The following is a 55,466-nucleotide window of genomic DNA, read 5'->3' as shown; positions in this document are numbered from 1 at the left end:
GCGCGCTTAAAGCCAAGGCCGATGAGGTCTTGGAATTTCTGACCATCGAACATCTGGCCGAGCAAAAGGCAGGGCAGATCTCAGGCGGTCAGAAAAAGCTGTTGGAACTGGGCCGCACCATGATGGTGGATGCCAAGATCGTCTTTCTGGACGAGGTTGGCGCGGGCGTGAACCGCACACTGCTCAACACCATTGGCGACGCCATCATCCGCTTGAACCAAGAACGCAATTACACATTCGTCGTCATCGAGCATGACATGGATTTCATTGGCCGCCTTTGCGACCCGGTGATCTGTATGGCCGAGGGCCACGTGCTGGCCGAAGGCACGCTGGATGAGATCAAGGCGAACGAGCAGGTGATCGAGGCCTATCTCGGCACCGGCCTGAAGAACAAGGACAAGGTAGGCGCATGAGCAATGATCCCTACGGCGACCGAGGCAACAAAGATTGGTCGGTCGGCAACGCAAAAGGCCAAGGCAGCATCATGCCAAAGGCCAGCGGAAAAACCCACCCCGCCCCCGGCGGTCCCTTCCTGATCGGCGACAGCATGACAGCGGGCTACGGCGCTGGCCCCGACATTCTGCACGACTGCACCATCGCGGTGGACCGCGGCGAGATCGCTGTGATCGTCGGCCCCAACGGGGCGGGCAAATCCACCGGCATGAAGGCCGTCTTCGGCATGCTCGACATGCGCAAGGGCCACGTGCGGCTGGACGGGGAGGACATCACCAACCTCAGTCCCCAAGACCGGGTGGCCAAGGGCATGGGCTTTGTGCCCCAGACCTCCAACATCTTCACCTCGATGACGGTCGAAGAGAACCTAGAGATGGGGGCCTTCATCCGCCGTGATGACTTCCGCGATACGATGGCGCAGGTCTATGACCTCTTCCCGATCCTCAAGGAAAAGCGGCTGCAAGCGGCGGGCGAACTCTCTGGCGGTCAACGCCAGCAGGTCGCTGTCGGTAGGGCGCTGATGACCCAGCCTAAAGTCCTGATGCTCGACGAGCCCACCGCAGGCGTCAGCCCCATCGTCATGGATGAATTGTTCGACCGGATCATCGAGGTAGCCCGCACCGGCATCCCGATCTTGATGGTTGAGCAAAACGCCCGCCAGGCGCTTGAGATTGCGGACAAGGGCTATGTCCTCGTGCAGGGGGCGAACGCCTTTACCGGCACCGGCAAAGAGCTTTTGGCCGATCCCGAAGTCCGCAAATCGTTTCTGGGGGGCTGAACATGGATCTGCTCAACGCATTTATTGCACTTTCGAACTATGTCCTCATTCCGGGCATCGCCTATGGATCGCAGCTCGCCCTTGGCGCGCTTGGTGTGACGCTGGTCTACGGCATCCTGCGGTTCTCCAACTTCGCCCATGGCGACACGATGGCGATGGGCACCATGGCGACCATCCTCATCACATGGCTGTTCCAGTCGATGGGGCTGAGCCTCGGCGTGCTGCCAACGGCGCTGTTGGCCCTGCCCTTCGGCATCGGCTTTTGTATTCTGCTGCTTTTGGGGACGGACCGCGTGGTCTATAAGTTTTACCGTGAGCAAAAGGCCAAGCCGGTGATTTTGGTGATCGTGAGCCTCGGCGTGACCTTCATCTACAACGGCATCACACGCTTCATCATCGGCGCGGACGATCAGAACTTTCTTGATGGCCAGCGCTTCATCATGTCAGCGCGCGACTTCAAACAGATGACCGGTCTGGACGAGGGGCTTGCCTTTAAAACGACCCAAGGTATCACCATTGTCACCGCAATCATCGTTGTGGCGGTGCTGTTTTGGTTCCTTAACAAGACCCGCGCGGGCAAATCCATGCGCGCCTATTCGGACAACGAGGATCTGGCGCTGCTGTCGGGCATCAACCCTGAGCGGGTGGTGATGATCACTTGGATGATCGTGGCCGCACTCGCGACCATCGCAGGCACGCTTTACGGGTTGGATAAGTCATTCAAACCCTTCACCTACTTCCAGCTTCTTTTGCCAATCTTTGCGGCGGCGATTGTTGGTGGGCTTGGCAGCCCTGTGGGGGCAATTGCGGGTGGTTTCGTCATCGCGTTTAGCGAGGTGACAATCACCTATGCTTGGAAAAAGGTGCTGGGCTACGTCATGCCCGAGGGGATGGAACCTGACGGCTTGGTCCAACTCATGAGCACAGATTACAAATTTGCGGTCAGCTTCGTCATTCTTCTGATCGTTCTGCTGATCAAGCCCACCGGGCTGTTCAAGGGGAAATCGGTATGACCCAGACTGTGAAAAACACGATCCTTTTCGGCATCATCGCTTTGATGATCATCTACACCGGGTTTGAGCAAAGCTGGAACTCCGCTCTGCTGATCATCGCCATGGGCCTGATCTCGTCGATCATGGCGTTGGGGGTGAACCTTCAATGGGGTTTTGCGGGGCTCTTTAACGTCGGCATCATGGGCTTTGTGGCGCTTGGCGGTCTTGCGGCTGTGCTGGTCTCCATGCCCCCGACCGAGGGCGCATGGTCCACCGGCGGCTTCGCCATTCTGGGTGCGCTGGCGCTTGGCGCGGGCACGGTGGTCGCGGCGGTTATGCTGATGAAACGCATGGCCCCCGGCACGGCCCGCACGCTGGCGGTGATCGCGGTACTGGTCATCGGCTTCTTCGTCTTCCGCGCCCTGCTCGACCCTGCGGTCGAGGCGGTCGAAGCGATCAATCCGGCGCAGAGCGGCTATCTCGGTGGTCTCGGCCTGCCGGTGCTGATCTCTTGGCCCGTAGGTGGTCTCTTTGCCGCAGGTGCGGCATGGCTCATCGGCAAGACGGCTTTGGGCCTGCGGTCGGATTATCTCGCGATTGCCACGCTGGGGATTGCCGAGATCATCATCGCGGTGCTGAAAAACGAAGACTGGATGAGCCGGGGCGTGAAAAACGTCATCGGCCTGCCGCGCCCGGTGCCCTATGAGATCGATCTGCAGAACGATCCCAGCTTTGTCGAACGCGCCGCCGGGTTCGGCTTCGATCCGGTGGACGCATCGACGCTCTGGGTCAAATTGCTCTATATCGCGCTCTTTGCGGTTGTACTGATCGTCCTGCTGTGGATGAGCCAGCGTGCGCTGCATTCCCCTTGGGGCCGGATGCTGCGGGCGATCCGTGACAACGAGGTCGCAGCCGAAGCGATGGGCAAAGATGTCACCGCGCGGCACTTGCAGGTCTTCATCCTTGGCTCCGCGATCTGCGGCATTGCCGGGGCGATGATGACCACGATGGACAGCCAGTTGACGCCGGGCACCTACCAGCCGCTGCGCTTTACCTTCTTGATCTGGGTCATGGTGATCGTCGGCGGGTCGGGCAACAACTTCGGTGCGATCCTTGGGGGCTTCTTGATCTGGTTCCTTTGGGTGCAGGTCGAGCCAATGGGTCTGTGGCTGATGAGCCTCATCACCGCTGGCATGTCCGAAGGCTCTGCCCTGAAGGCGCATCTGATCGAGAGTGCCGCGCATATGCGCCTGCTAACGATGGGCATGGTGCTTCTGCTGGTGCTGCGGTTTAGCCCGCGCGGGTTGATCCCCGAGCGGTAAATTAGAGGTTGATGGCCTATGAGAAAGGGGCGCGGTATTGCTACCGCGCCCCTTTTCTTTGTCCATCGCTTGCCTCAGCGCCCTTTGAACAGTCCGCCCAAGATGCCGCGGACGATCCGGCGACCTGTGGTGCCTTTCAGCTCCTTGATCACAACCGAGGCGATGGCATCGCCAAACCCATTTGACGTACTGCGGGTGCTCTTTGTGCTCCGCGTCCCGCCATAGCGGCGGGCTTTCTGGAATTCACGCGCGGCCTCGTCTTCGGCCTCTGCGGCAGCCTCTATCTTCTCAGCCTCTTTCGCCGCGGCCTCCGCGCGGGCCTTCAGCATTTCATAGGCCGACTCGCGGTCTTTCAACGTGTCGTATTTCCCGGCAAGATCCGACTCTGCCAGCACAGCGGCACGCTGACCTATGGAGATGGGGCCGAGCTGCGACGACGGCGGCCGGATCAGGGTGCGCTCCACCACACCCGGCACGCCCTTGCGTTGCAGCATGGAGGTCACCGCCTCGCCCACGCCCACCTCGCGGATCGCCTCTTCGGTGTCAAAGCGCGGGTTCTCGCGGTAGGTTTGCGCGGCTTGGCGCAGCTCTTTGCGGTCGCGCGCGGTAAAGGCACGCAGCGCGTGTTGAATGCGGTTGCCCAGCTGGCCCAGAATATCATCGGGCACATCTGCGGGGTTTTGAGTGACGAAATAGACCCCAACCCCCTTGGATCGGATCAGCCGTGCCACCTGTTCGACCTTATCGACCAGCGCTTTGGGGGCGTCGTCGAAAAGCAGATGCGCCTCGTCGAAGAAGAAGACCAGCTTTGGCTTGTCGGGGTCGCCCACCTCGGGCAGTTCTTCAAAGAGTTCGGACATCAGCCATAGAAGGAAAGTCGCGTAGAGTTTCGGTGAGGCCATGAGCTTGTCGGCGGCTAAAATGTTGATCCGCCCGCGCCCGTCGGCATCGCAGCGCATCAGGTCCGACAGTGCCAGCGCCGGTTCGCCAAACAATTGCGCGCCGCCTTGGTTTTCCAACACCAGCAGCCGCCGCTGGATCGTGCCAACGGACGCGGCGGAAACATTGCCATAGCGTAGCGCCAGTTCTTTGGCGTTCTCTCCAACCCATACAAGCAGTGCCTGTAGGTCTTTGAGGTCCAGGAGCGGCATCCCTTCCTCATCGGCCACGCGGAAGGCGATGTTCAAAATACCCTCCTGCGCTTCGCTGAGGTCTAAAAGCTGAGCGATCAGCAATGGACCCATCTCAGACACGGTGGTGCGGACTGGATGCCCCTGTTCCCCAAAGAGATCCCAAAAGGTCACAGGAAAGGATTGATAGGCGTAGTCTTCAAACCCGATTTTCGCCGCGCGTTCGGTGAAGGGGCCGTGCAGTTTCGCAGCCTCGCTCCCCGCGACAGCGAGGCCCGAGAGGTCACCCTTCACATCCGACAGAAACACTGGAACGCCCGCATTGGCAAAGCCTTCGGCGAGGATTTGAAGCGTGACCGTCTTGCCCGTCCCGGTAGCCCCGGCGATCAGCCCGTGGCGGTTGGCATAGCCGAGGTCGAGAAATTGCTTGGTCGCATAGTCGGGACCACCGCCGCCGATAAAGATGTCACTGCTCACGCTGGGGCCTTTCTGTCAATTTTAGCCATTCGTCCGTTCCAGTAGAGCATACAAACTTAACCTTTGCGCGCCATAGTGAAGACATCCCGCCCATATGTCCTTCTACCGGGCGGGGTATACTTCCTCCCTGTTAGACTGGCCGCGCCTTCGGGTGCGGCCCTTTTTCTACCACAGGCTGCCGCATCACCCTGACAGATTGTCGCATTTTTACTGTTGACCGGCACCACGCGCTTGCCTAACGTGGCATTAATAAGTCGGCCCAGTCCGACGGGGAGAAAGTACACGGAAGGGGGCGCGCTGCGTCCCCTTTTGCGTTTCCGGCAGCTAAGCCTCTGACATCATAGGGAAATCGCGCCATCTTCACTCGGCATGAATTTGCCCGAACCATGATTGAAATGCGGCCTTGACCACTGACAATCCCGGGGCAGCGTGGTAAGGGGCGGTAACGCAACTAATGTGGATATGACATGAGAAAGTTTATGACCGCCCTGCCGCTTTGTGCAGCGCTTGCACTGACGGCCCCAATCACCGCTTTCGCCCAGACCGCGACAGATACCACAACGTCTGAGACCGCCGCGCCTGAAACCGCAGCACCTGAAACGGCTGCAGAGGAAAGCACCACGCCAGATGACGAACTCCAGCCCGGCACCAGTGGAAATGCATCTGAGGTCGAGAGCCAACTGAGCCTTGGCGAAGACGCAAACAAAGATCCCGAGCTGGGCAAACCTTACACCAAGAAAGAGATCGGATCCTGGGAGATGCGCTGCATCAAGACCGAAGAAGAGGTCGATCCTTGCCAGATGTATCAACTGCTCGCGGATGGTGAAGGCGCGCCCGTCGCCGAATTCTCGCTCTTCCGTCTGCCCGGCGGTGGCCAGGCTAAAGCGGGTGCCACGGTTGTTGTACCGTTGGAAACCGCCCTGCCCGCGCAGCTCACCCTCTCGGTCGACGGTGGCAAGGCGCGCCGTTATCCCTATGCCTTCTGCAACCCGGTGGGCTGTTACGTGCGCATGGGCCTGACAGATGCAGATATCGCGGCGTTCAAGCGCGGCAAGCAAGCGGTGATGACCATCGTGCCCGCACTGGCCCCTGATCAAGAAGTGAAAGTAACCCTTTCGCTCGACGGCTTCACCGCCAGCTACGACGAAGTCTCAGTTATCGAGCAGTAAGACCTGCGACAAATTTCGAAATCAATGCCGCTCCCCCAGGGGGCGGCACTTTTCGTCTCTGCTTGATAACTCAGGCGCGGCGCAGGGCCAGCACAGCATTCATCCCGCCAAAGGCAAAGGCATTGCTGAGCGCCACATCGACCCTCGCGTCACGGGCCTCGTTCGGCACCACATCCAGCGCGCATTCCGGATCGGGTTCTTCATAGCCGATGGTGGGCGCAATCACCCCGTCCCGCAGCGCCATGATACAGGCCAAAAGCTCAACCGCGCCGGTGCCGCCGATCACATGGCCGTGCATCGATTTGGTTGACGAGATCATCAGTTGATCCGCGTGGGCGCCGAAAACATCCGCGACCGCCGCGCATTCGGTCTTGTCGTTCGCCGCCGTTCCGGTGCCATGGGCGTTGATATAGCCGACCTCTTCGCGGTTGATCCCCGCATCTGTCAGCGCCCCCTGCATGGCACGCGCGGCACCAGCTTTGGACGGCATAACGATGTCGCTGGCATCAGAGGTCATCGCAAAACCCGCGACCTCGCAGAGGATATCGGCCCCTCGCGCGCGGGCGTGTTCATATTCCTCGAAAACAAAGACCCCTGCGCCCTCGCCCTGCACCATACCATTGCGGTTGGCCGAGAACGGGCGACAAGCATCGCGGCTCATCACGCGCAGCCCTTCCCATGCTTTCACGCCACCAAAACACAACATCGATTCCGATCCGCCCGTCACCATCACCGGGCTCATGCCAGAGCGGACCATTGCAAAGGCCTGCGCCATCGCGTGGTTGGACGACGCGCAGGCGGTCGACACGGTAAACGACGGACCGCGCAGGTTCCACTCCATGCTGACATGGCTAGCGGCGGCGTTGTTCATCAGTTTGGGCACCACGAATGGATGCACCCGGTTCTTGCCCTCTTCATAGACCGCGCGGTAGTTGTCGTCCCACGTGGACACACCACCGCCCGCCGTGCCCAGAACCACACCGGCCCGGGCGGCCAACTCATCGGTAAAGGTCAGCCCCGACTGCTCAATCGCTTCGCGTGCGGCGGCGAGGGTGAATTGGGTGAAACGGTCATAAAGGGCGATCTGTTGGCGATTGTAGCGCCCTTCGGCCTCAAATCCGCGCACCTGCCCGCCGATCCGGATGGCCAGCCGCTCCACATCGCGGAACTCAAGCGGGCCGATGCCGCATTTCCCTTCGCGCATCGCGGCGAGCGTCTCTGGCACCGACAGGCCCAGAGCGTTGATCGTGCCGGCGCCGGTGATGACAACTCTCTTCATGGGCTTAGCTCTGTTCGGCTTTCAGCCGCTCCACCCCGGCGACGATGCTGCGCACGGTCGAGATGTCGAAATCGCTTTCGCTGGGGCTATTGGCGTTGAAGGGCACGTTAATGTCGAATGTCTCTTCAATGGCGAAGATGCTTTCGACGACCCCCATGCTGTCGATGCCCAGATCCTCCAGCGTGCTGTCGAGCGTGACATCCTCCGGCTCAATCATGGCCTGTTCGGCGAGGATGGTGATGACCTGATCCTGAGTGCTCATGGCGGCGTCCCTCACATATGTCCGCGGCAGGTTTAGTCAGCCTTGTCGGCTTTGGAAACTAGCTTCTGCAAGGCTGCGACATCACGCAGCAGTTTGGGCAAGCGGCGCAGCGCTTTGTAGATTTCGGTCTGCTTGCTCATCTGCGTGGCGGGATAGCCGAGCATCGTGCGGCCCTTGGGTACGTTGGACAATACAATCGTCCCGCCGCCTGCGATCACCCGGTCGCCGATGGTGATGTTATCGGCCAAACCCACCTGCCCGCCCAGTACAACATTGTCGCCCACGCGGGTCGAGCCGCCAACACCGGCCTGCCCGCAAAGCAAACAGTTTTTGCCGATCACCGCGTTGTGGCCGATGTGCACAAGGTTGTCGATTTTCGTGCCATCGCCCACGCGGGTGTTGCGGATGGTGCCATTGTCGATGGTGGAGCCCATGCCCATTTCCACATCCGCGCCGATGGTCACAGCGCCGAGCGAATGAATGCGGGTCCAAGGCTGCGGTGCCGCGTCGCCCTGATCGCCCAGCGTTTGCCGGGCTTTTTCGACCGTGGAAAGCTCGGCCGTCACGAAAGAGAAACCATCGCCGCCCAAACGCACGCCGGACTGCGCGATGAAGCGTGGACCGATGGTCACGCGCGCGCCGATGCTGACATGTTCGCGCAGGAAACAGCCCTCGCCCAATGTCGAATCCACGCCGACAAAACACAGCGGTCCGATCACGCTCCCTGCGCCAATCGTAGCCCCGGCAGAGATCACCGCCAGCGGGCCGACCGAGACGTTATCACCAAGCACCGCATCGGGGTCGATCACGGCTGTAGGATGGATGCCCGGCTTGAACCCCTGCCCTTTATCGAGCAATCGCGTCACGCCAGAAAGCGCATAGCGCGGGCGGTTGGGCAGGATCGCGGCCTTCAGCCCCAGTGCCCGCCAATCCGCCCCCTCCCAAAGCATCGCCACTTCGGCGGCACCATCAGAGAGGCTGCTGGCATAGCGCGGATCCATCGCCAGCGCCAACTCGCCGCGTTGGGCGCTGGCCGGTTCGGCAACGCCGCTGACCTTGAGTGCGATGTCGCCCTCGGCGCTGGCGCCGACGGCCTTGGCGATTTGCTGAACACTATAGGTCATATCGGGCGGCCCTTACTTGTTGCGCGCCCGAGAGTTACCCCTGAACGCCGCGCAAGGCCACCCCCGCCTTGGCCAGCGCGTTCCAGATCAGCGCATCCCGGCCATAGACGTCATCACGGTATTCGGTGTGGCCACGGGCATTGGTGACGGCGGTGCGGTAGATCAGGTGAACGGGAACCTGCTCCTCAAGAACGATCCGGGTCTCGCGGCCACTGCGCAGCACCGCTTGGAATTCACCCTCGGGGTCCGCAGATTGCGGCGCCATCAGTGCATAGGCGAACTCAAAGGGTTCGGCCAGACGGACGCAACCATGGCTAAACGCGCGCACGTCCCGGTCAAACAGGCTCTTGGCGGGCGTGTCATGCAGGTAGATGTTATACTTGTTCGGGAACATGAATTTCACCAACCCGAGCGCATTGGTGTTGCTGGGCGGTTGGCGCATGGAAAAGGGGAAGGTCCGAGCGGTGTACTTGCTAAAGTTTACGGCACCGCGGTTCACCTTCCGTCCATTCCTGTCGGTGATTTCAATATGGCTCACCGCATTACGGTTCTGCTTGAGTTGCGGCAGGTATTCCCCGGTCACGATGGAGCGCGGGACGTACCAGCTTGGGTTCACCACCATATGTTCCATCACATCGGAAAATTCGGGCGTTGGGCGGTCTTCGCGTGCGGCGCCAACAACTGAGCGGGTCTGGAAGGTAGTCTTTCCATCGTCAATGATCTTGGCCGAGAAGTCGGGGATGTTTACGAGGATATGACGCTTGCCACGGTCGGTGTTGAACCAACGCTCGCGCTCCAACGCGACCATGACCGATTGCAGCCGCTGCTCAACACCGATGTTGATCTGCTTCATGGTGGCCGGACCGGCCACGCCATCGGTGTTCAATCCATGGGCCTCTTGGAACTGGCGCACGGCATCGGTGAGAGTTGCGTCATAGCCAACGGCGTTCGAGCGCTCAAGGTAGCCCATGGCAATCAGGCGGTTGCGCAGCGCGATCACATCATTGCCGGTATCGCCCGGCTCAAGTTTGCCTGCGGGCACCGAGGGGCCCCACCCGCCCTGCGACAACAGCTTTTCCATCACGATTTTTTCTTTGAGCAACGCATTATACTCAAGGCTGCGCGGCGGCAGCGCGCGGAAATAGGCGGCGGGCGAGGTTTTCGGCAAGTCTTGCAGGTATGTTTTGCGGTCGCGGTAAGGAATTTCGCGCACGATTTGGCTGATGATCCGCTTGGGGATCAAGACGCCGGTCTGCACGTCCCGGGCATAGCGCAGGAAGACCCGGCTAAGTTCCACTTCGGCGAATCCCCGGTCGCGCGGGGATTTTGCATTGCGCAGCATTTCCAAGACGGCGTCTGGATTATAGCGGGTAACGGGCAGGCCATGATCATCCGCGGCGCTGATCGCGCGCAGCAATTCAGAACGTCGGGCGCGATGTGTGTCGGCCGCTCCTGTCCAGATCGCGGTATAATCATTCTCACGATAGAAGGCCGCAATATCATCGTCTTGGGCTGCTGCCTCAGCGACCGCTTGCTTGAAAGCTGTGACCTGCGCCGCAACAGGTCCAGGTAGAACCAGCGCCGCGATCATCAGGGCCAGCCCTGCAATTAGATTGGGCAATTGCCGTGAAAAAGTCGCGCTGAATGCCATGTCGTTCCCCGTGGAATATATCTCTGCCGCCAAGCGACCCTATCGCCTGTTCGGTTTGCCAATATATAGACGCGCAAGTCCATTCAAATTTCCGTTCGTGAAAAATTCTGCATTTTGATTGTGCGCATCGCGCATCGCTTTTCCCTGTAAACACTGGGTTTTTTAAACGCTTTGCGCAAAAACTTGCCTAAATTTGATGCGGTCGGGAACCATTTCGATTCAGGTCTTGGTCAGATTTTCCCGCTATGCAATAACAATGTTGCATCTGGGGATGAGATGAATGGCCCATGTAACATCTTGGGTAACTTAGGCAGACAACGGGACAGAGACACATGACAGGCAAAAGCTCCTCGGGTATGACCCGACGCGCCCTTTTGGGTGCATTCGCAGCAACCACTGTTGCAGCAGCCCCTACCTTCTCCAACGCGGCAGGTTTCCTGCGTGGCGCTGGCGACATTCGCCGCATCCGTATGTACTCCGGCCGTACAGGTGAACGACTGGATATGATCTATTGGATCGAAGGCCACTATATCAAAGACGCCTTTGCTGAGATCAACCACTTTATGCGCGATTGGCGGACGGATGAGGTCACGAACATGGACCTGCGTACCGTCGATATCATGGCTGCATCGCATAACCTGCTGGACGTGAACGAGCCTTATATGCTCCTCTCTGGCTACCGTAGCCCTAAAACCAACGCGATGCTGCGCTCCCGCTCTAGCGGTGTGGCCAAAAATTCGCTGCACCTAAAAGGCCAAGCCGCTGACCTGCGTCTGGCGTCGCGCTCTGTGCATCAAGTGGCCCGCGCGGCAGTCGCCTGCGCCGGCGGTGGGGTCGGGCGTTACTCTGGTTCCAACTTCACCCACATGGATTGCGGCAACGTTCGCAGCTGGGGCGGTTGATCGCAGCCAACGCAGTTAGATATATGATTTGATTAGGGCACCTTAGGGTGCCTTTTTTGTTGCGCGACAGGACTTTCCCCGCCGTTGGCCCGGATTTAAGGTTGCGCTGAATGAACTGGGGCGGCGCCATGCGGGCAAAGGGTACGGCAAGAATTGCGGTGATCGGTTTCGGCCCGCGCGGGCTTGGCGCGCTAGAGGCGTTGTCTCAGCGGTTGCGGGAAACTGGGCGCCGCGTGCAGATTGATATCTATGAGCCGAGCCCCTTCCCCGGCGCAGGACCAAATTTCGCGCCGTCGGAGCCGGAGTATTGTCTTCTCAACATACCCTACCGAGATATTGCCATTCGGCCACCTCAAGGAACCGCCGTGGGCAGTTTCGCAGATTGGCAGGACAAACCCTTTGATTGTGATCATTTTCCGTCACGCGCTGACATGGGCCGCTACCTCGAAGCGCGGCGCGATGATTTATTTAAGCGGGGATTTACTAGGTCCGACGCTAAGATCACGTTATTGCGCAAAAATGTGGAACGGGTCTCGCAGGAGGCACCTGGCTGGTGCCTCCATATAGAGAACGGCCAGCCTGCGCATTACGATGAGGTCCTTCTTACCCTTGGCCAACCCCCGGTTGAGCCGGACGCCCAATGGGCCAGTTGGCAGACCCATGCAGCTCAATCTACTGCGGAAGTTGCGCCGGCCTATCCAGCAGCGGAATTATGCGACCGAGTGTCGGAATGGCAGGGGAAACCTGTGGCCATTCGGGGACTGGGTCTATCAACCTTCGATGTGTTTCGCAGCCTTACCATCGCGCAGGGCGGTCGCTTTAGTGCAGCGGGGTATCACCCCTCTGGCCGAGAGCCTGCCTGCATTCTACCGTTCTCGCTCAACGGTCAGCCGCCCTTCCCCAAACCGCAGGGCGCGGACCTAGACGCGCTTTTTGCGCCCACACCCGAAGAGACCGCGCACTTCGCCCGGGCAGCCGCCGCAGCGGTGAGCACGGCACCAAAGGAGGCAGCAACACATATCAACGGGGCGTTGGCGCCGGTCGTGACCCGCATTCTTGCGCCCCAAGGTGTGAACGATACGCAGGTCTTGGATTGGCTGGCGACAGAATGGGCTGAACCCGGGGCGCAAGACCGTCAAGCGCCGATGGATGCATTGCGACATGGGATTGCATTGGCTGCGGGCCATGCTGCGCCAACCATCGGCTATGCGCTTGGTCAGGTCTGGCGCAAATGGCAGGACGAATGGCGCGCGGCCTTCAATCCCGGATGCGCCACCCCTGAAACCGCGAAGCACCTAATTGATTTCGACGAAGGGTTAAAACGATACTCCTACGGCCCGCCCTTGTCCTCCGCGCGTGAGCTTTTGGCTTTGATCGACGCAGGCCTAGCCGATCTGGCTTTCGCCGGAGACCCAGAAATCATTGAAAAATCTCAAGGGTGGATGCTGGGCGTAGAAGGTCAGCAGGTCGAGGTCTCTCTCATCATAGACGCGGTGCTGCCCGCGCCTGCGCTGTCAAATATAAAAGTTCCGCCCCTGCCCGGTCTCATCACAAAGGGCTTGATCGTCGCAGTCTCAGACGATCTGGCCGCCGCGACTGAGCCTGACGGCACCCTGCGCGACCAAAGCGGAAGCCCCGTATCGGGTCTTTGTCTGTTGGGACGTCTGGCGCTTGGCAGCGTGACGGCTGTGGATTCGCTGCATGATTGCTTTGGGCACTCTGCCGACCGCTGGGCGGACGGCGTGGTGGCGCGATTGCGAAAAGCGCGCCCAGCTGAGTAATGGCAAAACCACAACAGTTTGTGATCCTTCGCTTAAGATGGAACGACGCGGCCCGAAATTGGTTTCACCCACAACACTCGATCGAAGAAAAGGGGAACGACGTAATGAGAAGACGACATTTCATCACCGGCGCGGCGGTAAGCGGCGCAGCACTTAGTACAGCTCTCGCAACACCCGCGCTTGCACATGCTCCGAAAGAAATGCCGAGCTATGATGTGCCGCCAGACATGATGCCGCGCAAGGTACCGATTGCTGCAGGCGCGCCACCCTATGAGATCCACGTCGATCCGGACAATTTTGCCCTTTACTGGACGTTGCCTGACAATATGGCATGGCGTTACACCGTGGGCGTTGGCCGTCCCGGTCTTTACGAATCCGGTGAGTTCTACGTTGGGGCCAAGAAAGAATGGCCAAGCTGGACCCCGACCCCAGATATGATCGACCGCGAACCGGAGAAATATGCGAAGTATTCCGACGGAATGGAAGGCGGTCTGGACAATCCGCTCGGTTCGCGTGGGCTTTACCTGTTTACCGAAGAACAGGGCGATACGTTCTTGCGCATTCATGGCACAGATGACCCCAGCACACTGGGCAAGCGTGTGTCGAACGGCTGTGCGCGATTGGTGAATGACCAAATGGCCGAGCTTTATGACCGGGTTCCAATGAACACCCGTGTGGTCCTCTACGAACCGCTGGTCTGAAGATCGTAATAGGAATGCAAAAGCCCGGCCCGAAAGGTGCCGGGCTTTTTTGCATGTTCATGCAACCGGCCCAAATGGGCTTGATACCTGCAATACTGACAAAAAATATAATGGCGGAGCGACAGGGATTCGAACCCTGGAGACGGTCTCCCGCCTACACACTTTCCAGGCGTGCGCCTTCGACCACTCGGCCACCGCTCCGTTGATGCGCGGTTTAGCTTGGGGGGACAGTGAGTTGCAAGAGCGAAATCCCCCCAAGGCGGATAAATTTATTCAACCGCCAAGATGAACGTAAACGCGACGGTTCAATCGACCTTTTTTCTCAATCTTTCCAAGACGAAGCGCGCCGATTTCGCCGGTTCGCGCCACATGTGTGCCGCCGCAGGGTTGTAGGTCGATGGGCTCCTGCGGCTCTCCGATACGGATCAGCCGAATATCTCCGCGCCCACGTGGAGGCGCGACTGACATGGTCTTGATCAACTCAGGTGCTGCGTCGAGCTCGGCCTCGGTGATCCAATCCTCGCTGACCCGCGCATCCAGCGAGACAAAGTGGTTCAGCGCTTCTTCTAACTCCCCGCGATCTTGCGGCGCGTCGGGCATGTTGAAATCGAGCCGCCCATGACTGGCCGAGATTTGCCCGCCTGTCACCGGATGGGGGATCACGACCGACAGCAGGTGTAGCGCCGTGTGCACGCGCATGTGCTTGTGACGCCGGTCCCAGTCAAGTTCTTGGGTTACATAGGCGCCGATGGGCGGCAGAGCGCGTGGCTCTGCCGGGACTAGCGCGATGCGGCCGCTGTCGCGGTCCCGTACCGTGGTCGCGATGGAAAGTTCCTGCCTGTCCCAAGTCAACCAACCGCTATCGCCCGGCTGACCTCCCCCTGTGGGGTAGAAAAGCGAGTTCTCCAAAATCACGCCGCCCTCGGGTGTATGCGCCGCCACACGGGCGGGTGCATCGCGCAAGTAAGTTTCCTGCCGGAATAGTTCGCCCGTCATGCTTGCGGTTCCGCCGTCTCGCTTTTGTCTTCTACGTCTGATGCGGTCGTTGCTGCGGGCTTCAGCACCTCAGGGTTGCGCAGCCACAGATCGCGTTGGGCGAATGGAATCTCGATTTCTTCGTCTTTAAAGCGGGCCGCGATGGCATGGTTGATGTCGTTCTTGACCTTCATCATCCAATTAACGTCACGCAGGTAGCAGCGGACTTCAAACTCAAGTGCATCGGCGCCGAAGTTCAGGAAAAGCACTGCGGGCGGCGGGTTGGTGAGCACGATCGGCTGCGCCTTTGCGATCTCTTGCAGGATGCCTTCGACGCGCTTGGTGTCGGTGCCATAGGCCACACCCACAGGCACGATCAGACGGCCTACGGTATTGCCACGCGTGTAGTTGGTGACCGTGCCGCTGATTAGGTCTGCATTGGGGACGATGACATCGGTGCGGTCAAAGGTTTCGATCCTTGTCGAGCGTACAGAGATGTCGCGCACATAGCCCATCTGGCCGCCAACTTCGATCCAGTCGCCTTCGGAAATCGGTCGCTCGATCAACAAAATGATCCCCGAGACGAAGTTTGACACAACGTTTTGCAGACCAAAACCGATACCCACCGAAAGCGCACCGGCGACGTAGGCCAGCGCCGACAGGTCGATCCCGGCCCCGGTGATGGCCAGCAGCGCAGCAAGGAAAATACCGACATAGCCGATCCCCGAAACGATGGCGTTCTGCCCGCCGATGTCCATCCGCGTTTTAGGCAGCACATTGCTACGCAGCGCGCCCTGGAACAGACGGGTTGCGGCATAGCCAATGACAAAGATCACCGCGAAAGACAGGAAATCCGTTGGGCGGACACGGGTTTCGCCAAAAGCGAATCCGCGGCTAAAGAGCGCCCAAAGCTCCGTCAGGTCAGTGACCCGCGCGCCCCACGCCAGCGCCATCACTGGCAGTGACAGCAACAGCAGGATCAAGCCAAAGAACACCGGCATCAGCGCGTCACGCGCCTGCACCCCCTGCCCGGTCACTGCGCCGTAAACATCTGCCAAAAACCGTTGCAGCGTCATGACGAGCCCCAACAGGACCAGCGTGCTAACATAGGGTGGCAGCAGCGAAACAGCGGCGTTGTAATAGCCACTGATCAGCAAGAGGGGCGACAAGATAGCAACGATCATTGCGCCAAGGCCCAGACCGCGCACGACACGGCTGAGTGTCGAAATGCGGGGTTCTTCGGAGGCAGGTGTTTCTTCGACCTGCGGGTCGTTGTGGCCGTGCAATATGCGACCAATGCGGAACAAAGCAAAGGCGCTAAGCAGCATGACAGGCAGGCGCAACACCGCTTCAGTGGTCTCAGCAGGTTGGTGCCCGTCAAAGATGGCATCGATGATCGCCCCTAGAATGATGGTGCCGGTGATGATGCTCACGTAAAAGCGGACAGCCTTACGCTCAGTCGCGGGGAGGAGGATCAGCGCCTCGTCTTCATCTCGTGAAAATACCCGCTCGGCCACCCAGCGAACACCCAACATCGCGCCGCCGATCACCGGGATCAGCTTTACCAAAGCAGCGCCACGCGGACCAAGCCAGCCAGTTGCCAGCACGGACATGACCAACAAGAACAGTCCAACTGTGGGCAGGATGATCCGCAGCAAAGAAACGACAAAGCGCCAAATGCCAAAGCCCCGCGCGCCGAACCGCTGCAGACGTCCGACGATTGCAGTCGACCAATGATGCCCGCGAAGAATCAGCACCAAGCCTAAAACGGAAAAAGCCAGCACCGCTGGAAGTGATGACAATAAATCCCGACGCGCCGCTTTGGCATTGTTGGGGGCTTCTGCGGCGATCTCACCTGCTGCGGTGGCCAGATCATCAATCGCCGTGCGCCAATGCACGGGATTAAGCGGCGTCGGGACGACCTCCAGAAGCTGCTCGGTCTGGAGATCGCGTAGGGCTACATCGATCTGGCCGATTAGGGCGTCGGCACGTAGATATGCTGCTTCGGCGCGCTGAACCGGATTTAGCAGAGTGTTGAGCTGTCGGTTTAGCTCCTCCCGGCTGGCAGCTACCTCAGGCGATTCCGGCTCGGCGATTTCGCTTTCGGGAGCGGTGCCAAGAGCGGCCAGCTGTTCGCGCAGGGTGCTGATCCGCGCCGCGTTCAGATTGCGCGCAGAGTCGAATTTTCCACGGTACTCGACCAGCCGGGCGCGCTGCACCTCAAGCATGGTTTCAGTAGTGTCCGGATCATCTACCGCTGTTTCAGCGGTCGAGGCGACAGTTTCCCACTCGTCAAAGTCCGGCAGGACCGGTTCTTGAGCGAGTGCAGCGCCGGTCAGCCAGACCAGCAACGCGGTGAGGCTTAGGGCGAAGCGGAGTATTTGGGTCATGTATCCTCGAAAACACCTGGAATGGATTGCGGCGCGGCATCAAGCCAGTCGGGCGTTGGCAGCCCTTTCTCGCGCAGGAATTCTGGGTTGAAGAGCTTGGATTGGTACCGCGTGCCAAAATCACAAAGCACGGTGACAATCGTATGCCCCGGCCCCATGTCTTTTGCCATGCGCATGGCACCCGCGACGTTGACGCCCGAAGACGCCCCAAGGCAAAGCCCTTCGTTCTCCAGTAGGTCAAAGACCACTGGCAGGGCTTCTTCGTCAGAGATGTTATAGCTGTAATCCGGCTTGAAGCCTTCGAGGTTGGCGGTGATCCGCCCCTGCCCGATGCCTTCGGCAATGGAACTGCCCTCGGCCTTCAACTCGCCTTCGGTGTAATAATTGTGCAGCGCCGCGCCGTCTGGGTCGGCCAGCGCGATCTTCACGCCCTTGGGCTGCAGCGCCATGGCGACACCAACCAGCGTACCGCCAGAGCCTACGGCGCAGCAGAACCCATCCACTTTACCGCCAGTCTGTTCCCAGATCTCGGGGCCAGTCGTCTCTACATGCGCCTGACGGTTGGCGGTGTTGTCGAATTGGTTGGCCCAGATCACCCCTTCGGGCGTGGTCTTGGCGAGTTCTTTGGCCAGACGTTCAGAATAGCGCACGAAGTTGTTGGGGTTCTTGTAGGGGGCCGCGGGCACCTGCACCAGTTCGGCACCGGCAAGACGCAGCATGTCCTTCTTTTCCTGAGATTGGGTCTCAGGGATGACGATCACGGTTTTGAACCCCATTGATGCGCCGACCAACGCCAGACCGATGCCGGTGTTGCCAGCCGTGCCTTCGACAATGGTGCCGCCGGGCTTCAACTCGCCCCTTGCGATAGCGTCGCGAATGATGAACAGCGCCGCGCGGTCCTTGACCGACTGACCGGGGTTCATGAATTCCGCTTTGCCAAGAATTTCGCAGCCGGTCTCTTCGCTCGCGCCGCGCAGCCGGATCAGCGGTGTGTTTCCAATGGCCTCGGCCAGATCTTTTGCAACCTGCATGTTTGCCCCCAATTCATGTTCCATCCGGTTTAGCTGTCGTGCCTTCGGACCTCAAGCGTTCGCGGTGACGGGCCAGCCAATAGGCGCTTGCCACCAAAGGCGCATTGGCAAGCGCCTGCGCGTCAGCCAAGGCCATCAATCCATCGAATGACATCAGATGTGAGCGGATATCCTCACCTTCGGAGGCCAAACCGCCCGTGCCGGTAATTAGGTCCGGTAAATCTGCCAAGCCCACGAAAATGTGAAAGAATTCGGTCGCGTTTCCGGGGGAGGCGTAGACGTTGGCAACCGGCTCCAGCTTGCCCAGTGTGATCCCAGCTTCTTCAAGAGCTTCGCGCCGGGCGGCGGCCTGCGGTGTCTCGCCGGGGTCTATATGGCCTGCGATGGGTTCTAACTGCCAACAGGTCTCGTCGCCTCGTGCCAGCGGCCCCATGCGGATTTGTTCCACCAGCAGCACGCAGTCACGCACTGGATCATAGGGCAGCACCAGCGCCGCATCCGCGCTGATGAAAACTTCACGGTCAATCTGGGCTGACATGCCGCCTTTGAAGGTTTCATGCCGAAGAGAGATTTCATCAAGGGCAAAGAAATTCGCATAGGCGCGGCTGCGGTGGGTGATGTCGATCTTGCCGCCCAAGGTGCGCGGATCATGCTGTCCCTGCTTGGCCAACACCTGCTGATAGGCCCGACGGCGGATCATCGGGAACATCGCGTCAACCTCGGCGCGGGGGCGTTTGCCGATATAGCTCATCACCTCGCGCGCCGCATGGCACGACAGTTCGGCCCAATCGGCCTCCCATTGCTCTAATGACCACGGCCCCTCTGCGGTCCACCGCCCCGGCTGCGGCAGATAAACCTCTGCCGCCTGCCCGTCCGCCAATGTCACCGGCACCAGATCGTAGTCAAACGCGCCTTCGTAAAAGTCGAGCCGGGTAAAATCATCTGCGCTGAGGTCGCGCAGCAGCAGGCCCACGGTCTCAGAGCCGTCATCCTTTGCGATAGTGGGAAATGGGCCTTCCGCAGCAGCAAAAACGCGGTAGCCGGGCAAAACGGCGGAGCTGAGGTCTATCGCCTCTGTGGGACGGCCCAGCACAAGATTTAGCAGCGGCAGATGCCGCAGAGTTCCGTAAATAAACAAATGTCGCATTGTAGTTAGGACCAACGATTATAAGCAAATTCGGTCAACAGACCTGAGATCACCGCCCCCACTACAAGCGCCACGGCCATCGGTACAGTGGCAATCATCACGCCGAACTCTGCTCCGATTTGGAAAACGGCGACAATAGCCTCAAAGGGATCGTCATAGCGGTTTCGCAAGGCCAGTCGGACCATCTCATTCGCCGCTTGTAGGAAAATCGCCCAAAGCATGAGCACAAAGACCCCAGCCAGACCATTGTTAATCGCCGCCGTAGTGCCCCGCCCGGCACGCCTGCCCATAACGGACCAGCCCACCAGCAGGCCCAATACGATGTTCAGCGGTAGGAAATACCCGAAATCCGTGCTTTCCGGCATCAAGGGCACGACCATCCCCGATAGGATAAAAGCCAGCACCGCGAGCGAGATCGCGGCCATAAGTCGTGCACCTGTCGGCATATTTCGGCTCCTTGCGGGGGGTGACCGCAGTGGCGGTCACACAGGTCGCCGTACCGTAATCTGCGTCACATCGCAATTTCCACTGTCAAATGTTGCAGCACAGGAAGTGAGGTAAAAATTCCACATCCGGCGAAATCGTTCATCAAAGCCAAGCGCGGTGATCTCGCCCCATTTTTGATTAAAGGTCTCATGCCAGCGGCGCAGCGTGATGTCATAGCTCTTGCCGAACTCGACAGAGCGGTCGACCACCAGACCCGCGCGTTCTACCTGCTCGCGCAGCACCTTGGGGCTGGGCAACATGCCGCCCGGAAAGATGTATTTCTGAATAAAGTCGACGCCGCGCTTATAGACGTCCCAGCGGGCGTGATCGACGGTAATGATCTGCAAAGTGGCCGCACGTCCGGGCTTCAACCTCTGGCGCACGGTCTCGAAATAGATTGGCCAATATTGCTCGCCTACCGCCTCAAACATCTCGATACTGGCGATGCCGTCATAGAGCCCGCGCTCATCGCGATAGTCTTGCAGTTTAAACGTAACACGGTCTGATAGCCCGGCTTTCTCGATCCGGTCCACCGCGTATTTATACTGCTCGGCGCTGATTGTAAGGGCGGTGACATGCAAGCCCCGTTCGGCGGCGGCATATTCAGCGAAACCGCCCCAGCCGCAGCCGATCTCCAGCACATGATCGCCCGGTTGCACTCCCATCTGGTCGACCATGGATTTGTATTTGGCTGTCTGCGCGGCCTCTAACGACATTTGCGCGCCGTCCTCGAACATGGCCGAGGAATAGGTCATCGTCTCATCCAGCCAAAGCCCGTAGAACTCATTGCCCAAATCATAGTGCTTGCTGATGTTGCGTTTGGCCTGCTTGCGATTGTTACGTTGCAGCCAAAAACGGAACTTCTCAAACTGGCGCAGCAGCCCTTGGCCGGGGAAGCCGTCATAAACGGTTTCGTTACCAGCATGCACCAAATCCATGAAAGCTTGGAGGTCTGGGGTGGACCACCATTCATCAAGATATGCGTCGCAGAAACCCAAATCGCCCTCGCGGATCAGGCGGGCAAAGAGGTCATCATTGTGGATGTGCACCTCGGCCACCGGGCCGGGCTTGGTTCCCTCGGCCCGAAACGCGCGGCCATCGGGCAAGACGAAATCCACCCGCCCATGCTGCATCGCCTGCGCCATGGCAAAGACCTGCGGGAAATAGCGCGGCAGACCCTTCTGCCCCTCGGTCGTCGTTAGCTTCATACCTCGGTTCCGTTCTTGTTCTTGGCACCCACTGTAACCGCGGGTTGCAGTTTCGCAAAAAGTTTAAAAATCACGGTTCCGATAGGCATCCAGCGCCCGTTCGCGGCCTTCCGAGAGATCGACAATTGGATCGGGGTAGTCGTCATCGGGGCTGCGACCCCAGCGGCGCGGAATGGCGTCGAAATAGGCGAGCGCGTCTTTGCTCGGTTTGGGGCGGCCCTCGGCGATCCAGCGACGGGTATAGTCGCGGTCCTTGTCGAAGCGATCAAGTTGGGTCTCGGGGTTAAAAATGCGAAAGAACGGCGTCGCATCGGGGCCGGAGCCTGCCGCCCACTGCCAGCCCATCGCGTTATTCGCCGGATCCCAGTCGATCAGGTGTTCTTCGAACCATTTTTGACCGATGCGCCAATGGCACATCAGGTGTTTGGTCAGATAGCTGGCCACGATCATGCGCCCCCGATTGTGCATCCGCCCCGTCACCTGCAATTCGCGCATGGCGGCATCGACAAAAGGCTCGCCGGTGCGCCCCTGTTTCCACGCCAGCACCTCGGCACGGCGCTCGTCCTCGTTCCAAGGGAAGGCCTGCCATTCCTCGCGCCAGTTTTGGTCGAGGATGCGCGGCGTGTGGTACATCAAGTGATAGGCAAACTCGCGCCACGCCAATTCCTTGAGGAACGTCTCCGCCCCGCGTTTGCCCTCTTGCATGGCGCGCTGGCCCGCGTGCCAACACTGTGCGGGGCTGATTTCGCCTAACGACAGGTTTTCTGAGAGGGTCGAGGTGCCATCTTCGCCAGGTTTGTCACGACTTTCGTCATAGCCAACAACAATATGCGCTATGAAAGTCCCGAGCCGCGATTGCGCCGCTGCCTCGCCCAGACGAACGAAGGGCCGCACCACGTCACGTCCGCGCCGCATCTCTGCGTCCATCTGCCAATCGTCAAGCGCGTCGCTTTCAGGCCAACCTTCGGGCGACATGATTTCATCCGGGGTGGCCAGCGGCTCTGCTACATCGCGTCCGCGCACCGTTTTCCAATAGGGGGTGAAGACTTTGTAATAGCCACCGGTTTTGGTCTCGACTGTCCAAGGCTCGAACATAAGATGACCGGCAAAGCTACAAGTCTCAGTACCCTCGTCCTTTAAGGCCTCTTTGACTTGGCTGTCACGGGCGATGGCCGCAGGATCATAAAGCCGGCTCCAATAAACCGCCCCTGCCCCGGTTTGCGTGATCACATCGCGCAGAACATCGAGCGCATCCCCGCGCCGCAGGATCAGGTCGCTGCCCTTCTCTTTCAGCGTTTCAGCAAGACAGCCTAAAGCCAACCCTAGCCGAAACTTCGGCGCGGCGCCCAACCCTTGCGATTGATCATCGTGAATGAACAGCGGGATCACCGGGCGGCCCGTCTTGCAGGCTGCCGCCATTGCAGGGTGATCGCTCAGCCGCAGGTCGCGGCGGAACCACATGATAATGGGGGAATTCTCACTCACGTTCGGGGCTTGCTCCTAGCTTGACCCCGAAACATAGCGCCCCCGCGACGGGGTCAAGGCTCAGAGCAGATCATCTAACGCGTTCAGCAGTTTATCCATCTCGCCCGAGCTCGTGTAGTGGGTGAAGCTGAGACGCAAAACGCCCTTGCCTTCATCCACGCCCATCGCACCAAGTGCCCGGCCCGCGTAAAAGGTGCCGCCACCCGCCATGATGCCCCGCTCGGCCAATGCCTGCGCCATATCAGCACCGGGACGGTCGAGCGCCAGTGCGACAGTCGGCGCGCGTTTTCCCGCATCGGTGGGGCCGATCACCCGCACCGAATTGCGCGCAGCCATCGCGTCGAGCAGAGGTTGCAGCAGCGAAGTCTCATAGGCGCGCATAGCATCATGGACGGCAACACCGCGTGCCGTGGCGTCGGCTTGGCCACCAATGTGATGGGCATAGAATGCGTCGATATAATCCGCCATGCCCGCGCTGGCCGCAATCTGTGCGTGATCCGGCCCTGCGGGCGTGAAGCGTTTATACAGCACATCGCCGTTGAAGTGATGCGCTTGGTTCGGCAGCAACTCTGCAAGCGCGCGGCGTATGATCATCACGCCTTGATGCGGCCCAAAAGTCTTGTAGGCCGAGAATAGATAAATATCCGGCCCCAACTCCCCGACATCGGCAAAGCCGTGCGGCGCGTAAGAAACACCATCTACACAGACAAACGCCCCCGCCGCATGAGCAAGTGCGGTGATCTCGGTCACTGGGTTGATCTCTCCAACCACGTTGGAGCAATGCGGAAAACAGACCAGCCGCACGTTTTCGTCCAGAAGGTCTTCAAGGTCCGCCGGGTCCAGATGCCCTGTCTCCGGATCGACCTGCCACTCGCGAATTTCAATGCCTCGCTCGGCCAAGCGCCGCCACGGGCCGCTGTTGGCCTCGTGGTCTTGGTTGGTCACGATGATCGCCTCACCTGGCTGCATCATCTGGCCAAAGGCCTGCGCCAGCACATAGGTGTTTTGCGTGGTCGAAGGGCCAAAGCTTAGCTCCTCTGGTGTCACACCAAGGATCGCCGCCATGCGGCTGCGCGCCTCGTCCATTTCCTCCCCGCCCAAGCGGCTCGCTTCATAGGGGCCGTAGGGCTGCACCTTTCGCTGGGTGTAGAAACGATGCAACCGGTCGATAACCTGCTGGCAGGTATAAGACCCGCCGGCGTTCTCAAAGAAAGCATGGCCCTGAAGGCTCGGCTCGGCGAAGGCGGGGAATTGGGCGCGGACCCAGTCGGAATCAATATGCATGGCGGGAAGGTCCACCGGGATGCGCCTAAGGTCAAGCGGTCAAAGAAAAACGGCGGCCCCGAAGAGCCGCCGTTCTAAATTTGTATATCCGCTAAAGGCTAGCGAATTTTGCGCTCATCTTGCAGACCGCGGAAGATGCAGTAGCACATGAAGAGCAAAAGCAGCGTGAACAGCAACCCGGTGGAAATCACCATGGATTGCAACGCTGCCAAGCCGCCGCCGATCAACAGAGCAATCGCCACGGCACCTTCAAAGATGCACCAGAACACACGCTGTGGCACGGGCGCGTCGACTTTACCGCCAGCGGTGATCGTATCGATCACGAGGCTGCCAGAGTCAGACGAGGTGACAAAGAACACCACCACCAGCACGATGCCGATGAACGAGGTGATCGACGCCAGTGGCAGTTGATCCAGCATTTTGAAAAGCTGCAGCGGCAGGCCGGCATCCTGTGCGCCTGTGTAGCCGTCATTCAGCACCTGATGGATCGCGGTACCACCAAAGATCGACATCCAAAGCACGCAGACAACAGATGGGATCAACAGCACGCAAACGATGAATTCGCGCACGGTACGGCCTCGGCTGACGCGGGCGATAAACATGCCAACGAAAGGTGACCAGCTGATCCACCACGCCCAATAGAACGCTGTCCAGCCTTGGCTAAAGTTCACGTCTTCACGGCCAAAGGGGTTGGCCAGCGCGGGAAGATACTCAACGTAAGCGACCAAAGAGTCCCAGAAGAACGTGAGCAAGAATACCGTCGGTCCGACGATCAACGTGAACAGCGCCAGCAGTGCGGCGAGACCCATGTTAATCTCGCTCAACACCTTCACACCGCCATCAAGGCCGCGCAGAACCGAAATCAGCGCCACAGCCGTGATCAACGAGATCAGCACGATTTCTGAGGTCGTTCCCATCGGCACGCCGAAGAGTTCGTTCAGGCCAGCGTTGGCCTGCGTTGCGCCAAGGCCAAGCGATGTCGCCAAACCGAAAAGCGTGGCAAAAACTGCGATGATATCAATGATATGCCCAGGCCAGCCCCAGACGCGTTCACCCAATACCGGATAGAACGCTGAGCGGATCGTCAGCGGCAATCCTTTGTTGTAGGTGAAAAGCGCCAGTGCCAGCGCGACAACAGCATAGATCGCCCAAGGGTGGAGACCCCAGTGATAAATCGTTGCCGCCATGCCAAGGCGCAGCGCTCCGGCTTCGTCACCTGTTGCGGCCCCCAAAGGCGCCCAGTCAGTGCGCGAACCGTTCTCGGTCGTGATCTCACCCATCGAAGTCGAGAAATGGGTCAGCGGTTCAGACACGCCATAGAACATCAGGCCGATGCCCATGCCAGCGGCGAAGAGCATCGCAAACCAGCCCAGATAGGTGTAGTCAGCCACCGCTTCGTTGCCGCCAAGGCGGACATTGCCAAAAGGCGTCACAATCAGCAGCAACGCAAAAATCACCACCAAATCGGCGGCCCCAATCAAGAACCAGTCAAAGTTCTTAGTGGTAAAGTCGAACATTGCCGAGAAAACGCCGGCGGCCTGCTCTGGCAAAGCAATCGTGTAGAATACGAAGATCACGACAGCGATCCCCGAAATTAGGAAGACCGGGTTGTGAATGTCCAACCCGAACGGCCCGATCTGCCGTTCAATATTGTCTTGACCGATCTCATAATCGGTATCGATTACATCCGCCTTGCCCTCAGGCTCGGGGATGCCGTGCGAACTTGTATCGCTCATTATCTGTTCCCTCTTTGATGACAGATCGCCATGCGAAAACATGGCCTCTGTTTTTTTCATCCGTGCGCAACAGGATAGAGGCTTGCGACCATTGGGCAAGCTTTTGCATCCAAGTGCCTTGAGAACTTGGCTAAAACGACCCATTCGTTATCTGCTGCGACGTAAGTTTGAGGGGGTTACCCTGCCCCGAGCGCGGCTGCAATGGCATCGGCCTGTTCGCGAATCCGGTCCATGTCGCCTTGCACACCCGGTGGGCGCAGCTTGTCGCCCTCGTGGCGGGGCAGAATATGGTAATGCAGGTGGAACACCTCTTGTCCGCCCGCGGCTTCGTTAAACTGCTGAACCGTGATCCCGTCGGCACCAAATGCACGCAGGCAGGCGTTGCTGACCTTTTGCACCGTCGCCAGACAATCGGCCAACTGTGTCGGACTTGCATCCAGCATGTTACGGCAAGGCGACTTGGGGATCACCAGACAGTGCCCTTCGGCGCGCGGCATGATGTCCATAAAACAATAGGTCTTGTCGTCTTCATAGACCTTAAAGCTGGGGATCTCGTCACGCAGGATCTTGGCGAAGATGTTGTCGTCGTCATAGTCGGCCATCATGCTCTCCTTTTGGCAGCCGGGGCGGCGCAGATCATTAACCACACCGCCCCGAGCCTAGGCAATATCAGGCGTTTACGTCGACGACCACACGGCCTTTGACCTGACCGTTCAGGATGTCCGCCCCAAGCTTGGGCAGATCGCTTAGGCTGGCGGGTTGCACCATTGCCTCCAGCTTCTCCATCGGCAGGTCTTTGGCCACCCGCTCCCACGCGCGCAGACGGTTGTCATAGGGCTGCAGAACGCTGTCGATGCCCAGAAGGTTCACACCACGCAACAGGAATGGGATGACTGTCGCGGGCAATGCAGCGCCCCCGGCGAGACCCACGGCTGCGACACTTGCGCCATATTCCATTTGCCCCAGCACCCGCGCCAGCATCGCGCCACCCACGGCATCGACGCAGCCACCCCACATCTCTCCTTCGAGGGGGCGTTTGACCGTCTCATTGATCTCGTCCCGCGCGACGATCCGGGTCGCCCCAAGGCCCTTGAGGTAATCTTCGGTTTCGGGGCGCCCGGTGACTGCGGCCACGTCGTAGCCGAGGTTGGCAAGGATTGCCGTCGCAACCGAACCCACACCACCCGCGGCGCCCGTGACCAGCACCGGCCCCTTCTTGATGCCATGATCCTCAAGGGCCATGACAGCCAGCATCGCAGTAAAGCCCGCTGTGCCCACAGCCATCGCCTGTCGCGTATCGAGCCCATCGGGCAGCGGCACCAGCCAGTCAGCCTCGACCCGCGCCTTTTGGGAGTAGCCGCCCCAATGCGCCTCACCCACACGCCAGCCGGTCAGCACGACCTTGTCACCCGGCTTGTAGCGGTCGTCACTTGAGGTCTCTACAGTGCCGGCAAAGTCGATCCCCGGCACATGGGGGTAGTTGCGGACCAATCCGCCGCCCGGCCCGATGCAGAGCCCGTCTTTGTAATTTACGGTCGAATACTCAACAGCCACCGTGACCTCGGCATCGGGCAGTTGATCTTCGGTGATCTGTGTCACCTCAGCATGGGTTTTACCTTCGTCGTCTTTGTTCACAATCAACGCATTAAAGCTCATCGCTCATCTCCTTTTCAGGTTTCAATATGGTGGGTATCAGGCCCAGAAACTTTCACGCACGGTCACGTCTCGCACGCCTTCGGGTGTTTGGACCTGCAACCGCGTGCCCGGATCCCAATGGGTCATGCGCACCATCCCAATGGCGACATTCACTTCAAAATCGGGTGACCAGACGGTCGAGGTCATCTGCCCCACGCGCTTGTCTCCCGCCATCAGCGGCCAAGCACGATCACAGAGCGGGACCGGGTCACCCGCGATTTCCATGGGCCGTATCTGTTGCACCGGTCCCTCTTTGGCCACCCGGAGCAGCGCATCTCTGCCGATACAGCCCATTGCCGCCTGCGTGTCGCATAGTTTGCCGAGACCACATTCATGGGGGGTGTTGTCATCCGTCATGTCATTGCCATAACTCAATAATCCCCCCTCGATCCGCTCGATCAGATTGGGACAACCCGCGCGCACATCTAAATCGCGCCCTGCGTCAAACAGGGCCTCCCACAGCGGCATAGCGATATCCGCGCCCTCAGTGTAGATCTCAAAGCCCCCCTGTTTGGAGTAGCCTGAGCGCGCAACGTTCATGGTGCGGCCTTGGAACTGAAACGCGCCGAACCGGAAGAACTTCACGTCTCGCACCGCATCGCCAAAAATTCGCGCAACAAGGTCTTCGGCCTTTGGCCCCTGCACGGCCAACAGGTTCACGTCGGGCTCATCGACCAAAACATCAAGACGATAGCCGTTGCATATCCCCTTGGCCCAAAGCAATAAATCACTGTCAGCAATCGAGATCCACCAACGGTCCTCTGCGAGTTTCACCGCCAGAGGATCATTAAGCATCCCACCCGTCTCATCAACGATTGGAACATAGACACAGCGCCCCGGGGTAACCTCACGCAGGTCGCGGGGGGTCAGCATTTGCATCAAACGCGATGCATCGGGTCCACGCAACTCTACCTGTCTTTCACAAGCAACATCCCAGACTTGGACCGCTTTCTTTAAGTGGTGATAGTCAGCTTCCGTGCTTTCAAAAACCGTCGGCAACAGCATCCGATTGTAAACCGTGTAGGCCTTTACACCCGCGGCCTCCACACCTGCAGAGAACGGCGTGCGCCGGATACGGCGTGAGGGGGAAAGTTCAGCCATTAGCCATCCTTCGGCATAAAGATCAAATCAGTTACCGGAGCGTCCTGCCCGGCGCTTGTCAGCATGGCATGAACCTGCCCCCGATGATGGGTTTGATGGTTGAAAAAATGCATCACAGTCTGCGCCATTGCCGTGGTAACATCACTCTGCAATATACCGGAATACCAAGATATTTCCGCATCTAGCTGCGCTTGGCCCAACCCGCGTGCCCAAGTTAGAATGGCTGTGTCACAGTCTTGCCGCGCGGCGGTCCAAGCCGCTGCGGTCGCGCACATCTCTGTATCTGCTCCGCGGGGCTTTGGTAGGGCTGGATCAAACCGCGACAACCAAAGCTGGTCACACCAAAGCAGATGGTTAAGGGTGCCAAGGATCGAGCCAAAAAACGCGCCGCGATCCTGCGTTAACGATTCCTCATGCATAACTTGAGTAACGTCTGACAACTGACTGTTTTGCCAAGCGTTATACGATGCCATTTCCTTGGCGTAACCGGGCGTGATCATTTTTCGCCTTGCCAGTCGATCGCACAAACTTCAGCCGATTTGCCACCAAAATCCCAGATCCGCCCATAATCGCGCACCTTGGATTTCACGCCCCGTGCCGCGACGATATTCGGGCCCATCCAGTATTTGGAATTGGTGATGGTCACTGGCTGATCCGGTTCAGCTCCTGCAAGCAGTTCGATCTCGCCGTTGATCTGGCGGCCAATGTTGATGACCCTGCGGTTGCCATCGCGAATTATCTCAACCGGTGCGCGTTCGGCCCCGATGATCTCGCTCACCAGCATCGTAAACAGTCCTGTGGTGCCACCCGCCGCACCGCTGAAAATCTTAAGGAGCCCGTCATAGGCTGCCTCGCTTGCGCGTTCATCCACATACGCCGCAACCTTCCAATTGCCTTCGCCCATACGACCGGGAATGTCGACCAGCAGGCCAACGTTCAGCCCGGCCAGGTCCTCGCCCTCGAATTGGCCCTCATCAATCACGATGCCCATCCATGCGTGGCAGTGGCCCTCGGTCGGAAGATGTGCGCCAAGGCTAACCACGCAGGGGCAAAATACGTCACAAGAGCAGTTCAGAAAAAGCTCCCCTTTTATGGCCCAATTGGCGGGTATCATCTCTCTGTTTGGCATATCATCCTCCTGATATCATGGGCCAACCCGCCACGACGCCTGCGCCGAGAAGAAGGGCGAAACCCATTGGTTTTGTTACGTAATGTCCAACTTGAGGCAGCTTTTCGAGAACCATGAAAAATGTCGCCAACCCCATCCAGGCAAGGTTCATCACCCCGCCTGCAAAACCCAGCACCATAAAGCCCCAGCAACAACCAGCGCAGAAGGTGCCAAGGCCCAGCCCCATGCGAAAGCCGCCCCTGGCGCCGGGGCGCCAATTGCCCATGAAATACATCATTGGAGAATGGCAGACGCCATGGCAAATCTCTTTGACGCGGGTGAATTGGAATAGACCCACGGCCAGCAGCAGCGCGGCAGCCGTCCAACGCGACTTTGCAATCCCCAACATGTCGATCACCCCGCCCTGCAGCAGCAACAGTTGCAGCAAAGCGATCCCGGAAGCGAAAGCAAGCCAGACCGAGAAATAGCCTCCAAGGACCGCGATCCAGCCCAACCAGGTGCCATTGGCAGATATCATGAGGTCTTCGTATGCGCGCAGCGTTGGCACCAGCGTGGGCACCATCATTGCTGCCATCATGGCTCCCCACATGACGAAAAGCGGTAAGAAACGCGCCATGGGCATATACATGTCCATGCCCGGATCCATCTGACGCATCCGTTCGCCCAATGCGCCGGGGCGGCCAATTAGATCAACGTCCATCTGCATCGCCATGGCATACATCATCCACCAAGCGGCGAGGATTAGAGCAAAAAACCCCAACCACATTGTGGATCGTACCACTGCAGACATCTCGCGCCCCTCCCGTGCAAGCTCTTGTGAATTTAATGTCAGACAATTAAAGTCCCCGCAAACATTAATTGTAAGACATATGAAAATTGACCCAAGCAACCCTGCCGATCTGTCGGCCCAGATCGCCACTGCCATTCGTGACGCCATCGTTGGCGGACGACTGATTGTTGACCAGCGTCTGCCGTCTGAGGCCGAGCTGGCCGAACAGTTTGAGGTCTCACGTCCGACCGTGCGTGAGGCGCTCAAGCGTCTTGCGGCACAGTCGTTGATCCGGACACAGCGCGGCGCGACGGGCGGTGCTTTTGTTAATCGTTTGAGCTTTCCCGACGCCTACGACCAGCAGATCACCACCTCTACGCTGCTTTTGTCGATGAATGCCGTTAGCTTTGAGACCGCTTGCGAGGCACGATATGCCCTCGAGCGTGCCTGCGCGCCCCTTTCGGCCAAAAGGCGGACTGCGGATCACCTTGCCAATATGCGCGCGGAAATCCATAGGCAGGCGCAGCCGGGACTGACCGATGAGGCCTTCTGCGCCTCTGATGTGGCGTTTCACCGCGCGCTGGTCGACGGGGCGGCCAATCCGGTGCTGAGTTATCAACTTGCAGGCGCTGTCGAGGCCATGCAGCCGTTGATGAATATGATCACTTTCACTGCGCGGGACCGTGCGCGCATTGTGGCACTGCACGAAGATATCGCCAATGCTGCTGAGGAACGGGATGGCATGGCGGTTACGGCTGGTTTGAGCGCGCTTGAGGCGGAGACTCAGGAGTTGGCGCAGAGCGTGTTTGCGGCGCGGTCTGCGCGAAACACCGGAAAGAACGAAGCATCTGGTTTGGGGCCAGAGAAGTAAATTATCCGAAACACAACGGTTTACGAGGCACTGTTTATTCCGACATTTCCCAGAGCCGCGCCCCTTGCAATTCGCCCCCTGTAGTCCTACTTTAATCTTGTCCTTCGGGACTATGGACATAAACGCGCTCGTAATAAGCGGTTCGGACCCGGGGGCGGTACCCGGCGGCTCCACCAATTATCCTTCATTTGGGGATTATGGGGCCGAAATAGGATCGACGAACGTCTAAAGGGGTTGCTTTGTTTCGGTGAGTTACCACCGTTATCGGTACAAAATGTACAATTGCAAATGACAATCGTGCTCCAGTTGCGATGGCCGCGTAAGCGGTTTCAGCGACTGAAATCTAAGTCCTTCGGTTTAGCGACCTAAGGCGGGGTTCGCAGGTACCTGGCAACAGAAACCTGCACTTATTCCCCATCCTTCACCCTTTTCGGTTGAGCATTGACCAAGGCGTTTTTGCGGTTTATCCCAGATATATGGGGTCCGCGATTGCCCCGTGAGGCTTCGGCCCGAGGATCGCATCCTGTTACGAAAGCAAAGGATGCCCTATGCCCGCCCCAAGTGAAATCACCCCCGCCCAGCTTCTACGCCTGATCGGCACGCCAGATGCACCGGTTATCGTGGATAGTTGTATTGAACCCGACTTTGCCGAAGACCCCTATTTGATCCCCGGTTCCTTTCGTCATCCCCATAGCGACATAGACGCTTTGAAACAAAGGCTTGAAGGACGTTCTTGCATCGTTGTCTGCCAGCGCGGACTAAAGCTGAGCCAAGGGCTCGCCGCACGGCTGCGCGCAGATGGTATCAACGCGCAGTTTCTGTCTGGCGGCATGTACGGCTGGCGGGATTTGCCAGCGGCGCCCCGCATCCCATTTGACGCGCTGCCTCCGCTACAGGACGGCGCGACGCTCTGGGTTACCCGTCACCGGCCAAAGATCGACCGCATCGCCTGCCCTTGGCTGATCCGACGTTTCGTGGACCCGGGCGCACGGTTCCTTTTTGTCGCGCCGGATCAGGTCATGGCCGTCGCCGAAAAGTTCGACGCCACGCCTTTCGACATTGAAGATGTACACTGGTCGCACCGGGGCGAACTCTGCACCTTCGACACAATGCTGGCTGAATTTAATCTGCAAACGCAGGCGCTTGTGCGACTTGCCGCCGTCGTACGCGGGGCAGATACCAACCGCCATGACCTCGCCCCCGAGGCCGCTGGTCTGTTGGCGATCTCGGTGGGCCTTTCCCGCCAATACCGCGATGATCTGGCGCAGCTTGAGGCGGGCATGGTGCTTTACGACGCGCTATACCGGTGGGCGCGAGATGGTGCAGGCGAGACCCATGATTGGCCGGCGGGACGCGCGCAATGATCCCGCCAACATGGCCCGAAATGACCCGTGTGTTTGGCCGGATCGGCCTGATGTCGTTTGGCGGGCCCGCCGCGCAGATTGCCGTCATGCATCGCGAGCTGGTTGAGGATCGGCCGTGGCTCAGCGAACAGACATTCCTGCGTGCTCTGTCGTTGTGCATGCTCCTGCCCGGCCCCGAAGCGATGCAACTCGCGACTTACGCGGGATGGCGCTTGCGCGGTGTGGCAGGCGGGCTTCTGGGCGGGTTGCTCTTTGTCGTTCCGGGGGCGCTCTTCATTGCGGTACTGGCGCTGCTCTATGCGTGGTATGGCCAACTGCCCTTGGTGCAGAGCGCGTTCTTAGGTATTAAGGCGGCAGTGATTGTCGTGGTCTTTCAGGCGCTTCTGAAGGTTTCTTCCAAGACGCTCAAAGGCGGTTTTGGCTGGGCACTGGCCCTTGGGTCATTCATTGCGCTCTTCGTATTGGGGCTTCCGTTCCCTCTCATCATCCTTGTCGCCGGCGCCATCGGCATGATCGCGGGTGACCCTGGGGGTACGTCGGAAGGCGTGCATTTAGCCCCCGCTCACAGCCTGCGTACCTTGCTCACTTGGGGCTTTCTCTGGGCTGCGCCTCTCCTGTTGGTTGCGCTTTTGGGTGATGAATTCCTTTTGCAACTGGGGCTGTTCTTTTCCAAGCTTGCCGTGGTGACTTTCGGCGGCGCCTATGCGGTTCTGGCCTATATGACCCAGACGGTCGTGCAGGATTTCGGCTGGATCGACACCGATCAAATGATCGATGCGCTTGGATTGGCCGAGACCACTCCCGGTCCGCTGATCCTTGTCACGCAGTTCGTTGGTATGCTGGCTGGCTTTGCTCAAAGCGGCCCGCTGGGGGCAATTACAGCCGGCCTTCTGGCGCTTTGGGTGACCTTCACGCCCTGTTTTTTGTGGATATTCCTTGCCGGGCCATACCTTGAAGCGCTTTCGTCCCAACCGCGTATCGCGGGGGCTCTACGTGCCATTACTGCAGCTGTTGTGGGCGTCATCGCCAACCTATCCGTCTGGTTTGCGCTGCATGTGCTGTTTGACCGGGTGACCCCCGGCATCATACTCGCCCTGCCCGCGCCGGTTTGGGAGAGTTTTAGCCCCATGGCCGCAGCGCTCACCGTGGCGGCCGCCGTGCTGATGCTGGTGCTGAAGCGTGGATTTGTCTTCTCGATGGCTCTGCTTGCGGCCCTAGCACTCGTGTTGAGCGTGATTTAGCGCTGCGCCCCCTTTCACTCGCCCGTGAATGGGGTATGCTTACCCCTGCCCATCGCCCGTACCGGAGAGAAGAATGAGCCGCAGCATTGATTACGGCAACCTAATGCACGAAGCCATGCGGGGTCTGATCCGCAAGGTTTTGCAGGATATTTCTGACAATGGCCTGCCGGGGAATCACCACTTCTTTATCACCTTCGATACATCGCATCCTGACGCGGAACTGGCCGATTGGCTGTCAGATCGTTATCCGGGCGAAATGACTGTGGTCATGCAGCATTGGTACGACGGACTGGACGTCACGCCTGACGGCTTTGCGATCACCCTGAACTTTGGCGACGCGCCAGAGCCGCTTTATATTCCTTACGACGCGATCCGCACATTCGTGGACCCTTCGGTTGAGTTCGGCCTGCGGTTTGAGCAGCAGGAAAGCGAAGAGGAAGACGACGACAGCGAAGAGAGCACGCTTGATCAGACTGACGAGGACGAGCTGGAAGTCGCGGAAGAGCCTTCCAAAGACGCCGAGATCGTCTCGCTGGATTCGTTCCGGAAGTAAGGGCAACTGCTCCGTTAGCGCCATCCCTGCATTGCGCAGGCCGCATCGCGCAGGTAAACCGCTGGACAACGATAAGTCACAGCAGGAGCCGTATAATGGCCGATACCCGCACCGAAACCGACAGCTTTGGTCCGCTCGAAGTTCCCTCCGATAAATATTGGGGCGCGCAGACACAGCGCTCGATCATCAACTTCCCGATTGGCTGGGAAAAGCAGCCGATCGCCATTGTCCGCGCGCTTGGCGTGATCAAGAAAGCCTGTGCGCAGGCGAATGTGGCCCAAGGCTCGCTGGACGAAGAACGCGGTAAAGCAATCATTCAGGCCGCTGGCGAAGTCTTTGAAGGCAAATTCGACGACAACTTCCCGCTGGTGGTCTGGCAGACCGGTTCGGGCACGCAGTCCAACATGAACGCGAATGAAGTCATCGCCAACCGCGCGATTGAGCTCATGGGCGGCACCATCGGCTCGAAAGACCCGGTGCACCCCAATGACCATTGCAACATGGGCCAGTCGTCGAACGACACTTTCCCCACCGCCATGCACATCGCCACCGCGATGACGGCGCGGGACGTGCTGCTGCCGGGGCTGGAGAAGCTGCACGGCGCGCTGCAAAAGAAAGTCGAGGAATTCGACGGCATCATCAAGATTGGCCGCACCCACACGCAGGATGCGACGCCTCTGACACTGAGCCAAGAATTCTCCGGCTACACCCATCAGGTCGCCATGAGCATCGCTCGTGTACGCGACGCGCTTGGTCGCATTTATGAGCTTGCGCAAGGCGGCACCGCCGTTGGCACCGGGCTGAATACCAAAAAGGGCTGGGCCGAGACCGTGGCGCATAACATGGCCGAGATCACCGGCCTGCCCTTCGTCACTGCGCCGAACAAATTCGAAGCGCTGGCCGCGCATGACGCGATGGTGGAAATCTCTGGCGCGCTGAAAACCGTGTCGGCCTCACTGTTCAAGATCGCCAATGACATCCGCCTTCTGGGATCCGGTCCGCGCTGCGGTCTGGGAGAGCTAATCTTGCCTGAGAATGAGCCCGGCTCGTCCATCATGCCGGGCAAGGTGAACCCAACCCAGTGCGAAGCGCTGACACAGGTCTGCATTCAGGTGATGGGCAATGACGCGGCCGTCGGTTTCGCCGGCTCTCAGGGGCATTTCGAACTGAACGTTTATAAACCAATGATGGCCTATAACGTGTTGCAATCTATGCAACTTTTGGGTGACGCAGCATCGGCCTTTACCGACAATCTTATGGTTGACCTCAAGGCAGACGCGGACCGGATCGAAAAGCTGATGCGCGAGTCGCTGATGCTAGTGACCGCGCTCGCGCCCGAAATCGGCTATGACAATGCCACCAAGGTCGCCAAGACCGCGCATAAGAACGGCACCACACTGAAAGAAGAGGCCATCGCACTGGGCTTCGTGGATGCCGAAACCTTTGAACGGGTCGTGCGGCCCGAAAATATGATCGGACCAAAATGAGTGCGCCCATCAACCTCAACAAGGTAAAGAAAGAGCGGGACCGTTCGTCCCGCAAGGCCCGCGCGGACGAGAATGCCGTGGGCTTTGGCCAGACCAAAGCGCAGAAAGAAGCGCTGAAGGCTCGCGCCGAACAGATCGCCCGCAATCTGGAAGCGCATAAGCGCGAGACATGAACGCGCGGCCTCGCAAACATTCGGTGACCCTTCGGGGTCACCGGACATCAATCTCTCTCGAAGATGAATTTTGGGATGAGTTCCGCGCCATTGCTGCCGCGCGGGGGCTGCCGATCAATGCGCTGGTGACCGAGATCGACGCGGCGCGCGGGCTGGACATCGGGCTTGCCGGGGCAATCCGCCTGTTCGTGTTGCGATCGTTAAAGGAACGTTTACCAAAGGCAGATTAGCGTCGGGCCATGGCCCTTGCATCCCCTCTTTCACCTGCCGCTTGGCTGGATGATATTTTCGCCTCAAAGGCGGCCATTCGCGGTCAGGTTATTCGACGTAAAGCGCGCGATATTGAGAAATTTGTCGGACGGCGAGAATTCGAACGCGAGTTGAAACGTCGTGGTTTTCAAGCTGTGGAAAACGCCGGACAGGTCATCATATTTTGCAATAGAGAACCCATCCGACGCATCGCCTAGCCGTTTTCTTTAAAAGAAAACGGCCCCGGAATTTTCAAAAAATTCCGCTCAACAAATCGAAGCTTGGTAGATCTTGTCGATGTTCTGACCAAGTGCCTCGTTGAACTCCGCATCTGTCATCTTGACGTTCAGCCCTTCGGTCAGGGCGCGCGAGAAGCTGGCGATCATCGTCGGGTTCTTGCCCAGCCGTTCGCAGGCTTCCGCCGTGGAGTAGCCGCCCGATAGCGCAACGACGCGCAGCACGTTGGCGTGACCCGCCAGACCGTCGTAGAGACCTGCCTTTTCGGGGATCGTCAGCTTCAGCATCACCATCTCTCCTTCAGGCAGCGCGTTCAGGTGCTTTTCGATCTCGCCACGAAGGATCTCTTCAGCCTCTGGCTTGGTCTTGGAGTTGATGTCCACCTCTGGCTCGATGATCGGCACCAGACCCGCTGCGCAGACCTGTTTGGCCAGTTCGAACTGCTGCGCCACCACGGCGGCGATGCCGTTCTCATTGGCCTCGTGAATGACTGACCGCTCTTTGGTGCCGAAGATGCCGTGTTTTACCGCGCGGGCCAGCAGATCGTCGATTTCCATGATCGGCTTCATCATCTGCACGCCGTTGTTGGCTTCCTCAAGACCCTTGTCGATCTTCAGGAAAGGCACCACACCCCGGTCTTCCCAGAGCAGTTGCGCGACCGGCTTGCCGTTGATCGTGTCATCCATCGTGCGCTCAAAAAGGATCGCACCGATCACTTTGTCAGAGGTGAAATCTTCGGCCAGAATAATCCGCGCGCGCATGTCGTGGACGGCTTTGAACATTTCTTCGTCGCCGTTGTAATCCGACGGTTCCACGCCATAGAGGCTTAGCGCCTTGGGGGTGGAGCCACCCGATTGATCGAGCGCCGCGATGAAGCCCTTGCCGCTGTTCATTTGCTCAAGTTGCGCCTTGTCGTAGCCCATGTCACCCACGTCCTATTGTTGATTCCGTTTGCAGCGTTTCTAATCGAAACGCAAAGCCGATGATAGAAGGCTAGCGCTTTGATAGCGCTAACCAAATGCCCTTATCTGAACGGACGGTCAAATGTGCGACGGGCACAGGCACACGGTCGGGCCGCGCCGTCAGGCGGAAGTCGCGCAGGATGCGTGACAGGATCAGCGGCCCTTCGACCATCGCGAATCCTGCACCGGTACAGACCCGCGGCCCGGCGGAGAATGGAATGAAGGCCTCGCGCTGGCACTGTTTGCCGTTCTCGGTTTGCCAGCGGGTCGGGTCAAAACCGTCGGGGTTGTCCCAAAGCCGTTCGTGCCGATGCAGATGCCACGGGCTGAGCACCAGTTGCGCGCCTTTCTTCACATCTCGATCCCGGAAGCGTTCAGGACAGCTGTTTTCGCGCACCATCATCGGCACGGGCGGATAAAGGCGCAGCGTCTCGCGAAAGACATCCCGGCTGAGCTTGAGTTTCGACATGACAGAAAAATCGCAGGTCTCAAGCGCCTGTGCTTCCACGGCCAACCGCTCTTGCCACTCGGGGTGCGTGGCCATCAGATAAAGCGCCCAAGCCAGTGCGGAGGCACTCGTTTCATGGCCCGCGAGGAAGAAAATCGCGACCTGATCGACCATTTCCTTTGTGTCAAACCTCTCGCCAGTTTCGGGGTCGGCCTGGGTCATGATCTTGGTGGCCAGATCGTCGGGCGCGGAGCCTGCCTTGATCTGCGCCATCCGTTCTCGGGTCAGGTCAGTGATCAGCGCCCTGATCCGCGCGGCGCTGGCCCGTGTATCGCGCCGAAACAGGCGCGGCATCCAACGCGGCAGCGGCAAAAGCGCACCGAGGTTCAGGATCGGCTGGCTGCGTTGATAGTTGCGAAACTCATTAAATACCGCGCGGGCGACGTCATGCTCAATCGGCAGCGAAAACAGTGTGCGAAAGATCACATCGGCGGCGGCGTGGCTGGTCTCAGACTCGATCTCGACCACCTGCCCCGCTTGTCCCTCAAGCCGCTTAGCAGCTGCCTCTGCCGCGTCCCACATGGCGGGAAAGGTTTCGCGCAAGCGACCACCTTCAAACGCCGGATCAATGATGCGGCGCTGGCGTTTCCAAGTCTCGCCATTGGTCAGGAAGACGGAGTTGCCCAAGAGCGGACGCAGCCCCTCGCCGATCCGGTCGGACTTCGGAAAATCATCGGGCCGGTCTTTCAGAACCGTTTTGACCAGTTCGGGCTGATTCATCAGGTAGCTTCGGAAAAACGGAGTTTTGAACTCCGCCATCCACGCCCGATAAAGCCGCGCAGGTTGAGCCGAGAGGATATCGGCGCGAAACAGTTTGGCATAGCGCCAGAGCGACACACGGTCGGGCCGCGCGGGGGGCTTGGGCGGTTGGGTCATGCGGCGACGGAGGTGTATTTGCTGACCGCGTGGTCGATCCGGGATTTCGACGCGGGCCGCCCGTCATAGCGCGCGGCCAAGGTCTGTGGCCCGGCGGTGATCTGGAAATAGTCATAGTCGCGCGGGCGGTCGAAGGCGCAGAGATACTGGAAATGCAGTCGAAAGAACCGCCAGCGCAGCGCTTTCCAACGTGCGGGGCTGAGCGTTTGGGTGAAGGCAGCCGAAAAGACCAGCGGCCAGCGTTTGCCGTCGGGGGCCACACCTGACACCGACACCGGATCGCAAAGCGCAAAGGCGCAGCCATCTCCGGGCGCGGTGACATCAACCCACGCAAGTTCATCGCGTGTTGAGAGATAGCGCAGGTCGGCGCGCAACCGGTCGGCGCGGGGCAGGAAGGAGACCATTGGCACCACCTGTCCGAGCGAGAGGAACCCCAATGCCGGACCGTGTTCGGGCACCCTGCCCGCGCGGATCAGGTCAGCCAGTACCGAAACCCCCAGATGTGCGCCGGAGGAATGGCCGACAACCAGCACCTCGTCAACGTCCTCGGCCAAGGCGGCGGCGATGTCGTGGCCAAACCGCTCCATGCGGGCTTCCAACTCCGGCGGGTTCGCACCCCGCGTGGCGGCGGAATAGGCGTAGTCATGCATGAGGTAATAGGCGAAAAATTTGCCATCTTTTTTCTTGAACCAGCGGAGCAGCGCGATACCCAAACCCACGCCGACAGCCGCAAAAGCCAGCCGCGGCGCCCAATGGTCGTTCAACATTCCGAGGAGGCGATAGGTCAGCAGGGCAACCGCCAGCGCCAACAGCGCCTGCAAAATCAACATCCCCACCGGATAGAGCGCCGCAATCACAGGCCCCTTGCGCAGCCGCATCAGCCGCCAAAGCGCGCCCGAGCCGATGTAGACCCAAGCGGTGCGGAGCAATTGCCAATAGGTCGCGGGGATCGAATTGCTCATGCTTTCGCGCACGATGTCGGACCAGACCAACACCTCAACCTGCGAGGTGACCTGACGGCCGTCAATCTCAGCATCGACGCGCCAGCCGTAGTTGCCCTTGCCCGCCTTGGGCTTCAAACCGATCTCATAGCCAGATATCGCCGCCTGCGCCGCGCCTTCCTTGCGGTAAAGCTCGCGGTAGCGGCGGGGGTGAATCGGATCATAGCCGGGGATGTAGAACACCCGGCGCGTCTTGACCTGCCCTTTATTGCTAGCGCTCATGCCCAACCCCTTGTCCGGCACAGTCTAGCCGTAATTCGGGGCAAGAATAAGGCTTTATCCCACGGTGGCGAGGATCGGAAATGTCTCAAGCAGCCAGAAGGAGAAGGTCGTGAACGCCCCGGTCAGCAGCGCCAAACCGACAAGTACTAGCAGCCCGCCCATGATCCGCTCAATCAGCTTCATATGGGGTTTGATCCGGTTCATCAGTGTCATCGCGCGGGTGATGAACATCGCCGCCAATAGGAAAGGAATACCAAGACCTGCCGCATAGACGCCCAACAATAGCGTCCCGCGAGAGACTGAGGCCTCACTTGCCGCCAGCGACAGGATCGCGCCGAGCTGCGGGCCGATGCAAGGCGTCCAGCCAAAGGCGAAAGCCAGCCCCAGAACATAGGCGCCGAAACTCGATCCCCCTTTATCACCTGCGTCCAAACGCGCCTCTTGATCAAGGAACGGAATGCGGAACAGACCCACAAAATGCAGGCCGAAGACGATAATCACTACGCCAGAGATTTTGGCGAAGAGCGCCTGATTCTGCAGAAAGAACATCCCGAAAGCCGAGGCGGTAAAGCCCAAAAGGATGAAGACCGTGCTCAGCCCCAGCACGAAGAACAGCGCCGCCACGACCGCGCGCCGCCGGGCGCTGGACTGGCTGGACATGTCGTTGATCGACACGCCGCCCATATAGGCCAGATAGGGTGGCACAATGGGCAGAACGCAGGGCGACAGAAAGCTGAAAATCCCGGCGATCAGGGCGATTGTCATGGCGGGCAAGAGCCCAGCGTCGAGGAGGCTAATATCAAACATGCCCAAGTCCTAGACCGCCTGAGCCCCGGCGTCACCTGTCATATTGTCACAAGATCGTGGACCTTGAGAAACTCTTGGATTAACTGAGCTTATGAAAATCGAGAAACTAGATGCCACAGGGCTTTTGTGCCCCCTGCCTGTGCTAAAAGCACGCAAGCGACTGGTTGCTTTGGGACTGGGCGATCAGCTGCACATGCTTGCCGATGATCCTGCCGCCGTGATTGACGTGCCGCACTTCTGTGCAGAGGCCGGGCATGAGCTGACCGAAACCCGGACCGAGGGTAAGGCTGAACTCTATATCATCACCAAAGGCGGCTAAGCGCAAAGCACGGGGCGACTAATCCCTGAAATTTATCCGTACGAGAATCAAAAACGGCGGGCTTGAGGGCCCGCCGTTTCTATTTTCTGCGCCGTGATTTAGCTGCCCAGCGACCACCAGCCCCGACGTTTGGGCTTGGGCTTCTCAGCGGGCTGTTCCTGCACCTGTTCGGCTGCAGGCTCAGGTGCGGCCTCTGCAACAGGTGCCTCGGCTGCGGCCTCTGCAACAGGTGCCTCGGCAGCGGGCTCAGGTGTGGGCTCTGGCTTTGGTTCTTGCGCGATCGGCGCCGTTTCCGGGGCCGGCGTTGCAATCGGTGCTTCGGTCGGCAGCACGTCAGCCATTGCGTCAGGCGTTGCTGCTGCGTCGGCCATTGCGTCAGGCGTTGCTTCGGCAACCGGCTCTACCGGTTTCGCCTTGGCGCGGCTGCGGCGCTTGGGCTTTGCTGCAGGTTCGGCAGCGTCTTCGGTGGGCACCGGATCGACTGTCACATTGCCCTCTGCCAGTGCATCGGCAGCAGGTTTTTTGGCCCGGCTGCCACGGCTTCGTCGTGCCTTGGGCTTGGGCGTCTCTTCCGCCTCGGCTTCAGCGGCAACCTTGGGCGTTTCGCCCTCGGCGGCAGCAAGCGCTTCGGGCGCCGGCTCGGCCTCTGGCGCGATTTCGGCCTTGGGCTTGCGCGACCGGCTACGGCTCTTGGGCTTAGGCTTTTCTTCGGCAGCAGGCGCGGCTTCACCTTCGGCTTGGGGCGTCTCTGCCTCTACCGGCTGGCTCTTTTCCGCGTCATCGGATTGTGCGGCGTCCTGCTGCTGACCGTCGTTCTGGTCTTCTGCGCCATTTTGCTGCTCACCATTACCATTGCGGCCACGGCCACCTCGGCTGCGACGACGACGGCGGCGGCGCTTGGATTTACCCTCGCCATCGCCCTCTTCCCCATTGCCATTTGCGTTGCCGTTGCCATTCCCGTCTTCGGACTGGCTGGCGTCCTGAGCGGCAGGTGCCTCTTCAACTTCAGCCTCGGCAGCGCTCTCGTCCTCGTCGATCTGATCCATCAACGATGTATCGACCGACACGACGTGATCCGACACAGGCGGCACGGTGCGGGTAGCAGTTTTGAACTTCTCGATGTGGAAATCCGGGCTCACCAAGGATGGGTCGCCTTCGATCCGCACAGACATACCATAGCGCATTTCGATATTGGCGATATGTTCACGCTTTTGGTTCATCAAGAAGTTGGCGATGCCCACGGGCGCACGCACCAGCACTTCGCGCGAACGGCGGCGGGTGCCCTCTTCTTCGATCTGGCGAATGATCGACAGCGCGAGGTTATCGTCCGAGCGCACCAGACCGGTGCCGTGGCAGGCGTGACAAGGCTGAGTGGTCGCCTCGATCATACCGGGGCGCAGACGCTGGCGCGACATTTCCATCAGACCAAAGCCCGAGATGCGGCCCACCTGAATGCGCGCGCGGTCGGTTTTGAGCTTGTCTTTCATCATCTTTTCGACGGCGGCGTTGTTTTTCCGCTCGTCCATGTCGATGAAGTCGATGACGATCAGCCCGGCAAGGTCACGCAGACGCAACTGGCGCGCCACCTCGGCGGCGGCCTCAAGGTTGGTCTTGGTCGCGGTCTGCTCGATCGAGCCTTCTTTGGTCGCCCGGCCAGAGTTGACGTCAATCGCGACCAGCGCTTCGGTGACGCCGATCACAATATAGCCGCCCGAGGGCAGTTGCACCGTGGGGTTGAACATGCCCGACAGGTAGCTTTCCACCTGATAGCGCGCGAACAGCGGCAGGCTTTCGTTGTAGAGCTTCACGTTCTTGGCGTGGGACGGCATGATCATCTTCATGAAGTCCTTTGCGATGCGATAACCGCGTTCGCCTTCAACGTGAATCTCGTCAATCTCGCGGTTATAGAGGTCGCGGATCGAGCGTTTGATCAGGTCGCCTTCTTCGTAGATTTTGGCAGGCGCGATCGACTTCAGCGTCAGCTCGCGGATCTGCTCCCAGAGGCGCTGGAGGTATTCGTAATCGCGCTTGATCTCGGCCTTGGTGCGTTTGGCACCGGCGGTCCGCACGATCAGGCCTGCGCCTTTCGGCACTTCGATTTCGGTCGCGATTTCCTTAAGCTTCTTGCGGTCGACGGCATTGGTGATCTTGCGGCTGATGCCACCACCACGTGCGGTGTTGGGCATCAAGACACAGTAGCGGCCAGCAAGGCTGAGGTAAGTCGTGAGTGCGGCACCTTTGTTGCCACGCTCTTCTTTGACGACCTGCACCAGAAGGATCTGGCGCACCTTGATCACTTCTTGGATTTTGTACCGACGCGGGCGCGGCTTTCGCACGGGGCGAATGTCTTCGCTGTCGTCTTCGTCAGCCACGGATTCGATGGAATCGTCCTTGGCCGTGGCATCGCTGCCGTTCGCCTCGTTGGCGTTATTTTCTGTGGCGTCGGTTGCTTCGAACGCGTCGCCATCATCGCCGTTGCCTTCGGGCTCTTCCACAGGCGTTTCTGCGACACGCTCCATGGGCGAACTGCCCTCTTCGCTGTCGAGGTCAACCGTTTCCATCCCGGCGATCTGGTCGCTGCTTTCGTCGGAAACCTCGGACGTGGCTACTGCATCATCACTGTTGGTCTCAGCGGCTTGGCTTTTGGACCGGCCACGCGAACGAGAGCGGGTGCGTTTGGGCTTTTCGTCATCCTCATCCTTGGCGGCTTGTGCCTCAGCATAGGCGCGCTCTTCTTCCAGCAGCGCCTGTCGGTCGGCCACGGGAATCTGGTAATAATCGGGGTGAATTTCCGAGAATGCGAGGAAGCCATGACGGTTGCCGCCATAATCCACAAAGGCCGCCTGAAGGGACGGCTCAACGCGCGTAACCTTGGCTAGATAAATATTGCCGGCAAGCTGGCGTTTGTTTTCTGATTCAAAATCGAATTCCTCGACCTTGTTTCCATCCACGACCACAACGCGAGTTTCCTCGGCGTGGGTGGCATCGATAAGCATTTTCTTAGACATAGATCCATTATGCACAGCACCCGCGCGCGGAAGGCCCCTGGTGGGGCATCGGGCTGGGAGGTGTGACTTGTCAGGGCGATGGAGGACGCGGCAACAACAGCGAGGCCAGTGCTGGCCCCGGTCTGTCTGCTCTGAGCAACTGCGCGCGTCATCGCGGTTCTTCTCCGACACAAGGGCTTGTCGCACCGCTTGCATCCATTAATTTAGCTGTGCTTCGGTCGGGCTAGCCCTTGCGAATATCAGCGGTTCTTCGGCCGTTTCCGGCCCAATCGGTCTGCCTGCCCCCCGGTGTCGGAGTGACGCAGCAGCGAAACTGTCAAAAGTCGTCATACGCCAGTCGGGCGTTACGGGACTTATCCGGTTAGTTAAGGGCTTTAGGGGGTGAAACACAATGGTCAATCGAAAGAGCAACAGTCAAATGCGGTTTAACTTGGCTCGGTTGACAAGCTGGATGCGCTTGGAAACATTCAGACTGTCGCCGAGGCTCCTGCTGGAGTGACGCAATAGATATGCCTTGCCGCGCCGTGCGGCCCCCAGTCTTGAAGGACCGCATCCCATGCAAAAATTTCTGCGCCCGGCGCTGTGTCTAACCTTTTTTGGCCTTGCCGCCTGCGACGAGATCGCCGTGGCCGACGACCCGGCAGCATTGGCAAACCTGCGTGGGCAAAAAAGCTGTGTGGCAGCGGTAGGTCAACAGACCGGCACATCCGGCGTCGCGATCAACACCAGCCGGCCAATCGTCGAACTTTACCGCTATGTGGTGAATGTACCCGGGGCTGCAAGCTGGTCATGCATCACCGATCAGAACGGCAAAGCCATTGAGATCGCAGAGCAGCGCAGCGGTTAAGCCGCGCTGCCCTCAAAGATCACAGGCGCGTTCAGAGGTAGTCTGACCGCTGCAATCCATATTTGGCCATCTTCTCGTTCAAGGTCCGGCGCGGCAGGCAAAGCTCATCCATAACGCTGGCGATAGAGCCTTTGTGACGGCGCATGGTATTGTCGATCAACATGCGCTCAAAGGCTTCGACGTATTCTTTCAACGGCTTACCTTCGGTGGTCATCACCGGCTGCATCTCGTCATGGTCACTCATCAACAGCGATGCAATCGTGCCCGACCCACGGCGCGATTGCAGCACCGCGCGTTCGGCCACGTTGATCAGTTGGCGCACATTGCCGGGCCAAGGGGCCTGCAACAGTTGCGCGGCCTCTTGGGCCGAGACCTGCGGTGCGTCGCACCCGTATTCATCCGCGAACTGATCGCTCAGGCGGGTGAAAAGCGTCAGGATGTCTTCGCCCCGCTGGCGCAGCGGTGGTACGGTAATGCGTAGCGCCGCCAGACGGTAGAAGAGGTCAGAGCGTAGTGCGTCTTCAGATGTGCGGCCCGCCTCTTGCAGGTTTGAGATCGCAACGATTCGCGTCTCGGCTGGTGTGCCCTGCTCGTTAATAGCGCTGAGCAAACGTGCCTGCAGGCTCTCAGATAGCGCTTCGATGTCTTCCAACACCAGCGTTCCACCGCGCGCTTCTTCTATCGCGGGCAGCTGTGCATCCTCAGGCTGCATCGGGCCAAAAAGCCGTTTCGCCAGCGCGTCTTCTTCCAACGCGCCACAGGATACGAGGACAAACTTCTTACCTGCGCGGCTGCCAACTGCATGGAGCGCATGGGCCACCAAAGTCTTACCGGTCCCGGTCTCACCGTCGATCAGTACGTGACCATCGGCCTGCCCTAGATCCAGGATATCCTCGCGCAACCGTTCCATTACTGGCGACTGCCCGATCAGCTTTTTCATCAGTTGGCCGCCATCGGACAGTTCACGCCGCAAAGCGCGGTTGTCCATCACCAGACGACGCGCATTGGTGGCTTTCTTAGCCAGCTCGCTCATCCGGTCGGGGTTAAAAGGTTTTTCAAGGAAGTCGAACGCGCCGACGCGCATCGCTTCAACTGCCATCGGCACATCGCCATGGCCGGTGATCATGATGACCGGCAGGGCCGAGTCGCTGCCCATCAGTTTTTTCAGGAATTGCATCCCGTCCATGCCCGGCATCTTAATGTCGGAGATGACGATGCCCGGATAATCCGGCCCCAACGTTTTCAGCGCATCTTCGGCGCTGCCGAAGGTTTCAGTGTCATAGCCTGACAGAGCCAGCCACTGGCTGATCGACTGCCGCATGTCCCGTTCATCATCTACAATCGCGATTTTCATTGCCTGAGCCATGCGTTTACTCCGCCGCTTCAATCTTCGTTTCATCTGCCAATATAGGCAGCTGCATTTCAAAAACAGCGCCACCGTTCTGTCCGTTGCGCGCCATGAGCCGTCCACCAAGGTCGTTTACGATCCCCGATGAAATGGCAAGACCCAGCCCCACACCATCGCCGGGCTGTTTGGTCGTGTAGAAAGGTTCGAACAGCGCGTCTAAATCCTCAATACCCGGACCATTGTCGCGCACGGTCAATGTCGCCGTCTCCCCCGCTGATAGTATAATGTCTACCTGCGGGTTTCGTTCCGATTTAGTCGCGTCCAATGCGTTTCTTAGCAAGTTTACCATAACTTGTTCGATCCGCATACGGTCTCCCATCACCAGAACGGGATTGTCGGGTAGAATTCGACTGATCTGAACCTGCCGCTGGCGCAACTGCGGCTCCATCATCGACAGTGAAGACGCCAGCGCCGCCCCCATATCCACCGGAGAGAACGCCTCCTGCCCCTTACGGGCATAGGATTTAAGCTGTCGTGTGATCGCGCCCATACGCTCAATCAGATCGTCGATGCGACCAAAAGACGAGAGCGCCTCGTCCTGCCGGTTCCGCTTTAACAACAGCCGGGCACCCGCCAGATAGGTTTTCATCGCCGCAAGCGGTTGATTCAACTCGTGGCTCACGGCGGCGGACATTTCCCCCAAAGCGGCCAGTTTTGACGATTGCTCAAGCGTCTGCTCCGCCACTGCGAGGGTCTGTTGCACCCGCTTGCGCTCAGCAATCTCACGTTGGAGGGCAAGGTTCAGCGCGCGCAGTTTGGCCGATTCTCGTTGGAATATAGCCAGCCTCCCGGCGGTGCGGCGGCTGAGGAAGTAGAATGCCAGGGCAAGCAGGATTGCAAAGCCCATCACCTCCAGCGCCAAGACGCCGTTCACTTTTTCCCGAACCGAGGCATAGGTGGTGTAGCTGCTCATGCGCCAGCCCCGGAACGGTATCCGGTTTTCGAGGCGCATCACCGCTTCGCCCTGCAAATAGGCATCAGGCGGCAGCGCCGTCCAATCCGTCGTGGCCTGAATGGCGCGCTCGATAGCACTTTGCGGCGTGTGGTTGGCCAGTGCTTCAGGCTCTGTCAGACCCCGCCAGCGGGGTTCGGTTGCCAGAATGATCTCGCCAGTGCTGTCCATCACGATGACCGCGTCAGAGATCCCAGCCCACGCCCGCTCGAACTTTTGCAGATCGACCTCGACGGCAATCACCCCAAGCGTCTCCCCCCCCGATTGCATTCGCCTTGAATAGAGGAAACGGTAGCCCCCCTGTTCACGCTGAATGGTCGAGAAAATCGTGGCGTTGGAGCGGATGGCATCGACAAAATACGGCTCGGATTTATGTGCTGAGCCGAGGCGGTTGCGGTCCGTCGCAGCCACCGTGCGCCCGTCGATGTCATAAAGCATCAATGACGCCGCGCCGATCTCCTCTACGAAGGAGATAAGCCGCTGCGTCGACAGCGAATAATCCGCCGACTGCAGCGCACCGATCAACGTGGGATCCCGCGCCAGAAGCTGTGGCACGATGGCGTTTTGCCGCAACTCTGCGAGCAGGTTGCCGCTGTAGAGCGCGATCCGCAACTCTGCCCGGTTGCGGGTGCTTTCGGTAAAACGGTCGGTCAGCAGTTTGTTGGTGATCGAAATCGTCACCACCGCCAAAATCATCAGCGACGCAATTGCAAACCGCACCCGCCAAGATACGGCCATACTGCTGCGTTCGGGACGGGATGCATCGCTCATCACGACAACCTACGCCTTACGCGCGATGCACTCAAGTCAGGCAGTCTGCAGCGCGCCGGTCAATGCGCGAAAGAGCGCCGCCCCGTCGGTGTTGCCATGTGCCGCTTCGGCTGCCCGCTCAGGGTGCGGCATCATGCCCAGCACGCGCCGGTTTTCCGATAGAATGCCCGCGATATCATCACGCGCGCCATTCGGGTTCTCGGCATAGCTGAAAGCGACACGATCTTCGCCGCGCAATTTCGCGATGGTCTCATCATCGGCGAAGTAATTACCATCATGGTGCGCGATCGGAATGTTGATCACCTGACCGGCGTCGTAGCCGCTGGTGTAATCGCTGGCTGTGGTCTCAACCTTAAGACCCACGGTCTTGCAGATGTATTTCAGTCCAGCATTGCGCAGCAGCGCGCCAGGCAGAAGGCCGGTTTCCGTCAGCACCTGAAAGCCGTTGCAAATGCCCAGCACATAGCCGCCACGCTCTGCATGAGCCGCCACAGTGCGACAGATCGGGGAATTCGCGGCAATCGCCCCGCAGCGCAGGTAATCCCCATAGGAGAACCCGCCGGGGATCCCTACGATATCAACGCCTTGCGGCAGTTCGCTGTCCTTGTGCCAGACCATGGAAACCTTGGCGCCCGCGGCTTTGAAAGCCACGGCAAGGTCGCGGTCGCAATTGGACCCGGGAAAGACAACTACCGCTGCGTGCATCAGGCCAGCTCCACCGAATAGGATTCGATCACCGTATTGGCCAAGAGCTTTTCGCACATGGCGGTCACTTCGGCCTCAGACGTGCCCTCGGCAAGGTCCAACTCGATCACCTTGCCCTGACGCACACCATTCACCCCGTCAAAGCCCAAGGCTCCGAGCGCGTGGCGGACAGCTTCGCCCTGAGGGTCGAGCACCCCGTTCTTCAGCATCACATGCACCCGTGCTTTCATGGCGCGACACCCCTTTGTAACTTCTGCAAATTAAACGGCGAAGCCGCGTTAGTTGATCAACGTCGGCTTGGTCACCGGCTGATTGTTTTTCGGCATCACGCCCAGACGTTTGGCCACTTCGGTATAGGCATCGGTGAGCGAGCCTAGATCCCGGCGGAACACATCTTTGTCGAGCTTCTGGCCCGTCTCAATGTCCCACAGGCGGCAGCTGTCGGGGCTGATCTCATCGGCGACGATCAAGCGCTGGAAATCACCGTCATAGACGCGGCCAATCTCAATCTTGAAGTCCACCAGCTTGATGCCGACGGCCATCATCACGCCCGACATGAAGTCGTTGACCCGCAGCGCGAGGCTCAGGATATCGTCCATGTCTTGCTGGGTGGCCCAGCCAAAGGCGGCGATATGCTCTTCGGTGACCAGCGGATCACCAAGCGCGTCGTCTTTGTAGCAATACTCAACAATCGGGCGCGGCAGTTGCGTGCCCTCTTCGATGCCAAGACGCTTGGACATGGAGCCGGCGGCGTAGTTGCGCACAATCACTTCCAACGGAATGATCTCAACCTGCCGCACGAGCTGTTCGCGCATGTTCAGGCGTTTGATGAAATGCGTCGGCACGCCGATGTTGTTCAGCCCGGTCATAAAGAACTCGGACAGGCGGTTGTTCAACACGCCCTTGCCCTCGATCGTGGCTTTCTTCTCGGCGTTAAAGGCGGTGGCATCGTCTTTGAAATATTGCACGATGGTACCGGGCTCAGGACCTTCATAGAGGATCTTTGCCTTGCCTTCGTAGATCTTGTTGCGCCGGGCCATGGGCATCCTTTCCAACAGGGGGCCGGGAACATCCCCGCCGCTTGCGCTTCTCTTAGTGCAACCACCCCGCTGCTGCAAGCATGGCCCGTCACCTTTGACGCGCCACTTGTGAGAACGCGGAGGCGACCGCATATGATTAGAGTAACACCAGCAATCGGAGACCCGCTATGAGCAAGTTTGACGAACGTGAAAATGCCTTTGAAAGCAAATTCGCACATGATGCTGAGATGCAGTTCCGCGCCGATGCGCGCCGCAACAAACTCTTGGGCCTTTGGGCTGCTGAACTTTTAGGCAAATCCGGCAGCGATGCCGATGACTACGCCAAAGAGGTGGTAAAATCTGATTTCGAAGAAGCGGGAGACGAGGATGTTTATCGCAAAGTCTCGGGCGATCTAGGCGACCGCGCCGATGAGGCAACGATCCGCGCCAAGATGCAGGCGCTGATGGCAGAAGCCAAAGCGCAACTGATGAGCGAGACCAAGTAACCCTCCGCCACCCCGGCCACGCGCCGGGGTACCCTTCCCGCCTGCCCTCATAATGAAGATGAATATTATGAGATTGCCCCCATAGTGGCATCATGACATCAGGCGAAATTCCCAGACCCTACAGGAGCCCCCATGAGCAACGCATTCACCGATCTTTTGGCTGAAAAGGGCACATTGCTCGCGGATGGGGCCACGGGCACCAATCTGTTCAACATGGGGCTGATGTCAGGCGACGCGCCCGAGATGTGGAATACCGATGAGCCGAAAAAGATCATCAAGCTTTACCGTTTCGCGGTGGATTCGGGCAGTGATCTGTTTCTGACCAACTCCTTTGGGGCCAATGCCTCGCGGCTCAAGCTTCACGGCGCCGAAAAGCGGGTGCATGAATTGAGCCGCGTCTCCGCCGAACTGGCGCGCGAGGTGGCTGATACCGCAGAACGCAAAGTCATTGTGGCAGGCTCCGTTGGCCCCACGGGTGAGATCATGGAGCCGGTCGGCACCCTGTCCCACTCCCTCGCCGTTGAGATGTTCCATGAGACCGCTGATGGCCTCAAGGCAGGCGGTGCCGACATTGGTTGGCTGGAAACGATCAGCGCCCCCGAAGAATACCGCGCCGCCGCCGAAGGCTTCGCGCTGGCGGGCCTGCCGTGGTGCGGCACGATGAGCTTTGACACCGCGGGCCGCACGATGATGGGCCTGACCTCCGAAGGCATGGTCGACATGGTGCATGGGCTGGACAACACACCGCTGGCTTACGGTGCCAACTGCGGCACGGGCGCATCGGACCTGCTGCGCACGGTGCTCGGTTTCGCCGCCAAGAATGGCACGTTGCCGATCATTTCCAAGGGCAACGCGGGCATTCCGAAATACGTTGAAGGCCATATTCACTATGACGGCACGCCTGAGTTGATGGCACGCTATGCGACTATGGCGCGTGACGCGGGTGCGAGCATCATCGGCGGCTGCTGCGGCACCCTGCCCGAGCATCTGGTGGCAATGCGCGACGCCCTCGACAGCACCGAAAAAGGCCCGGCCCCGACGCTGGAGCAGATCCGCGAAGAGATCGGCGAGTTCTCGTCAGAGAGCGATGGAACCGACGGTCAAGGCCCAGTGCGTGCCCCGCGCCGGGGCCGTCGCCGGGGCTGAACGCTCAGAACAAGCTCAGTTGATCGCCCTTTTCGGAGGGCGGTCGAAACAGATCGCAGCGCAGCGGCACGCCTGCGCGGGTCAGCCCCAAACGTTTGACTGCTAAATCAAAACGCTGCGCCACCATCTGCGCATAGGGCCCCTCGCCCCGCATGCGTTTATGCCAGCTCGCATCGTATTCCTTCCCACCATGCATATCGCGCAGCCGCCCCATGATCCGCTCAGCACGGTCGGGGTAATGAGTGGCGAGCCACTCTTGCACCAGCGGCGAAACCTCCCGCGGCAAACGCAGCATGATCCAACTGGCATGACGCGCCCCGGCATCGCGACCAGCGGTCAGGATCGCCTCCAACTCTGGATCAGTTAGCGCCGGGACCATCGGAGAGGCCATGATCCGTACCGGCACCCCAGCCTCTGACAGCTTCCGGATCACCTGCAACCGCCGCTGCGGCGCTGGCGCGCGCGGCTCCATCAACCGGCTGAGGCGGGCATCGAGCGTGGTCACCGAAATCCCCACTGCTGCGAGACCCCGCTCGGCCATATCGCTCAGAATGTCAATGTCACGCTCGATCAGGCTGCCTTTGGTGACAATCGCCACCGGGTGATTGAACTCTGACAGCACCTTAAGGCATTCACGCATGATGCCGTGGGTCTTTTCAATTGGCTGATACGGGTCGGTATTGGTGCCGATGGCGATGGGCGCGACCTCATAGCGTTTCGCGTGCAGTTCCCGCGCCAGAACCCGTGGCGCGTCGGGGCGGGCGATCAATTGCGTTTCAAAATCGAGCCCCGGCGACAGGCCAAGATAGGCGTGGCTGGGCCGCGCAAAACAATAGACGCAGCCATGCTCGCAGCCGCGGTACGGGTTGATAGACCGATCAAAAGGCAGATCCGGTGAGCGGTTGTAGGTGATAACCTTGCGCGGCACTTCGATGCTGGTCTGGGTTCGCAGCACCGGAAGCTCGTCTTCGCGGGTCCAACCGTCATCTTCCGCCACGCGGGCATGACGCTCAAACCGGCCCGCATCATTGCTGCCTGCCGCGCGGCCAAGCACGCGGAATCGCTGGTCTTCCCTATCCATGAAAGAAGGTTAGAACATTGCGCGAACATCAGCAAGTATCTCCCCCTCAACACCTTGTCCTTACACCGCAAAAAGCAGTAGTTTGCCGCCAAGGCGTCGCGCAAGGCGCGGCCGATGTCGCAAACCGCGACCCCGGCGCAAACGTTCCGTGAGACAAGGGCCCAAGTGTCATGCACCTGCACGCCCAGCAGAAGGAAACACCATGTCAGAAGAAGACGATATCATCCTGGCCGAGTTGGACGACGAAGAACTTGTCCAACAAATGTTCGATGACCTCTATGATGGTCTTAAAGAAGAGATCGAAGAGGCCGTTCAAATCTTGCTCGGTCGCGGCTGGGAACCCTACGAAGTCTTAACCAAAGCGTTGGTTGGTGGCATGACCATCGTGGGCGCGGATTTCCGCGATGGTATCCTCTTTGTGCCCGAAGTGCTGCTGGCGGCCAACGCAATGAAGGGCGGTATGGCCATCCTCAAACCGCTCTTGGCCGAAACCGGCGCGCCTCGGGTGGGCAAAATGGTTATCGGCACGGTCAAAGGCGACATCCACGACATCGGCAAAAACCTCGTCGGCATGATGATGGAAGGCGCGGGTTTCGAAGTTGTCGATCTGGGCATCAACAACGCGGTCGAAGCCTATCTAGAAGCGCTTGAGACGGAACAGGCCGACATCCTCGGCATGTCCGCCCTGCTGACCACGACCATGCCCTATATGAAAGTTGTGATCGACACGCTGATCGAACAGGGCAAGCGCGATGACTATATCGTGCTGGTCGGTGGTGCACCGCTGAACGAAGAGTTCGGCAAAGCCATTGGCGCTGACGCCTATTGCCGCGATGCAGCGGTCGCAGTGGAAACAGCGAAAGACTGGATGGGCCGGAAACATAATTCTGCCAACGCCTGACCTGCCGTCCCTGCTTTGCGTTGGCGTCGATGACATGCGATGGTGACGCTATGAGCGACAGCAACCTTCCAGACGATCGGACCCTCACCCAAGAGGGGCTCGCGCCCACCCGCGCGGGCCGCATCTTGCTGATCGCCTGCGGTGCACTGGCCCGTGAGATACTGGATTTGAAAGCCGCGAACGGCTGGACCCACCTGGATCTGACCTGCTTGCCTGCGAAATACCATCTCTACCCCGAAAAGATCACCCAAGCGGTGCGCGAGACGGTCGCGAAGCACCGCGCGGACTATGATGACTTCTTTGTCGTCTATGCCGATTGCGGGACGGGCGGCGGGCTGGAACGGGCCTGCGAAGAGATGGGCGTACAGATGGTCGCAGGGCCACATTGCTATAGCTTCTTCCAAGGCAACGAGAGCTTCGCCAAAACCTCAGAAGATGAGATCACCACCTTCTACCTCACCGATTTTCTGGTGCGGCAGTTTGAGGCGTTCATTATCAAACCTATGGGGCTCGACCGGCATCCTGAACTGCGCGATATGTATTTTGGCAATTACGAAAAACTCGTCTATCAGGCGCAGACCGACAATCCGGCACTCACTGAAAAGGCGCGTGAGTGCGCTGACCGTTTGGGTCTCGCCTTCGAACGACGTTTTACCGGCTATGGGGATCTGGAGACTGCGCTGCGCGGTCTCTAGCCGTTACGCTTCTTGTGCAGCCGTTTCGCGGATGCGTTCAATCATCGCCCGCAGCCCGTTGGAACGTTGCGCCGAAAGGTGGTCGTTCAATCCCAACCGCCCCAACTCCGCTTTTGCGTCGACTTTGCCAACTTCGGCAGGCGCCAACCCGTTGAACAGCCTGCGCAATACCGCGATCAATCCCGACACGATCATCGCATCACTGGCCCCGTCGAAATGCAGTTTCCCACCGTCGAACTGCGCATGCAGCCAGACCTGACTGGCACAGCCGTCCACTTTGGTCGCAGGCACGCGCAGAGGCTCAGCCAGTGGGTCCATCGCTTTGCCAAGGTCGATCACATGGCGATAGCGGTCTTCCCAGTCTTCCAAAAACTCGAAATCTTCGACCAGTTCTTCAAAGGCGGGCGTGGCCATTGGTACACTCTCTTTGGTGAATTTCACTGCCTGACAGGTAGGATGCCGATGCGCAAAGGTCCACCCCCTTCCCATGGCTGGCGTGATGCGGTAGCACAAGACAAGTTAACTTAACGGCGGATCCCATGCGCAAGACACTCCTCGCTCTTTTGGCCTCGACCCTTTTGGTATCCGCCTGCGGCACGGTGCGTGACAGCCGCATCAATCCGATGAATTGGTTCGGCCCTTCGCGTTCGGTCCCGGCGGCCTCTGAGGAAAACGCTAATCCGTTGATTCCACAGCGTAGCGGACTGTTTGCCAAACGCGCGGTTAAGGTCGACACTTATGAGGGCCGCCCCTTTGAGCAGATCACCGACCTGACCATTGAGCCGGTGCCGGGCGGTGCGATCCTGCGGGCCACCGGGCTGGCCGCGCGGCAGGGCATCTATGCGGTGCGTCTGACACCTGCGACGCTTGACGAACAGCCCGTAGATGGGGTGCTGACCTACCGTCTGGAAGGGATGCGCCCCGACAAAGCAACCCCGCAAGGCAGCAATCCCACCCGCGAAGTGATCGCCGCGCGCCGTCTGACCAATCAGACGCTGAGCGGTGTGCGGGAGATTCGCGTTGAAGGACAGATGAACACGCTGGTATCGCGCCGCTAAGGCTACGCCGCGTAGTGTCGAAAAGAGCCGCCCCAATCGGGC

55 protein-coding genes, 1 tRNA gene and 1 other RNA gene (1 of these 57 running past the window's edge) are annotated in these 55,466 nt (G+C 59.3%); 24 read left to right on the top strand and 33 right to left on the bottom strand.

Features of this window, described 5'->3' with window-relative positions:
• The 4 genes in view from WNY61_RS18280 to WNY61_RS18265 are tightly spaced (at most 2 nt apart) and all read left to right on the top strand, a layout consistent with a single transcriptional unit that may run on beyond the window.
• A protein-coding gene (locus WNY61_RS18280) for an ABC transporter ATP-binding protein (protein ID WP_339637198.1) crosses the window boundary here: on the top strand, positions 1 to 413 show its 3' portion. The gene continues 370 nt to the left of window position 1, outside the view; only the last 413 of its 783 coding nucleotides appear in the window; its start codon lies beyond the left edge, outside the window; it ends in the stop codon at positions 411 to 413.
• A complete protein-coding gene (locus WNY61_RS18275; RefSeq protein WP_342852875.1) occupies positions 410 to 1,231 on the top strand; it encodes an ABC transporter ATP-binding protein in 822 nt (273 codons plus the stop codon). Before WNY61_RS18280 ends, WNY61_RS18275 begins: the two co-directional genes overlap by 4 nt.
• 2 nt (positions 1,232 to 1,233) lie before the next feature.
• On the top strand, positions 1,234 to 2,244 hold the full coding sequence (locus tag WNY61_RS18270; RefSeq protein WP_342852874.1) for a branched-chain amino acid ABC transporter permease: 1,011 nt from the start codon (positions 1,234 to 1,236) through the stop codon (positions 2,242 to 2,244).
• On the top strand, positions 2,241 to 3,545 hold the full coding sequence (locus WNY61_RS18265) for a branched-chain amino acid ABC transporter permease (protein ID WP_342852873.1): 1,305 nt from the start codon (positions 2,241 to 2,243) through the stop codon (positions 3,543 to 3,545). Before WNY61_RS18270 ends, WNY61_RS18265 begins: the two co-directional genes overlap by 4 nt.
• 74 nt (positions 3,546 to 3,619) lie before the next feature.
• Here the strand turns inward: WNY61_RS18265 and WNY61_RS18260 are convergent, their stop codons facing one another.
• Positions 3,620 to 5,152, bottom strand: coding sequence for a helicase HerA-like domain-containing protein (locus WNY61_RS18260; protein WP_342852872.1), 1,533 nt, complete (start codon positions 5,150 to 5,152; stop codon positions 3,620 to 3,622).
• A gap of 467 nt (positions 5,153 to 5,619) precedes the next feature.
• Here WNY61_RS18260 and WNY61_RS18255 point away from each other — a divergent pair, with 467 nt between their 5' ends.
• Positions 5,620 to 6,321: an invasion associated locus B family protein gene (locus tag WNY61_RS18255; protein ID WP_342852871.1), complete on the top strand. Its 702-nt coding sequence runs from the start codon at positions 5,620 to 5,622 to the stop codon at positions 6,319 to 6,321.
• Between the two features lie 70 nt (positions 6,322 to 6,391).
• Here WNY61_RS18255 and WNY61_RS18250 read toward each other — a convergent pair whose 3' ends face one another.
• From WNY61_RS18250 to WNY61_RS18235, 4 genes are read right to left on the bottom strand one after another with little or no spacing between them, the layout of a single operon-like run.
• A complete protein-coding gene (locus WNY61_RS18250) occupies positions 6,392 to 7,600 on the bottom strand; it encodes a beta-ketoacyl-[acyl-carrier-protein] synthase family protein (RefSeq protein WP_342852870.1) in 1,209 nt (402 codons plus the stop codon).
• 4 nt (positions 7,601 to 7,604) lie between these two features.
• Complete coding sequence (locus tag WNY61_RS18245) at positions 7,605 to 7,862, bottom strand: acyl carrier protein (protein WP_007119669.1); 258 nt, start codon at positions 7,860 to 7,862, stop codon at positions 7,605 to 7,607.
• A gap of 32 nt (positions 7,863 to 7,894) precedes the next feature.
• On the bottom strand, positions 7,895 to 8,986 hold the full coding sequence (locus tag WNY61_RS18240; RefSeq protein WP_342852869.1) for a UDP-3-O-(3-hydroxymyristoyl)glucosamine N-acyltransferase: 1,092 nt from the start codon (positions 8,984 to 8,986) through the stop codon (positions 7,895 to 7,897).
• 34 nt (positions 8,987 to 9,020) lie between these two features.
• Positions 9,021 to 10,577: a L,D-transpeptidase family protein gene (locus WNY61_RS18235; protein ID WP_342852892.1), complete on the bottom strand. Its 1,557-nt coding sequence runs from the start codon at positions 10,575 to 10,577 to the stop codon at positions 9,021 to 9,023.
• A gap of 392 nt (positions 10,578 to 10,969) precedes the next feature.
• On the opposite strand from WNY61_RS18235, the gene WNY61_RS18230 reads away from it, so the two are divergent.
• From WNY61_RS18230 to WNY61_RS18220, 3 genes are all read left to right on the top strand, one after another.
• Positions 10,970 to 11,539 (top strand): DUF882 domain-containing protein, encoded by a 570-nt coding sequence (locus WNY61_RS18230; protein WP_342852868.1) that lies wholly within the window; start codon positions 10,970 to 10,972, stop codon positions 11,537 to 11,539.
• 110 nt (positions 11,540 to 11,649) lie between these two features.
• Complete coding sequence (locus WNY61_RS18225) at positions 11,650 to 13,320, top strand: FAD/NAD(P)-binding protein (protein ID WP_342852867.1); 1,671 nt, start codon at positions 11,650 to 11,652, stop codon at positions 13,318 to 13,320.
• A gap of 200 nt (positions 13,321 to 13,520) precedes the next feature.
• The gene (locus WNY61_RS18220) at positions 13,521 to 14,021 is read left to right on the top strand and encodes a L,D-transpeptidase (protein WP_342852891.1); all 501 of its coding nucleotides are present in this window, start codon (positions 13,521 to 13,523) and stop codon (positions 14,019 to 14,021) included.
• Positions 14,022 to 14,132: 111 nt separating this feature from the next.
• Here the strand turns inward: WNY61_RS18220 and WNY61_RS18215 are convergent.
• The 16 genes from WNY61_RS18215 to WNY61_RS18140 all read right to left on the bottom strand — a co-directional run bounded on the left by WNY61_RS18215 (position 14,133) and on the right by WNY61_RS18140 (position 30,478).
• A tRNA-Ser gene (locus WNY61_RS18215) sits at positions 14,133 to 14,222 on the bottom strand.
• 72 nt (positions 14,223 to 14,294) lie between these two features.
• Positions 14,295 to 15,017, bottom strand: coding sequence for an alanyl-tRNA editing protein (locus WNY61_RS18210; protein ID WP_342852866.1), 723 nt, complete (start codon positions 15,015 to 15,017; stop codon positions 14,295 to 14,297).
• Positions 15,014 to 17,386 (bottom strand): DUF3772 domain-containing protein, encoded by a 2,373-nt coding sequence (locus WNY61_RS18205; protein ID WP_342852865.1) that lies wholly within the window; start codon positions 17,384 to 17,386, stop codon positions 15,014 to 15,016. The genes WNY61_RS18210 and WNY61_RS18205 overlap by 4 nt, the downstream gene beginning before the upstream one ends.
• On the bottom strand, positions 17,383 to 18,417 hold the full coding sequence (locus WNY61_RS18200; protein ID WP_007119677.1) for a cysteine synthase A: 1,035 nt from the start codon (positions 18,415 to 18,417) through the stop codon (positions 17,383 to 17,385). The genes WNY61_RS18205 and WNY61_RS18200 overlap by 4 nt, the downstream gene beginning before the upstream one ends.
• Positions 18,418 to 18,430: 13 nt before the next feature.
• Positions 18,431 to 19,564 (bottom strand): NUDIX domain-containing protein, encoded by a 1,134-nt coding sequence (locus tag WNY61_RS18195; RefSeq protein ID WP_342852864.1) that lies wholly within the window; start codon positions 19,562 to 19,564, stop codon positions 18,431 to 18,433.
• A 5-nt stretch (positions 19,565 to 19,569) separates the two neighbouring features.
• Positions 19,570 to 20,010 carry a TrgA family protein gene (locus WNY61_RS18190; RefSeq protein WP_342852863.1) on the bottom strand — a complete coding sequence of 147 codons (441 nt, stop codon included), beginning with the start codon at positions 20,008 to 20,010 and terminating at the stop codon, positions 19,570 to 19,572.
• A gap of 36 nt (positions 20,011 to 20,046) precedes the next feature.
• The gene (locus tag WNY61_RS18185) at positions 20,047 to 21,258 is read right to left on the bottom strand and encodes a cyclopropane-fatty-acyl-phospholipid synthase family protein (RefSeq protein WP_342852862.1); all 1,212 of its coding nucleotides are present in this window, start codon (positions 21,256 to 21,258) and stop codon (positions 20,047 to 20,049) included.
• A 63-nt stretch (positions 21,259 to 21,321) separates the two neighbouring features.
• Entirely contained in the window at positions 21,322 to 22,743 is a 1,422-nt protein-coding gene (locus WNY61_RS18180) for a deoxyribodipyrimidine photo-lyase (protein WP_342852861.1), read from the bottom strand.
• 60 nt (positions 22,744 to 22,803) lie between these two features.
• Positions 22,804 to 24,027, bottom strand: coding sequence for an aminotransferase class V-fold PLP-dependent enzyme (locus WNY61_RS18175; protein ID WP_342852860.1), 1,224 nt, complete (start codon positions 24,025 to 24,027; stop codon positions 22,804 to 22,806).
• 98 nt (positions 24,028 to 24,125) lie between these two features.
• Positions 24,126 to 25,763 carry a BCCT family transporter gene (locus tag WNY61_RS18170; protein WP_342852859.1) on the bottom strand — a complete coding sequence of 546 codons (1,638 nt, stop codon included), beginning with the start codon at positions 25,761 to 25,763 and terminating at the stop codon, positions 24,126 to 24,128.
• A 176-nt stretch (positions 25,764 to 25,939) separates the two neighbouring features.
• Positions 25,940 to 26,365, bottom strand: coding sequence for an HIT family protein (locus WNY61_RS18165; RefSeq protein ID WP_342852858.1), 426 nt, complete (start codon positions 26,363 to 26,365; stop codon positions 25,940 to 25,942).
• Between the two features lie 67 nt (positions 26,366 to 26,432).
• The gene (gene acuI / locus WNY61_RS18160; RefSeq protein ID WP_342852857.1) at positions 26,433 to 27,419 is read right to left on the bottom strand and encodes an acryloyl-CoA reductase; all 987 of its coding nucleotides are present in this window, start codon (positions 27,417 to 27,419) and stop codon (positions 26,433 to 26,435) included.
• Between the two features lie 36 nt (positions 27,420 to 27,455).
• Entirely contained in the window at positions 27,456 to 28,559 is a 1,104-nt protein-coding gene (locus WNY61_RS18155; protein ID WP_342852856.1) for a dimethylsulfoniopropionate demethylase, read from the bottom strand.
• Positions 28,559 to 29,059, bottom strand: a complete 501-nt coding sequence (locus WNY61_RS18150; RefSeq protein WP_342852855.1) for a DinB family protein — start codon at positions 29,057 to 29,059, stop codon at positions 28,559 to 28,561. The genes WNY61_RS18155 and WNY61_RS18150 overlap by 1 nt, the downstream gene beginning before the upstream one ends.
• On the bottom strand, positions 29,056 to 29,688 hold the full coding sequence (locus WNY61_RS18145) for a DUF1326 domain-containing protein (protein WP_342852854.1): 633 nt from the start codon (positions 29,686 to 29,688) through the stop codon (positions 29,056 to 29,058). The genes WNY61_RS18150 and WNY61_RS18145 overlap by 4 nt, the downstream gene beginning before the upstream one ends.
• 1 nt (position 29,689) lies before the next feature.
• A complete protein-coding gene (locus tag WNY61_RS18140; RefSeq protein ID WP_342852852.1) occupies positions 29,690 to 30,478 on the bottom strand; it encodes a DUF2182 domain-containing protein in 789 nt (262 codons plus the stop codon).
• 79 nt (positions 30,479 to 30,557) lie between these two features.
• Between WNY61_RS18140 and WNY61_RS18135 the strand changes: the two genes are divergently transcribed.
• The 9 genes from WNY61_RS18135 (at position 30,558) to WNY61_RS18095 (ending at position 36,613) form a co-directional block, all read left to right on the top strand.
• Positions 30,558 to 31,328, top strand: coding sequence for a GntR family transcriptional regulator (locus WNY61_RS18135; RefSeq protein ID WP_342852850.1), 771 nt, complete (start codon positions 30,558 to 30,560; stop codon positions 31,326 to 31,328).
• 60 nt (positions 31,329 to 31,388) lie between these two features.
• Positions 31,389 to 31,736, top strand: a transfer-messenger RNA (tmRNA) gene (gene ssrA, locus WNY61_RS18130).
• Positions 31,737 to 31,876: 140 nt separating this feature from the next.
• Positions 31,877 to 32,692, top strand: a complete 816-nt coding sequence (locus WNY61_RS18125) for a sulfurtransferase/chromate resistance protein (RefSeq protein ID WP_342852849.1) — start codon at positions 31,877 to 31,879, stop codon at positions 32,690 to 32,692.
• On the top strand, positions 32,689 to 33,933 hold the full coding sequence (chrA, locus tag WNY61_RS18120) for a chromate efflux transporter (RefSeq protein ID WP_342852848.1): 1,245 nt from the start codon (positions 32,689 to 32,691) through the stop codon (positions 33,931 to 33,933). Before WNY61_RS18125 ends, chrA begins: the two co-directional genes overlap by 4 nt.
• A gap of 73 nt (positions 33,934 to 34,006) precedes the next feature.
• On the top strand, positions 34,007 to 34,486 hold the full coding sequence (locus tag WNY61_RS18115; protein ID WP_342852847.1) for a ClpXP protease specificity-enhancing factor SspB: 480 nt from the start codon (positions 34,007 to 34,009) through the stop codon (positions 34,484 to 34,486).
• 95 nt (positions 34,487 to 34,581) lie between these two features.
• Positions 34,582 to 35,973 carry a class II fumarate hydratase gene (gene fumC / locus WNY61_RS18110; RefSeq protein WP_243267604.1) on the top strand — a complete coding sequence of 464 codons (1,392 nt, stop codon included), beginning with the start codon at positions 34,582 to 34,584 and terminating at the stop codon, positions 35,971 to 35,973.
• On the top strand, positions 35,970 to 36,146 hold the full coding sequence (locus WNY61_RS18105; RefSeq protein ID WP_339637171.1) for a DUF4169 family protein: 177 nt from the start codon (positions 35,970 to 35,972) through the stop codon (positions 36,144 to 36,146). Before fumC ends, WNY61_RS18105 begins: the two co-directional genes overlap by 4 nt.
• Positions 36,143 to 36,376 carry a ribbon-helix-helix domain-containing protein gene (locus WNY61_RS18100; RefSeq protein ID WP_243267602.1) on the top strand — a complete coding sequence of 78 codons (234 nt, stop codon included), beginning with the start codon at positions 36,143 to 36,145 and terminating at the stop codon, positions 36,374 to 36,376. Before WNY61_RS18105 ends, WNY61_RS18100 begins: the two co-directional genes overlap by 4 nt.
• Positions 36,377 to 36,385: 9 nt before the next feature.
• Positions 36,386 to 36,613 (top strand): N-(5'-phosphoribosyl)anthranilate isomerase, encoded by a 228-nt coding sequence (locus WNY61_RS18095; RefSeq protein ID WP_342852846.1) that lies wholly within the window; start codon positions 36,386 to 36,388, stop codon positions 36,611 to 36,613.
• A gap of 48 nt (positions 36,614 to 36,661) precedes the next feature.
• On the opposite strand, the gene WNY61_RS18090 is transcribed toward WNY61_RS18095, so the two are convergent.
• From WNY61_RS18090 to WNY61_RS18075, 4 genes are all read right to left on the bottom strand, one after another.
• On the bottom strand, positions 36,662 to 37,555 hold the full coding sequence (locus WNY61_RS18090; protein WP_342852845.1) for a fructose bisphosphate aldolase: 894 nt from the start codon (positions 37,553 to 37,555) through the stop codon (positions 36,662 to 36,664).
• A gap of 70 nt (positions 37,556 to 37,625) precedes the next feature.
• Positions 37,626 to 38,978, bottom strand: coding sequence for a cytochrome P450 (locus tag WNY61_RS18085; RefSeq protein WP_342852844.1), 1,353 nt, complete (start codon positions 38,976 to 38,978; stop codon positions 37,626 to 37,628).
• A complete protein-coding gene (locus WNY61_RS18080) occupies positions 38,975 to 40,201 on the bottom strand; it encodes a hypothetical protein (RefSeq protein ID WP_342852843.1) in 1,227 nt (408 codons plus the stop codon). The genes WNY61_RS18085 and WNY61_RS18080 overlap by 4 nt, the downstream gene beginning before the upstream one ends.
• 54 nt (positions 40,202 to 40,255) lie before the next feature.
• On the bottom strand, positions 40,256 to 41,008 hold the full coding sequence (locus WNY61_RS18075; RefSeq protein ID WP_342852841.1) for a cytochrome c biogenesis protein CcdA: 753 nt from the start codon (positions 41,006 to 41,008) through the stop codon (positions 40,256 to 40,258).
• Positions 41,009 to 41,099: 91 nt separating this feature from the next.
• Here WNY61_RS18075 and WNY61_RS18070 point away from each other — a divergent pair, with 91 nt between their 5' ends.
• On the top strand, positions 41,100 to 41,327 hold the full coding sequence (locus WNY61_RS18070) for a sulfurtransferase TusA family protein (RefSeq protein ID WP_342852839.1): 228 nt from the start codon (positions 41,100 to 41,102) through the stop codon (positions 41,325 to 41,327).
• A 98-nt stretch (positions 41,328 to 41,425) separates the two neighbouring features.
• Here WNY61_RS18070 and WNY61_RS18065 read toward each other — a convergent pair whose 3' ends face one another.
• Positions 41,426 to 44,335: an Rne/Rng family ribonuclease gene (locus WNY61_RS18065; protein ID WP_342852838.1), complete on the bottom strand. Its 2,910-nt coding sequence runs from the start codon at positions 44,333 to 44,335 to the stop codon at positions 41,426 to 41,428.
• Positions 44,336 to 44,891: 556 nt separating this feature from the next.
• Between WNY61_RS18065 and WNY61_RS18060 the strand changes: the two genes are divergently transcribed.
• A complete protein-coding gene (locus WNY61_RS18060) occupies positions 44,892 to 45,182 on the top strand; it encodes a hypothetical protein (RefSeq protein WP_342852837.1) in 291 nt (96 codons plus the stop codon).
• A 31-nt stretch (positions 45,183 to 45,213) separates the two neighbouring features.
• On the opposite strand, the gene WNY61_RS18055 is transcribed toward WNY61_RS18060, so the two are convergent.
• Genes WNY61_RS18055 through purC form a run of 5 tightly spaced genes read right to left on the bottom strand, consistent with a single transcriptional unit; the run spans position 45,214 to position 50,058 of the window.
• Positions 45,214 to 46,548, bottom strand: coding sequence for a sigma-54 dependent transcriptional regulator (locus WNY61_RS18055; RefSeq protein WP_342852836.1), 1,335 nt, complete (start codon positions 46,546 to 46,548; stop codon positions 45,214 to 45,216).
• Positions 46,549 to 46,552: 4 nt separating this feature from the next.
• Positions 46,553 to 48,313 carry an ATP-binding protein gene (locus tag WNY61_RS18050; RefSeq protein ID WP_342852834.1) on the bottom strand — a complete coding sequence of 587 codons (1,761 nt, stop codon included), beginning with the start codon at positions 48,311 to 48,313 and terminating at the stop codon, positions 46,553 to 46,555.
• A gap of 36 nt (positions 48,314 to 48,349) precedes the next feature.
• On the bottom strand, positions 48,350 to 49,018 hold the full coding sequence (purQ, locus tag WNY61_RS18045; RefSeq protein ID WP_342852832.1) for a phosphoribosylformylglycinamidine synthase subunit PurQ: 669 nt from the start codon (positions 49,016 to 49,018) through the stop codon (positions 48,350 to 48,352).
• Positions 49,018 to 49,248 (bottom strand): phosphoribosylformylglycinamidine synthase subunit PurS, encoded by a 231-nt coding sequence (purS, locus tag WNY61_RS18040; RefSeq protein ID WP_007119709.1) that lies wholly within the window; start codon positions 49,246 to 49,248, stop codon positions 49,018 to 49,020. Before purS ends, purQ begins: the two co-directional genes overlap by 1 nt.
• A 48-nt stretch (positions 49,249 to 49,296) precedes the next feature.
• Complete coding sequence (gene purC, locus WNY61_RS18035) at positions 49,297 to 50,058, bottom strand: phosphoribosylaminoimidazolesuccinocarboxamide synthase (protein WP_007119710.1); 762 nt, start codon at positions 50,056 to 50,058, stop codon at positions 49,297 to 49,299.
• Between the two features lie 167 nt (positions 50,059 to 50,225).
• Here purC and WNY61_RS18030 point away from each other — a divergent pair, with 167 nt between their 5' ends.
• Positions 50,226 to 50,543 carry a DUF1476 domain-containing protein gene (locus tag WNY61_RS18030; protein WP_342852830.1) on the top strand — a complete coding sequence of 106 codons (318 nt, stop codon included), beginning with the start codon at positions 50,226 to 50,228 and terminating at the stop codon, positions 50,541 to 50,543.
• Between the two features lie 132 nt (positions 50,544 to 50,675).
• Entirely contained in the window at positions 50,676 to 51,689 is a 1,014-nt protein-coding gene (gene bmt, locus WNY61_RS18025) for a betaine--homocysteine S-methyltransferase (RefSeq protein ID WP_342852829.1), read from the top strand.
• 4 nt (positions 51,690 to 51,693) lie between these two features.
• Here the strand turns inward: bmt and WNY61_RS18020 are convergent, their stop codons facing one another.
• Complete coding sequence (locus WNY61_RS18020) at positions 51,694 to 52,770, bottom strand: PA0069 family radical SAM protein (RefSeq protein WP_342852828.1); 1,077 nt, start codon at positions 52,768 to 52,770, stop codon at positions 51,694 to 51,696.
• Between the two features lie 202 nt (positions 52,771 to 52,972).
• On the opposite strand from WNY61_RS18020, the gene WNY61_RS18015 reads away from it, so the two are divergent.
• Positions 52,973 to 53,671, top strand: coding sequence for a B12-binding domain-containing protein (locus WNY61_RS18015; RefSeq protein ID WP_342852827.1), 699 nt, complete (start codon positions 52,973 to 52,975; stop codon positions 53,669 to 53,671).
• Positions 53,672 to 53,721: 50 nt separating this feature from the next.
• The gene (locus WNY61_RS18010) at positions 53,722 to 54,366 is read left to right on the top strand and encodes a DUF1638 domain-containing protein (RefSeq protein WP_342852826.1); all 645 of its coding nucleotides are present in this window, start codon (positions 53,722 to 53,724) and stop codon (positions 54,364 to 54,366) included.
• A gap of 3 nt (positions 54,367 to 54,369) precedes the next feature.
• On the opposite strand, the gene WNY61_RS18005 is transcribed toward WNY61_RS18010, so the two are convergent.
• Complete coding sequence (locus WNY61_RS18005; protein ID WP_007119716.1) at positions 54,370 to 54,780, bottom strand: SufE family protein; 411 nt, start codon at positions 54,778 to 54,780, stop codon at positions 54,370 to 54,372.
• 125 nt (positions 54,781 to 54,905) lie between these two features.
• Between WNY61_RS18005 and WNY61_RS18000 the strand changes: the two genes are divergently transcribed.
• Positions 54,906 to 55,424 (top strand): hypothetical protein, encoded by a 519-nt coding sequence (locus tag WNY61_RS18000; RefSeq protein WP_342852825.1) that lies wholly within the window; start codon positions 54,906 to 54,908, stop codon positions 55,422 to 55,424.
• The last annotated feature ends 42 nt before the right edge of the window (positions 55,425 to 55,466 follow it).

The organism is Sulfitobacter sp. AS92 (assembly GCF_038900015.1).
In the GTDB taxonomy this organism is placed as follows: Bacteria; Pseudomonadota; Alphaproteobacteria; order Rhodobacterales; family Rhodobacteraceae; genus Sulfitobacter.
Note: the sequence above shows the minus strand (reverse complement) of the source record. Positions and strands in the feature narration are given on the sequence as shown.

What these genes read in the sequence shown, in the direction of transcription:
- WNY61_RS18275 (WP_342852875.1), top strand. Translation starts at nt 410, where the DNA reads ATGAGCAATGATCCCTACGGCGACCGAGGCAACAAAGATTGGTCGGTC.
- WNY61_RS18270 (WP_342852874.1), top strand. Translation starts at nt 1,234, where the DNA reads ATGGATCTGCTCAACGCATTTATTGCACTTTCGAACTATGTCCTCATT.
- WNY61_RS18265 (WP_342852873.1), top strand. Translation starts at nt 2,241, where the DNA reads ATGACCCAGACTGTGAAAAACACGATCCTTTTCGGCATCATCGCTTTG.
- WNY61_RS18255 (WP_342852871.1), top strand. Translation starts at nt 5,620, where the DNA reads ATGAGAAAGTTTATGACCGCCCTGCCGCTTTGTGCAGCGCTTGCACTG.
- WNY61_RS18250 (WP_342852870.1), bottom strand. Translation starts at nt 7,600, where the DNA reads ATGAAGAGAGTTGTCATCACCGGCGCCGGCACGATCAACGCTCTGGGC.
- WNY61_RS18245 (WP_007119669.1), bottom strand. Translation starts at nt 7,862, where the DNA reads ATGAGCACTCAGGATCAGGTCATCACCATCCTCGCCGAACAGGCCATG.
- WNY61_RS18240 (WP_342852869.1), bottom strand. Translation starts at nt 8,986, where the DNA reads ATGACCTATAGTGTTCAGCAAATCGCCAAGGCCGTCGGCGCCAGCGCC.
- WNY61_RS18235 (WP_342852892.1), bottom strand. Translation starts at nt 10,577, where the DNA reads ATGATCGCGGCGCTGGTTCTACCTGGACCTGTTGCGGCGCAGGTCACA.
- WNY61_RS18230 (WP_342852868.1), top strand. Translation starts at nt 10,970, where the DNA reads ATGACAGGCAAAAGCTCCTCGGGTATGACCCGACGCGCCCTTTTGGGT.
- WNY61_RS18225 (WP_342852867.1), top strand. Translation starts at nt 11,650, where the DNA reads ATGAACTGGGGCGGCGCCATGCGGGCAAAGGGTACGGCAAGAATTGCG.
- WNY61_RS18220 (WP_342852891.1), top strand. Translation starts at nt 13,521, where the DNA reads ATGCCGAGCTATGATGTGCCGCCAGACATGATGCCGCGCAAGGTACCG.
- WNY61_RS18210 (WP_342852866.1), bottom strand. Translation starts at nt 15,017, where the DNA reads ATGACGGGCGAACTATTCCGGCAGGAAACTTACTTGCGCGATGCACCC.
- WNY61_RS18205 (WP_342852865.1), bottom strand. Translation starts at nt 17,386, where the DNA reads ATGACCCAAATACTCCGCTTCGCCCTAAGCCTCACCGCGTTGCTGGTC.
- WNY61_RS18200 (WP_007119677.1), bottom strand. Translation starts at nt 18,417, where the DNA reads ATGCAGGTTGCAAAAGATCTGGCCGAGGCCATTGGAAACACACCGCTG.
- WNY61_RS18195 (WP_342852864.1), bottom strand. Translation starts at nt 19,564, where the DNA reads ATGCGACATTTGTTTATTTACGGAACTCTGCGGCATCTGCCGCTGCTA.
- WNY61_RS18190 (WP_342852863.1), bottom strand. Translation starts at nt 20,010, where the DNA reads ATGCCGACAGGTGCACGACTTATGGCCGCGATCTCGCTCGCGGTGCTG.
- WNY61_RS18185 (WP_342852862.1), bottom strand. Translation starts at nt 21,258, where the DNA reads ATGAAGCTAACGACGACCGAGGGGCAGAAGGGTCTGCCGCGCTATTTC.
- WNY61_RS18175 (WP_342852860.1), bottom strand. Translation starts at nt 24,027, where the DNA reads ATGCATATTGATTCCGACTGGGTCCGCGCCCAATTCCCCGCCTTCGCC.
- WNY61_RS18170 (WP_342852859.1), bottom strand. Translation starts at nt 25,763, where the DNA reads ATGAGCGATACAAGTTCGCACGGCATCCCCGAGCCTGAGGGCAAGGCG.
- WNY61_RS18165 (WP_342852858.1), bottom strand. Translation starts at nt 26,365, where the DNA reads ATGGCCGACTATGACGACGACAACATCTTCGCCAAGATCCTGCGTGAC.
- acuI (WP_342852857.1), bottom strand. Translation starts at nt 27,419, where the DNA reads ATGAGCTTTAATGCGTTGATTGTGAACAAAGACGACGAAGGTAAAACC.
- WNY61_RS18155 (WP_342852856.1), bottom strand. Translation starts at nt 28,559, where the DNA reads ATGGCTGAACTTTCCCCCTCACGCCGTATCCGGCGCACGCCGTTCTCT.
- WNY61_RS18150 (WP_342852855.1), bottom strand. Translation starts at nt 29,059, where the DNA reads ATGATCACGCCCGGTTACGCCAAGGAAATGGCATCGTATAACGCTTGG.
- WNY61_RS18145 (WP_342852854.1), bottom strand. Translation starts at nt 29,688, where the DNA reads ATGCCAAACAGAGAGATGATACCCGCCAATTGGGCCATAAAAGGGGAG.
- WNY61_RS18140 (WP_342852852.1), bottom strand. Translation starts at nt 30,478, where the DNA reads ATGTCTGCAGTGGTACGATCCACAATGTGGTTGGGGTTTTTTGCTCTA.
- WNY61_RS18135 (WP_342852850.1), top strand. Translation starts at nt 30,558, where the DNA reads ATGAAAATTGACCCAAGCAACCCTGCCGATCTGTCGGCCCAGATCGCC.
- WNY61_RS18125 (WP_342852849.1), top strand. Translation starts at nt 31,877, where the DNA reads ATGCCCGCCCCAAGTGAAATCACCCCCGCCCAGCTTCTACGCCTGATC.
- chrA (WP_342852848.1), top strand. Translation starts at nt 32,689, where the DNA reads ATGATCCCGCCAACATGGCCCGAAATGACCCGTGTGTTTGGCCGGATC.
- WNY61_RS18115 (WP_342852847.1), top strand. Translation starts at nt 34,007, where the DNA reads ATGAGCCGCAGCATTGATTACGGCAACCTAATGCACGAAGCCATGCGG.
- fumC (WP_243267604.1), top strand. Translation starts at nt 34,582, where the DNA reads ATGGCCGATACCCGCACCGAAACCGACAGCTTTGGTCCGCTCGAAGTT.
- WNY61_RS18105 (WP_339637171.1), top strand. Translation starts at nt 35,970, where the DNA reads ATGAGTGCGCCCATCAACCTCAACAAGGTAAAGAAAGAGCGGGACCGT.
- WNY61_RS18100 (WP_243267602.1), top strand. Translation starts at nt 36,143, where the DNA reads ATGAACGCGCGGCCTCGCAAACATTCGGTGACCCTTCGGGGTCACCGG.
- WNY61_RS18095 (WP_342852846.1), top strand. Translation starts at nt 36,386, where the DNA reads ATGGCCCTTGCATCCCCTCTTTCACCTGCCGCTTGGCTGGATGATATT.
- WNY61_RS18090 (WP_342852845.1), bottom strand. Translation starts at nt 37,555, where the DNA reads ATGGGCTACGACAAGGCGCAACTTGAGCAAATGAACAGCGGCAAGGGC.
- WNY61_RS18085 (WP_342852844.1), bottom strand. Translation starts at nt 38,978, where the DNA reads ATGACCCAACCGCCCAAGCCCCCCGCGCGGCCCGACCGTGTGTCGCTC.
- WNY61_RS18080 (WP_342852843.1), bottom strand. Translation starts at nt 40,201, where the DNA reads ATGAGCGCTAGCAATAAAGGGCAGGTCAAGACGCGCCGGGTGTTCTAC.
- WNY61_RS18075 (WP_342852841.1), bottom strand. Translation starts at nt 41,008, where the DNA reads ATGTTTGATATTAGCCTCCTCGACGCTGGGCTCTTGCCCGCCATGACA.
- WNY61_RS18070 (WP_342852839.1), top strand. Translation starts at nt 41,100, where the DNA reads ATGAAAATCGAGAAACTAGATGCCACAGGGCTTTTGTGCCCCCTGCCT.
- WNY61_RS18065 (WP_342852838.1), bottom strand. Translation starts at nt 44,335, where the DNA reads ATGTCTAAGAAAATGCTTATCGATGCCACCCACGCCGAGGAAACTCGC.
- WNY61_RS18060 (WP_342852837.1), top strand. Translation starts at nt 44,892, where the DNA reads ATGCAAAAATTTCTGCGCCCGGCGCTGTGTCTAACCTTTTTTGGCCTT.
- WNY61_RS18055 (WP_342852836.1), bottom strand. Translation starts at nt 46,548, where the DNA reads ATGGCTCAGGCAATGAAAATCGCGATTGTAGATGATGAACGGGACATG.
- WNY61_RS18050 (WP_342852834.1), bottom strand. Translation starts at nt 48,313, where the DNA reads ATGAGCGATGCATCCCGTCCCGAACGCAGCAGTATGGCCGTATCTTGG.
- purQ (WP_342852832.1), bottom strand. Translation starts at nt 49,018, where the DNA reads ATGCACGCAGCGGTAGTTGTCTTTCCCGGGTCCAATTGCGACCGCGAC.
- purS (WP_007119709.1), bottom strand. Translation starts at nt 49,248, where the DNA reads ATGAAAGCACGGGTGCATGTGATGCTGAAGAACGGGGTGCTCGACCCT.
- purC (WP_007119710.1), bottom strand. Translation starts at nt 50,058, where the DNA reads ATGGCCCGGCGCAACAAGATCTACGAAGGCAAGGCAAAGATCCTCTAT.
- WNY61_RS18030 (WP_342852830.1), top strand. Translation starts at nt 50,226, where the DNA reads ATGAGCAAGTTTGACGAACGTGAAAATGCCTTTGAAAGCAAATTCGCA.
- bmt (WP_342852829.1), top strand. Translation starts at nt 50,676, where the DNA reads ATGAGCAACGCATTCACCGATCTTTTGGCTGAAAAGGGCACATTGCTC.
- WNY61_RS18020 (WP_342852828.1), bottom strand. Translation starts at nt 52,770, where the DNA reads ATGGATAGGGAAGACCAGCGATTCCGCGTGCTTGGCCGCGCGGCAGGC.
- WNY61_RS18015 (WP_342852827.1), top strand. Translation starts at nt 52,973, where the DNA reads ATGTCAGAAGAAGACGATATCATCCTGGCCGAGTTGGACGACGAAGAA.
- WNY61_RS18010 (WP_342852826.1), top strand. Translation starts at nt 53,722, where the DNA reads ATGAGCGACAGCAACCTTCCAGACGATCGGACCCTCACCCAAGAGGGG.
- WNY61_RS18005 (WP_007119716.1), bottom strand. Translation starts at nt 54,780, where the DNA reads ATGGCCACGCCCGCCTTTGAAGAACTGGTCGAAGATTTCGAGTTTTTG.
- WNY61_RS18000 (WP_342852825.1), top strand. Translation starts at nt 54,906, where the DNA reads ATGCGCAAGACACTCCTCGCTCTTTTGGCCTCGACCCTTTTGGTATCC.